This window comes from Angustibacter peucedani (genome assembly GCF_054779595.1).
Genome location: NZ_BAAGXY010000034.1, coordinates 55,481 through 99,523, shown reverse-complemented (window position 1 = coordinate 99,523; position 44,043 = coordinate 55,481). Strand labels below are relative to the sequence as shown.

General features: G+C 73.0%; 44 protein-coding genes (1 of these 44 running past the window's edge). 24 read left to right on the top strand and 20 right to left on the bottom strand.

Annotation, left to right across the window (positions count from 1 at the left end):
* The coding region (locus ACYVJ4_RS08095) for a hypothetical protein (protein WP_460459603.1) at positions 1 to 460 on the bottom strand (460 nt) is incomplete at its 3' end.
* A gap of 44 nt (positions 461 to 504) precedes the next feature.
* On the opposite strand from ACYVJ4_RS08095, the gene ACYVJ4_RS08090 reads away from it, so the two are divergent.
* Positions 505 to 1,440 carry a DMT family transporter gene (locus ACYVJ4_RS08090; RefSeq protein WP_460459602.1) on the top strand — a complete coding sequence of 312 codons (936 nt, stop codon included), beginning with the start codon at positions 505 to 507 and terminating at the stop codon, positions 1,438 to 1,440.
* An 85-nt stretch (positions 1,441 to 1,525) separates the two neighbouring features.
* Here the strand turns inward: ACYVJ4_RS08090 and ACYVJ4_RS08085 are convergent, their stop codons facing one another.
* On the bottom strand, positions 1,526 to 2,134 hold the full coding sequence (locus tag ACYVJ4_RS08085) for a D-Ala-D-Ala carboxypeptidase family metallohydrolase (protein WP_460459601.1): 609 nt from the start codon (positions 2,132 to 2,134) through the stop codon (positions 1,526 to 1,528).
* Positions 2,134 to 2,505 carry a hypothetical protein gene (locus ACYVJ4_RS08080; RefSeq protein WP_460459600.1) on the bottom strand — a complete coding sequence of 124 codons (372 nt, stop codon included), beginning with the start codon at positions 2,503 to 2,505 and terminating at the stop codon, positions 2,134 to 2,136. Before ACYVJ4_RS08080 ends, ACYVJ4_RS08085 begins: the two co-directional genes overlap by 1 nt.
* Before the next feature lie 167 nt (positions 2,506 to 2,672).
* Between ACYVJ4_RS08080 and ACYVJ4_RS08075 the strand changes: the two genes are divergently transcribed.
* On the top strand, positions 2,673 to 3,698 hold the full coding sequence (locus ACYVJ4_RS08075; protein WP_460459599.1) for an HpcH/HpaI aldolase/citrate lyase family protein: 1,026 nt from the start codon (positions 2,673 to 2,675) through the stop codon (positions 3,696 to 3,698).
* A gap of 15 nt (positions 3,699 to 3,713) precedes the next feature.
* Here the strand turns inward: ACYVJ4_RS08075 and ACYVJ4_RS08070 are convergent, their stop codons facing one another.
* Positions 3,714 to 4,067 (bottom strand): hypothetical protein, encoded by a 354-nt coding sequence (locus tag ACYVJ4_RS08070; RefSeq protein WP_460459598.1) that lies wholly within the window; start codon positions 4,065 to 4,067, stop codon positions 3,714 to 3,716.
* A gap of 287 nt (positions 4,068 to 4,354) precedes the next feature.
* Here ACYVJ4_RS08070 and ACYVJ4_RS08065 point away from each other — a divergent pair, with 287 nt between their 5' ends.
* Both ACYVJ4_RS08065 and ACYVJ4_RS08060 read left to right on the top strand, forming a co-directional pair.
* Complete coding sequence (locus ACYVJ4_RS08065) at positions 4,355 to 5,563, top strand: acyl-CoA dehydrogenase family protein (RefSeq protein WP_460459597.1); 1,209 nt, start codon at positions 4,355 to 4,357, stop codon at positions 5,561 to 5,563.
* A 38-nt stretch (positions 5,564 to 5,601) separates the two neighbouring features.
* Positions 5,602 to 6,114, top strand: a complete 513-nt coding sequence (locus tag ACYVJ4_RS08060) for a YflT domain-containing protein (RefSeq protein WP_460459596.1) — start codon at positions 5,602 to 5,604, stop codon at positions 6,112 to 6,114.
* A gap of 13 nt (positions 6,115 to 6,127) precedes the next feature.
* Here the strand turns inward: ACYVJ4_RS08060 and ACYVJ4_RS08055 are convergent, their stop codons facing one another.
* From ACYVJ4_RS08055 to ACYVJ4_RS08040, 4 genes are read right to left on the bottom strand one after another with little or no spacing between them, the layout of a single operon-like run.
* The gene (locus ACYVJ4_RS08055; RefSeq protein WP_460459595.1) at positions 6,128 to 6,553 is read right to left on the bottom strand and encodes a VOC family protein; all 426 of its coding nucleotides are present in this window, start codon (positions 6,551 to 6,553) and stop codon (positions 6,128 to 6,130) included.
* The gene (locus ACYVJ4_RS08050; protein WP_460459594.1) at positions 6,553 to 6,717 is read right to left on the bottom strand and encodes a hypothetical protein; all 165 of its coding nucleotides are present in this window, start codon (positions 6,715 to 6,717) and stop codon (positions 6,553 to 6,555) included. The genes ACYVJ4_RS08055 and ACYVJ4_RS08050 overlap by 1 nt, the downstream gene beginning before the upstream one ends.
* Before the next feature lie 37 nt (positions 6,718 to 6,754).
* Complete coding sequence (locus ACYVJ4_RS08045; RefSeq protein WP_460459593.1) at positions 6,755 to 7,348, bottom strand: hypothetical protein; 594 nt, start codon at positions 7,346 to 7,348, stop codon at positions 6,755 to 6,757.
* A gap of 10 nt (positions 7,349 to 7,358) precedes the next feature.
* Positions 7,359 to 8,849, bottom strand: a complete 1,491-nt coding sequence (locus ACYVJ4_RS08040; protein WP_460459592.1) for an aminopeptidase P family protein — start codon at positions 8,847 to 8,849, stop codon at positions 7,359 to 7,361.
* A gap of 78 nt (positions 8,850 to 8,927) precedes the next feature.
* On the opposite strand from ACYVJ4_RS08040, the gene ACYVJ4_RS08035 reads away from it, so the two are divergent.
* The gene (locus ACYVJ4_RS08035) at positions 8,928 to 9,569 is read left to right on the top strand and encodes a LysE family transporter (protein WP_460459591.1); all 642 of its coding nucleotides are present in this window, start codon (positions 8,928 to 8,930) and stop codon (positions 9,567 to 9,569) included.
* A 9-nt stretch (positions 9,570 to 9,578) separates the two neighbouring features.
* On the opposite strand, the gene ACYVJ4_RS08030 is transcribed toward ACYVJ4_RS08035, so the two are convergent.
* On the bottom strand, positions 9,579 to 10,067 hold the full coding sequence (locus ACYVJ4_RS08030) for a DUF2505 domain-containing protein (RefSeq protein ID WP_460459590.1): 489 nt from the start codon (positions 10,065 to 10,067) through the stop codon (positions 9,579 to 9,581).
* Between the two features lie 169 nt (positions 10,068 to 10,236).
* Between ACYVJ4_RS08030 and ACYVJ4_RS08025 the strand changes: the two genes are divergently transcribed.
* Together ACYVJ4_RS08025 and ACYVJ4_RS08020 are read left to right on the top strand one after the other, a co-directional pair.
* Positions 10,237 to 15,144 (top strand): NAD-glutamate dehydrogenase, encoded by a 4,908-nt coding sequence (locus ACYVJ4_RS08025; RefSeq protein ID WP_460459589.1) that lies wholly within the window; start codon positions 10,237 to 10,239, stop codon positions 15,142 to 15,144.
* A gap of 129 nt (positions 15,145 to 15,273) precedes the next feature.
* Entirely contained in the window at positions 15,274 to 15,648 is a 375-nt protein-coding gene (locus tag ACYVJ4_RS08020; protein WP_460459588.1) for a PH domain-containing protein, read from the top strand.
* A gap of 86 nt (positions 15,649 to 15,734) precedes the next feature.
* Here the strand turns inward: ACYVJ4_RS08020 and ACYVJ4_RS08015 are convergent, their stop codons facing one another.
* Together ACYVJ4_RS08015 and ACYVJ4_RS08010 are read right to left on the bottom strand one after the other, a co-directional pair.
* Positions 15,735 to 16,067 carry a DMT family transporter gene (locus ACYVJ4_RS08015; protein ID WP_460459587.1) on the bottom strand — a complete coding sequence of 111 codons (333 nt, stop codon included), beginning with the start codon at positions 16,065 to 16,067 and terminating at the stop codon, positions 15,735 to 15,737.
* A 1-nt stretch (position 16,068) separates the two neighbouring features.
* The gene (locus tag ACYVJ4_RS08010) at positions 16,069 to 16,881 is read right to left on the bottom strand and encodes a DUF2785 domain-containing protein (RefSeq protein ID WP_460459586.1); all 813 of its coding nucleotides are present in this window, start codon (positions 16,879 to 16,881) and stop codon (positions 16,069 to 16,071) included.
* Between the two features lie 58 nt (positions 16,882 to 16,939).
* Between ACYVJ4_RS08010 and ACYVJ4_RS08005 the strand changes: the two genes are divergently transcribed.
* The gene (locus ACYVJ4_RS08005; protein WP_460459608.1) at positions 16,940 to 18,403 is read left to right on the top strand and encodes a sensor histidine kinase; all 1,464 of its coding nucleotides are present in this window, start codon (positions 16,940 to 16,942) and stop codon (positions 18,401 to 18,403) included.
* Between the two features lie 92 nt (positions 18,404 to 18,495).
* On the opposite strand, the gene ACYVJ4_RS08000 is transcribed toward ACYVJ4_RS08005, so the two are convergent.
* The gene (locus tag ACYVJ4_RS08000) at positions 18,496 to 18,744 is read right to left on the bottom strand and encodes a WhiB family transcriptional regulator (RefSeq protein WP_460459585.1); all 249 of its coding nucleotides are present in this window, start codon (positions 18,742 to 18,744) and stop codon (positions 18,496 to 18,498) included.
* Positions 18,745 to 19,099: 355 nt separating this feature from the next.
* Between ACYVJ4_RS08000 and ACYVJ4_RS07995 the strand changes: the two genes are divergently transcribed.
* Positions 19,100 to 19,540, top strand: coding sequence for a hypothetical protein (locus ACYVJ4_RS07995; RefSeq protein WP_460459584.1), 441 nt, complete (start codon positions 19,100 to 19,102; stop codon positions 19,538 to 19,540).
* An 8-nt stretch (positions 19,541 to 19,548) separates the two neighbouring features.
* On the opposite strand, the gene ACYVJ4_RS07990 is transcribed toward ACYVJ4_RS07995, so the two are convergent.
* The 5 genes from ACYVJ4_RS07990 to ACYVJ4_RS07970 form a co-directional block, all read right to left on the bottom strand.
* On the bottom strand, positions 19,549 to 20,319 hold the full coding sequence (locus tag ACYVJ4_RS07990) for a SigB/SigF/SigG family RNA polymerase sigma factor (protein ID WP_460459583.1): 771 nt from the start codon (positions 20,317 to 20,319) through the stop codon (positions 19,549 to 19,551).
* On the bottom strand, positions 20,316 to 20,744 hold the full coding sequence (locus ACYVJ4_RS07985; RefSeq protein ID WP_460459582.1) for an ATP-binding protein: 429 nt from the start codon (positions 20,742 to 20,744) through the stop codon (positions 20,316 to 20,318). The genes ACYVJ4_RS07990 and ACYVJ4_RS07985 overlap by 4 nt, the downstream gene beginning before the upstream one ends.
* A gap of 112 nt (positions 20,745 to 20,856) precedes the next feature.
* A complete protein-coding gene (locus tag ACYVJ4_RS07980) occupies positions 20,857 to 21,381 on the bottom strand; it encodes a GNAT family N-acetyltransferase (protein WP_460459581.1) in 525 nt (174 codons plus the stop codon).
* A 10-nt stretch (positions 21,382 to 21,391) separates the two neighbouring features.
* Positions 21,392 to 25,414 (bottom strand): FtsK/SpoIIIE domain-containing protein, encoded by a 4,023-nt coding sequence (locus ACYVJ4_RS07975; RefSeq protein WP_460459580.1) that lies wholly within the window; start codon positions 25,412 to 25,414, stop codon positions 21,392 to 21,394.
* Positions 25,415 to 25,501: 87 nt separating this feature from the next.
* The gene (locus tag ACYVJ4_RS07970) at positions 25,502 to 25,681 is read right to left on the bottom strand and encodes a YegP family protein (RefSeq protein ID WP_460459579.1); all 180 of its coding nucleotides are present in this window, start codon (positions 25,679 to 25,681) and stop codon (positions 25,502 to 25,504) included.
* A gap of 184 nt (positions 25,682 to 25,865) precedes the next feature.
* On the opposite strand from ACYVJ4_RS07970, the gene ACYVJ4_RS07965 reads away from it, so the two are divergent.
* The 7 genes from ACYVJ4_RS07965 to ACYVJ4_RS07935 are packed head-to-tail and all read left to right on the top strand — an operon-like array spanning position 25,866 to position 30,460.
* Entirely contained in the window at positions 25,866 to 27,131 is a 1,266-nt protein-coding gene (locus ACYVJ4_RS07965; RefSeq protein WP_460459578.1) for a CpaF family protein, read from the top strand.
* Positions 27,128 to 27,985, top strand: coding sequence for a type II secretion system F family protein (locus ACYVJ4_RS07960; protein WP_460459577.1), 858 nt, complete (start codon positions 27,128 to 27,130; stop codon positions 27,983 to 27,985). The genes ACYVJ4_RS07965 and ACYVJ4_RS07960 overlap by 4 nt, the downstream gene beginning before the upstream one ends.
* On the top strand, positions 27,982 to 28,914 hold the full coding sequence (locus ACYVJ4_RS07955; RefSeq protein WP_460459576.1) for a type II secretion system F family protein: 933 nt from the start codon (positions 27,982 to 27,984) through the stop codon (positions 28,912 to 28,914). Before ACYVJ4_RS07960 ends, ACYVJ4_RS07955 begins: the two co-directional genes overlap by 4 nt.
* A 38-nt stretch (positions 28,915 to 28,952) precedes the next feature.
* Positions 28,953 to 29,159 (top strand): hypothetical protein, encoded by a 207-nt coding sequence (locus tag ACYVJ4_RS07950; RefSeq protein ID WP_460459575.1) that lies wholly within the window; start codon positions 28,953 to 28,955, stop codon positions 29,157 to 29,159.
* Entirely contained in the window at positions 29,143 to 29,550 is a 408-nt protein-coding gene (locus tag ACYVJ4_RS07945; RefSeq protein ID WP_460459574.1) for a TadE/TadG family type IV pilus assembly protein, read from the top strand. The genes ACYVJ4_RS07950 and ACYVJ4_RS07945 overlap by 17 nt, the downstream gene beginning before the upstream one ends.
* A complete protein-coding gene (locus ACYVJ4_RS07940) occupies positions 29,547 to 30,011 on the top strand; it encodes a pilus assembly protein (RefSeq protein WP_460459573.1) in 465 nt (154 codons plus the stop codon). Before ACYVJ4_RS07945 ends, ACYVJ4_RS07940 begins: the two co-directional genes overlap by 4 nt.
* Complete coding sequence (locus ACYVJ4_RS07935) at positions 30,008 to 30,460, top strand: pilus assembly protein TadG-related protein (RefSeq protein ID WP_460459572.1); 453 nt, start codon at positions 30,008 to 30,010, stop codon at positions 30,458 to 30,460. Before ACYVJ4_RS07940 ends, ACYVJ4_RS07935 begins: the two co-directional genes overlap by 4 nt.
* Before the next feature lie 67 nt (positions 30,461 to 30,527).
* Here ACYVJ4_RS07935 and ACYVJ4_RS07930 read toward each other — a convergent pair whose 3' ends face one another.
* On the bottom strand, positions 30,528 to 32,543 hold the full coding sequence (locus tag ACYVJ4_RS07930; RefSeq protein WP_460459571.1) for a SpoIID/LytB domain-containing protein: 2,016 nt from the start codon (positions 32,541 to 32,543) through the stop codon (positions 30,528 to 30,530).
* Between the two features lie 201 nt (positions 32,544 to 32,744).
* On the opposite strand from ACYVJ4_RS07930, the gene ACYVJ4_RS07925 reads away from it, so the two are divergent.
* Complete coding sequence (locus tag ACYVJ4_RS07925; RefSeq protein WP_460459570.1) at positions 32,745 to 33,113, top strand: hypothetical protein; 369 nt, start codon at positions 32,745 to 32,747, stop codon at positions 33,111 to 33,113.
* Between the two features lie 73 nt (positions 33,114 to 33,186).
* On the opposite strand, the gene ACYVJ4_RS07920 is transcribed toward ACYVJ4_RS07925, so the two are convergent.
* Positions 33,187 to 33,735 (bottom strand): TIGR03086 family metal-binding protein, encoded by a 549-nt coding sequence (locus tag ACYVJ4_RS07920; protein WP_460459569.1) that lies wholly within the window; start codon positions 33,733 to 33,735, stop codon positions 33,187 to 33,189.
* A gap of 81 nt (positions 33,736 to 33,816) precedes the next feature.
* Here ACYVJ4_RS07920 and ACYVJ4_RS07915 point away from each other — a divergent pair, with 81 nt between their 5' ends.
* The 7 genes from ACYVJ4_RS07915 to ACYVJ4_RS07885 all read left to right on the top strand — a co-directional run bounded on the left by ACYVJ4_RS07915 (position 33,817) and on the right by ACYVJ4_RS07885 (position 41,399).
* Entirely contained in the window at positions 33,817 to 34,686 is an 870-nt protein-coding gene (locus ACYVJ4_RS07915) for a DUF3152 domain-containing protein (RefSeq protein WP_460459568.1), read from the top strand.
* 32 nt (positions 34,687 to 34,718) lie between these two features.
* Complete coding sequence (gene prfB / locus ACYVJ4_RS07910; RefSeq protein ID WP_460459567.1) at positions 34,719 to 35,834, top strand: peptide chain release factor 2; 1,116 nt, start codon at positions 34,719 to 34,721, stop codon at positions 35,832 to 35,834.
* Positions 35,835 to 35,915: 81 nt separating this feature from the next.
* Positions 35,916 to 36,605, top strand: coding sequence for a cell division ATP-binding protein FtsE (gene ftsE, locus ACYVJ4_RS07905; protein WP_460459566.1), 690 nt, complete (start codon positions 35,916 to 35,918; stop codon positions 36,603 to 36,605).
* Between the two features lie 30 nt (positions 36,606 to 36,635).
* Positions 36,636 to 37,544, top strand: a complete 909-nt coding sequence (ftsX, locus tag ACYVJ4_RS07900; RefSeq protein WP_460459565.1) for a permease-like cell division protein FtsX — start codon at positions 36,636 to 36,638, stop codon at positions 37,542 to 37,544.
* A gap of 95 nt (positions 37,545 to 37,639) precedes the next feature.
* Positions 37,640 to 38,899: a peptidoglycan DD-metalloendopeptidase family protein gene (locus ACYVJ4_RS07895; RefSeq protein ID WP_460459564.1), complete on the top strand. Its 1,260-nt coding sequence runs from the start codon at positions 37,640 to 37,642 to the stop codon at positions 38,897 to 38,899.
* Between the two features lie 90 nt (positions 38,900 to 38,989).
* Positions 38,990 to 39,460 (top strand): SsrA-binding protein SmpB, encoded by a 471-nt coding sequence (gene smpB / locus ACYVJ4_RS07890; protein WP_460459563.1) that lies wholly within the window; start codon positions 38,990 to 38,992, stop codon positions 39,458 to 39,460.
* 43 nt (positions 39,461 to 39,503) lie between these two features.
* On the top strand, positions 39,504 to 41,399 hold the full coding sequence (locus ACYVJ4_RS07885; protein ID WP_460459562.1) for a DUF2207 domain-containing protein: 1,896 nt from the start codon (positions 39,504 to 39,506) through the stop codon (positions 41,397 to 41,399).
* A 69-nt stretch (positions 41,400 to 41,468) separates the two neighbouring features.
* Here ACYVJ4_RS07885 and ACYVJ4_RS07880 read toward each other — a convergent pair whose 3' ends face one another.
* Positions 41,469 to 44,043, bottom strand: partial view of a pyruvate carboxylase gene (locus tag ACYVJ4_RS07880; RefSeq protein ID WP_460459561.1) — the 3' portion only. Its footprint extends 806 nt past the window's final position; only the last 2,575 of its 3,381 coding nucleotides appear in the window; its start codon lies off the right edge, out of view — the gene reads right to left on this strand; it ends in the stop codon at positions 41,469 to 41,471.

Genomic DNA, 44,043 nt, shown 5'->3' with positions numbered 1-44,043 from the left:
TCGTCGCCGGGCTCGGCACGGGCGCGGCCGCGCCGCTGCCCTGGTCGTAGCGGCCGGGCGCCTCGACCGGCGCGGTGCCGGGCTGCGGCGCCAGCCGGGTGATGACCGCACCGCTGCTGCGCCAGTGGTCCGGCAGCGCGGCGGGGGAGTGCGCGGCGTTGAGCCGGCTCGCGGCGAGGGCTTCGGCCGCGGGCAGCCAGCTCTCGTCGTCCGGTGCGAGGGTGGTGGCGGTGGTGGTCACCGTGAGCAGGCGACCGCCCGAGTCCTTGCTGCGCAGCAGGACGTCCACCGGTCCGTCGAGCGGCGGCAGCTCCTGCTCGCCCGGCCCGCCGACCACGAGCACCGCGTCGTCCGACCACACGTGCCAGGCCGGCCAGGCCCGCTGCTGCCCCTGCGGCCGCAGCCAGACCAGGCCGCTCTTGCCCGCGGCCTCGGCGAGCAGCGCTGCGTCCTCGCTCACGACCGGCAGCCTGCCACACGGGGGCCGCGTGAGAGGGTCCGGACGTGGGCGAGCACGAGCGGGACGGCGCGGCGCTGACCTTGCTGCTGCTCGCCACGGGCGTCGTGGCGGTGTCATTCTCGGCGCCGATCGCGGCGACGACCGCGGCCCCGGCGCTCGCGGTCGCGTTCTGGCGCAACGCGTTCGGCAGCCTCGCCGTCGTGCCGTGGGCGGCGACGCGGCAGCGGGCCGAGGTCGGGCGGCTGGTGCGCGAGGACCGGCGGGTGCTCGGCACGGCGGTGCTGTCGGGCGTGACGCTGGCCGTGCACTTCGGGCTGTGGGTGCCGAGCCTGCGCATGACGAGCGTGACCGCGTCGACCGCGCTCGTGGCCACGACGCCGTTGTGGACGCTGGGGATCGACGCGCTGCGCGGACGTCGTCCGAGCCGTGGCGTGGTGGCCGGCGTGGTGTGCGCCTTCGTGGGGGTGCTGGTCATCACCGGGCTCGACGCGACGTCCAGCCCGCGCGCGCTCGCGGGAGACGCGCTCGCGCTCGGCGGCGGCGCGGCGGCCGCCGGCTACACGCTGCTGGGGTCGTCGGTGCGGCGCACCACGAGCACCGCGACCTACACGGCGGTCGCGTACCCGGTCTGCGCGCTGCTGCTGCTGCCGGTCTGCCTGCTCGGCAGCCAGCCGCTGGCGGGGTACTCCGCGCGCACCTGGCTGGAGCTGGTGGCGCTGACGCTCACGGCGCAGCTGCTGGGGCACACGCTGCTGAACCGGGCGCTGCGGGTGGCGGGGGCCACCACCGTGGCGCTCGCGATCCTGCTGGAGGTTCCGGGGGCGTCGCTGCTGGCCTGGGCGTTCTGGCACCAGCAGCCGCCCGCGGCCACGGTGCCGGGGGCGCTGCTGGTGCTGGTGGGGCTGGGGGTCGTCGTCCGGGCGCGGACGACGGCGCGCCGGGTCGAGCGCGCCCTGGACGTCGGCACCGCCCCCGACTGACCCCTTCCCTCACCGGTGCCGGTTTCCCTCGCAGAAGCCGCTGCGAGGACCCGGCGAGCGGCATCTGCGCGGGAAAGGCTGCGGGCTACGAGGCGTAGATCCAGGTCGTCGGGTGCTGCTGCGACCCGTTCGTCAGGTTGTGGCCGCCCTTGTCGCGCGAGTCGACGTGGATGACCTTGTTGTTGGACTGCTTGAACCCCAGACCCCCGAACAGCTGCAGCTTCTCCTTCGCGTGCACCGTGAGGACGCCGTCGATGTCGGACGCCGCGCCGAACATGTGCTGGCTGGACGACGCGCCGCCGATCTTGGCGTTGTAGCGCTTGCAGCGGCAACCCGACACGATCCGCACCGGGCCGCCGACCGCGCGCCAGTACGCCTCCAGCCGGCGCACGTGCACGCGCTGCACCCAGATCCGCTTGCAGTCGGGGAAGTCACCGCCGCAGTGGCAGGCGAAGGACGTGAACGAGAAGTGCGCGCTCATCGTCGGCCGGCCGTGCTGGAGGTGGATGTACGAACGACGTAGCGCGTCGGACGTCGACTGGTCGAAGAACCCGCTGGTCGTCTCGAGCTCGTCGTCGAACGACCAGCCGATCTGGAACCCCTGCACGGCGGTCGAGAAGTGCCCGAAGGCGTTGTTCCAGCCGAGCTCGTTCAGGATGATCTTCGCCGCCGGGCGGCTGAGCATCGTCGGCATCAGGCACCGTCCCGTGCGTCGAAGGTCCGCAGCTCCTTCAGGTTCACCAGCGGCACGTCGCGGACGTCGAAGCCGAGCCCCTCCGAGCCGCCCTCGGTCGCCTCGGCCTCGATCAACGCGTTGACCGCGGCCAGGTCCGGCAGCTCCTCGTCGGGTGCGTCGTCCTGGTCGGTCACCAGCCCCACCGGGACGTCGGGGTCGACGGTCAGCTCGACGTTGTCGGGATGCGCGTCTCCCATGTCCGCCCCGAGCACGAAGCCCGCTTCCTGGTCCGCCGAGACCGCCGGGAGCTCCCGGGAGTCGGTGACGGGCTCGGCCGGGCCGACCCGGAACATCGCGGCGTCGTCGCCGCCGGTCTCGCTGTCCTTCATGGCGTGCTCCCTCCGGCCTCCCATGGAACTCCCGTCGCGGGGAGCCTTCAAGGGGACGAAACCGGCAGCAGGTGGGCAACGTCACGCGGTCGTGGCGGTGCCCTCGCGGTGACCCGTCGGTAACCTCGCCGACGACCCGCCACCGACACCGACCGACGGGAGCCCCGATGTCCCAGCCGACGACCGCCGCGCAGAGCGGACCGCTCGCGACGCCGGGGACCGCCCCGCTGGCCGGGCCGCGCGTGCAGCGCTCGCGTCGCTCGAACCTCGCCGTGCCGGGCTCGAACCCCAAGATGATCGGCAAGGCCAAGAGCCTGCCCGCCGACCAGGTGTTCCTCGACCTCGAGGACGCGGTCGCGCCGATCGCCAAGGAGTCTGCGCGCGCCAACATCGTGGCCGCGCTGACCGAGGGCGGGTGGGGCGACAAGGTGCGCACCGTGCGCGTCAACGACTGGACGACGAAGTGGACCTACGGCGACGTGATCGAGGTCGTCGGGGGCGCGGGCGCCGACCTCGACTGCATCATGCTGCCGAAGGTGCAGACGGCCGAGCAGGTCGTCGCGCTCGACCTGCTGCTCACCCAGCTCGAGACCGCGCACGGCTACGAGCCCGGCCGGATCGGCATCGAGGCGCAGATCGAGAACGCCCTCGGGCTGACGAACGTCAACGCCGTCGCCGCCGCCTCGCCGCGCGTCGAGACGATCATCTTCGGCCCGGCCGACTTCATGGCGAGCATCAACATGAAGTCGCTCGTCGTCGGCGAGCAGCCGCCCGGCTACGACGTGGGCGACGCCTACCACTACATCCTCATGCAGATCCTCATGGCGGCCCGCGCCTACGACAAGCTCGCGATCGACGGGCCGTACCTGCAGATCCGCGACGTCGAGGGCTTCTCCCGCGTGGCCGGTCGCTCCGCGGCGCTGGGCTTCGACGGCAAGTGGGTGCTGCACCCCGGCCAGATCGACGCCGCGAACGAGGTGTTCAGCCCGCGCCAGGAGGACTACGACCACGCCGAGAACATCCTCGACGCCTACGAGCACTACACGTCCGAGGCCGGCGGCGCGCGCGGCGCGGTGATGCTCGGGGACGAGATGATCGACGAGGCCTCGCGCAAGATGGCGCTGGTCATCTCGGCCAAGGGCCGCGCGGCCGGCATGGAGCGCGGCGAGCGCTGGACCCCGCCCGAGGACTGACCCGCGGTCGCGACCTCACAGCTCGCGCAGGTGGGGCAGGAGCCGTGTCGCCTCGGGGCCGAGCTGCTCGCGCAACCAGCGCTGCTCGCCGCGCGCCATGACCTGCTCGCTGCGGTCCGCCAGCGCGTCCACGAGATCCGCCGGATGCCGCACGCCGAGCAGCGCGACCAGCTCGTCCTGCTCGGCGTGGGTCAGCGTGATGAGGTACTCGTACTCGACGTCGCCGCCGAACGGCGAGGTCTCGCCGCGCATCAGGTGGTGCCCGTGGAGGCGCACGCCCTCGGCGCGCTGCCACGTCACCCAGGCGTGAAGGCCCGCGATCTGGTGGTGGAAGGTGCGGTGACGGCGACGTCGCGGCAACGAGAGCATCCACAAACCCTGCCGGAGGAGCGCCACCCGCCGCTCCCGTCGTCCACAGGCGCCAGGCAGCTGCCGGCGCGATGCGGACTCCACCGACAGGAGCAACGGGACTCGGCGCGTCGGGGCCGTGCTCAGCGGGCTGCCGAGTCCGCTGGTGCTCCTGTCGGTGGGGTCGCGGCGTGGCCCGGGCCACAGGTGGTGCTGCTCACACCGCGCGTCACCGGCGCCCACGACGCGCGATACTCGCCGGTAGCCACCCGACCCGGTCGCCACCCCGACGACGAGGAGACCACCAGATGGGCCGCCTGCAGCACACCGAGGGCCTCACCGAGGACCAGACCGAGCTGCTGAAGCTCGTGCACGAGTTCGTCGAGGAGCAGGTGCTCCCCGTCGCGACCGAGCTCGAGCACGCCGACGAGTACCCCACCGAGATCGTCGAGGGCATGAAGGAGATGGGGATCTTCGGCCTGATGATCCCCGAGGAGTACGGCGGCCTGGGCGAGTCGCTGCTGACCTACGCGCTGACGGTCGAGGAGATCGCGCGCGGCTGGATGAGCGTCAGCGGCATCATCAACACCCACTTCATCGTGGCCTACATGCTGCTGCAGCACGGCACCGAGGAGCAGAAGCAGAAGTACCTGCCCCGCATGGCCACCGGCGACCTGCGCGGCTCGTTCTCGATGAGTGAGCCCGGCTGCGGGTCCGACGTGTCCGGCATCCGCACCAAGGCGGTGCGCGACGGCGACGACTTCGTCATCACCGGCGAGAAGATGTGGATCACCAACGGCGCGACGTCCAACCTGCTCGCCGTGCTGGTGCGCACCGACGAGGGCCCCGAGAACGAGGGCAAGCCGCACAAGAACCTCACGACGTTCCTGGTCGAGAAGGAGCCCGGGCTCGGTGCGCAGCTCGACGGGACGCTGACCATCCCGAACAAGATCGACAAGATGGGCTACAAGGGCGTCGACTCCACCGGTGCCGTCTTCGACGGGTACCGGACGACGTCCGCGCAGGTGCTGGGCGGCGAGACCGGCCGCGGTTTCTACCACATGATGGACGGCGTCGAGGTGGGCCGCGTCAACGTCGCGGCCCGCGCGTGCGGCGTCGCGATGCGGGCCTTCGAGCTCGGCACCGCGTACAGCCAGCAGCGCGAGACGTTCGGCAAGAAGATCGCCGAGCACCAGGCCGTGCTGTTCCGCATCGCCGAGATGGCCACCAAGGTCGAGGCGGCCCACCAGATGATGGTGATGGCCGCGCGGCAGAAGGACTCCGGCCAGCGCAACGACCTCGAGGCCGGCATGGCCAAGTACCTCGCGTCCGAGTACTGCAAGGAGGTCGTCGAGGACGCGTTCCGCATCCACGGCGGCTACGGGTACTCCAAGGAGTACGAGATCGAGCGCCTCTACCGCGAGGCGCCGATGCTGCTGATCGGCGAGGGCACGGCCGACATCCAGCGCATGATCATCGGACGACGGCTGCTGGAGGAGTACCGCCTCAAGGGCTGACCTAGGGTGGAGCCCAGACGTCTGCCGAGGAGGACCCCATGGCCGTACCCGGACCCGCTGCCCGCGGTGGCATCCGCCGTCCGTCGCTCGCCCTCGACTTCCCGCAGTCGCTCGGCGTCTTCGACAAGTACGAGGACGCCCAGCGTGCCGTCGACCACCTGTCCGACAAGGAGTTCGCGGTCCAGAACTGCATGATCGTGGGCACCGACCTCAAGCAGGTCGAGCGCGTCACCGGCCGGCTGACCTACTCGCGGGCGGCGCTCGCGGGAGCGGCCTCGGGCGCCTGGACCGGCCTGTTCGTCGGCGTCCTGCTGAGCCTGTTCACCACCGGCAACGCGTTCGCCGCGATCCTCACCGGCCTGCTGATCGGCGTCGGCTTCGGCATCGCGTTCGGCCTGGCCGGCTACGCGGCCACGGGTGGGCGCCGCGACTTCACGTCGGTGTCGCAGGTCGTGGCGACGCGCTACGAGGTGCTCGTCGAGCACCGGCTGCTGGCCGAGGCGCAGCAGCTGCTGGCCGACATGCCGGGCCGGCCGCAGCAGCCGCTCTGATCCCGCGCGGCCGCTAGCCCGCCAGCCACAGGCAGAAGGGGTGCCCGGCTGGGTCGAGGCACACCCGCACCTCGTCCTGGGGCTGCTCGTCGGCCAGGCGGGCGCCGCAGGCCAGCGCGTGCTCGGTGGCGGCCTCGAGGTCCTCGACCCGCACCTCGAGGTGCAGCTGCATGTGCGGGTCGCCCGGGCCGGCCGGCCACACCGGTGGGGTGTAGGCCGCCTCGAGCTGGAACGACAGCGCGGTGCCGCCGCCGGGCGGTCGCAGCATGACCCAGTCGGGCTCCTCGTCGGTGATGGTCCAGCCGAGCAGCCGCTCGTAGAAGCGGGCGAGGCCGGCCGGGTCCAGCGAGCTGATGTTGACGGTGCTCACCGACGGGTTGCCCGGCGGCCGGGCGCGCGCGGCGTCGTCCGCGCCGTCGTCCGCGCCGTCGTCCGTCATCAGCCGGGCAGGGGCTCGGGGTCGGGGAAGCCGGGCATCGGCTCGTCGGGCACCGGCACGGGCGGCTCGGCCGGCGGCACGCCGTCCGGGTGCGACGGCGGGGGCTGCGGCGAGGGGCTGGGCGCGGGGTCGGGCGGTCCGGGCAGCGGGATGGGTTCGCTCATCACCCCACCATGACCCCGGGGTGCGACGTCCGCCACCTCAGCTCAGGCGGTAGGACCCGCGCGAGATCGAGAAGCCGTGCTTGCTCGGCACGTGCACGCACCGCACGCCGTCCTCGTCGCTGTCGCAGCGGATGCTGCCGCGCTGCACCGAGTCGCCGTACTCGAGCGCGTCGCCGCCCTCGACCCGGTCGTCGGCGCACACCAGGCCGGACTTCTGCGGCGTCACGTAGACGCCGGACCCGTACGTGGACGTGCAGCTCGCCGGTGTCTTCGGCGGGTCCCAGTCGCGCTCGGTGATGTCGCAGCGCGCCTCGTCGGGCGTGAGCCGGCAGCGGATGTTGCCGGACGGCGAGACGAACTCGACGGCGTCCTGCGCGGTCGCCGTGGCGCTGGGGCTCGCGGTCGAGCCCGCGGCGTCGGTGGCGGACGACGCCGCCGCGCCGTCCTGCGTCGGCGTGGCCGAGCCCGTGGCCGTGCCGCCGCTGGCGGGCTCGCCGTCCGCCGGGGCGAACAGGCCCTTGAGCCCGAAGGCCAGCGCCAGCACGCACAGCACCCCGAGCGCGCCGACGGCCACCACGGTGGACGTCCGGCGACGCTCGCGGGGGACGTCGGGGAGCGGGGGCAGGCTCACGGCAGCAGGGTCACGGCAGGAGGGTCGACATCCATTGCTCGACGTCGTCCGCGGTGCGCGGCAGCGCGGCCGACAGGTTCTCGCAGCCGTCCTCGGTGACGACCACGTCGTCCTCGATGCGCACGCCGATGCCGCGCAGCTCCTCGGGAGCCAGCAGGTCGTCGGCCTTGAAGTACAGGCCGGGCTCGACGGTCAGCACCATCCCGGGCCGCAGCTCGGCCTCGAGGTACTGCTCGCGCCGCGCCTGCGCGCAGTCGTGGACGTCGATGCCGAGGTGGTGGCTCGTGCCGTGCACCATCCAGCGCCGGTGGTGACCGCCCTCGTCGCCCAGCGTCGTCTCGACGTCGACCGGCAGCAGGCCCCACTCGACGAGGTGCTCGGCGATGACCTTGATGGCCGCCTCGTGCACGTCCTTGAACTTGTTGCCCGGCTTGCAGGCCGCCATGCCGGCCTCCTGCGCGGCGAGCACGGCGTCGTAGACCTTGCGCTGCGCCTCGCTGAACGTGCCGGACGCCGGCAGCGTGCGGGTGACGTCGGCCGTGTAGAGCGAGTCGACCTCGACCCCGGCGTCGACCAGCACCAGGTCGCCCTCGCGCACCTCGCCGTCGTTGCGGATCCAGTGCAGCGTGCAGGCGTGGTCGCCGGCCGCGACGATCGAGTCGTAGCCCACGCCGTTGCCGGCGTGCCGCGCCACCAGGCCGAACTGGCCCTCGACCCAGCGCTCGCCGCGGCCCTTGCCGACGGCGTCCGGGAAGCTGCGGACGACGGCCTCGAAGCCCTCGGCGGTGGCCGCGCAGGCCCGCCGCATCTGCTCGACCTCCCACTCGTCCTTGACCAGCCGCAGCTCGGACAGCATGACCAGCAGCTCGTCGTCGAGCGCCTTGTCGGCCTCGAGGTCGCGCTCGGCCGACTGCTCGCGAGCCGCGTCGACCGCGGCCACCAGCTCGTGGTCGGCGTCGCGGACGACGCGCACGGCCAGCGTGCCGACGTCCTTGGTGACGGCGTCGGGCAGCTCGTCGAGATGACGCACCTCGATGGCGAGCTCGGCCTCCATCTCCTCCAGGCTCGGGCGCACGCCCACCCACAGCTCGCCGTAGCGCGCGTCGGAGTAGAACTCCTCGGTGTCGCGGCCGGCGCGGGGGCGGAAGTACAGGACCGCGTCGTGGCCGCCGTCCTCCTTGGGCTCGAGCACCAGCACCGAGTCGGGCTCGCGGTCGGCGCCGAGACCGGTCAGGTGCGCGAACGCCGAGTGCGGCCGGAAGACGTAGTCGGTGTCGTTGGAGCGCACCTTCAGCCCGCCCGCCGGCACCACCAGGCGGTCGCCCGGGAACGCCGCCGAGACCGCGTCGCGACGGGCGGCCGCGAAGGACGCGACGTCGGCGCGCTGCGGCAGGTCGGCCGGGCGCGGTGCCCAGCCCTGCGCGATGAACTTCTTGAACGCCTCGGACGTCGGGCGCGCACGGTGGTCGGTCTTCTTCGGCTGCTGCTCGCTGCTCTCCACCCGGCCATCCTGGCACCTGGCCCGGGGAGCGCGTAATCCACTTCCCTGCGCGAGGGCCGGTCAGGGATCCTGATGATCATGGGCGCAGCGGTGGTCGCCGGCGTCCTGGCCGGTCTGGGCATCGCGATGCCGGTGGGCGCCGTGGGCGTCTACCTGGTCTCGCTCACGGCGCGGACCGGCGTGCGGGTCGGGGCGGCCGCGGCGCTGGGGGTCGCGACCGCCGACGGCCTGTACGCGACGGCCGCCGTGCTCTTCGGCTCGGCGCTCGCCGGACCGATCGGCGCGGTCGCCGGGCCGCTGCGGGTGGTGGCGGCGCTCGCCCTGGTGGCGGTGGCGGTGCACGTCGTGGTGCACGCCGTGCGCCAGGGACGGGCCGACGCAGCGGCCGCCGCTGTCGGCGAGGCCGTGCACGAGCCGGCGCACCCGACCGCGCTGCGCGCCTACCTCGGGCTGCTCGCGCTCACGCTGACCAACCCGGCCACCGTCGTGTACTTCGTCGCGCTGGTGGTGGGCAACCGGTCGGCGACGGCCGAGACGGGCGCGCTCGCCGTGGTGTTCGTGGCCGCCGTGCTGGCGGCGTCGGCCGGGTGGCAGCTCGTGCTGGTGGGCGGCGGACGCCTGCTGGGCGCCGTCGCCACCGGCCACCGGGGGCGGCTGGTGACCGGGTTGGTCGCCGGCGCGCTCGTGCTGGCGCTCGCCGTCCGCACCCTGCTCGCGTAGCGGTCGGGGTCAGCCGAGCCAGTCGCTGCCGACCTCCTGCTCCTTGGTGATGGCGGCGCGCATGGCGGGCTCGGCGGCCTTCTCGACCTTGCCGCCGATCAGCGGCAGCGAGGCCTTGAGCTCGCCGTCGACCCGCTCGACGGTGCCGCCGCCCTCGGCGGTCATGACGATCTCGCCCTTGAGCCGCACCGGCGCGCCGGTGATCTCGACGACGACCGTGCCCTGCCGGCCGCCGTCCGCGCCGGCCGGTCCCCAGTGGTCGACGCGCATGACGTCCAGGGTGTCGCCGACGAACTTCTTGACGAAGTCGGGCAGGTCGTCCGAGGGCAGCTTGCGGGTGGTCGTGATCGTCGCCCCGCCGCCCGCCTCCTCGACGTCGACGCTGTGGTCGATGGCACCGGTCTCGGTGCAGACGCGGTCCTGGAACGCCGGGTCGAGCAGCATCGCGAACACCGCGTCGGGCGCGGCGGCGTAACGGATCTCGGCGGTGAACTTCACGGACGGCTCCTCGGTCGGGGCGGTGGCGACGGGGGTCGCGGCCCACGCTACGGCGCCCGGGTGGCGTTCGCCCAGCCGTGCGCCGGCGACGCCGGGGGCAGCGGTAGGGTCGCAGGAGCGGCACGCAACGGCGCGTGCCTCGACGTCACCACCAGAGGTCACAGGAGTCATGGCGCACTCGCCGGCGGGGTCCAGGTCGCAGCTGCTCGAGAAGGCGGCCGCGCTGGCCGACCGGTCGCAGCACGACGCCACCACCACATTCCTCGCCCGGTACTACCGGCACGTCCCGGACGACGACCTGCTGACCCGTCGTCCCGAGGACCTCATCGGTGCGGCCGCCAGCCAGCAGGAGCTCGCCCGCAACCGTCCGGTCGGCACCGCCAACGTGCGGGTCTTCACGCCGAGCGTCGACGAGCACGGCTGGGCCAGCGGCCACACGGTCGTCGAGATCGTCACCGACGACATGCCGTTCCTCGTCGACTCGGTCACCGCCGAGCTCTCGCGCGTCGGCCGCGCGATCCACCTGGTGGTGCACCCGGTGATGACCGTCCGCCGCGACGCCACCGGTGTGCTGCAAGAGGTCGTCGAGGGCGTAGGCCCCACCGAGGAGCTCCCGTACGACTGCGGCCGCGAGTCGTGGATGCACCTCGAGATCGACCGCGAGACCGAGCAGGCCGACCTCGACCAGCTGACGTCCGACCTGCGCGGGGTGCTGGACGACGTCCGCGACGCGGTCGAGGACTGGCCCAAGATGCGCGAGACCGCGACCCGGCTGGCCGCCGAGCTGGGCGAGCAGCCGCCCGCGGGGGTGCCGGCCGAGGAAGTCGCCGAGGCGCGACGGCTGCTGAGCTGGCTGGCCGACGACTCGTTCACGTTCATCGGCTTCCGCGAGTACGCGCTCGAGACCGAGGACGGCGAGGACGCGTTGCGCGCGGTCAACGGCACCGGCCTCGGCATCCTGCGCTACGACCAGCGGGTGTCCGACAGCTTCGGGCGCCTGTCGCCCGAGGTGCGTTCGCGGGCGCGCGACCCGCAGGTGCTGATCCTCACCAAGGCCAACTCGCGGTCGACGGTGCACCGGCCGGCGTACCTCGACTACGTGGGCGTCAAGAAGTTCGACGCGAGCGGTGCCGTCGTGGGCGAGCGCCGGTTCCTCGGCCTGTTCACCTCGGCGGCGTACACCGAGTCGGTCACGCGCGTGCCGGTGATCGACTCGAAGGTCGCAGAGGTGTTGCGCCGCAGCGGTTTCTCGCCCGAGAGCCACAGCGGCAAGGACCTGCTCGAGATCCTCGAGACCTACCCGCGCGACGAGCTCTTCCAGACCGACGTCGACGACCTGTACTTCATCGCCACCAGCGTGCTGCACCTGCAGGAGCGTCGTCGCACGCGCCTGTTCCTGCGCCGCGACGACTACGGCCGCTACATGTCGTGCCTGGTCTACCTGCCGCGCGACCGCTACACGACGCAGATGCGCCTGCGCATGGAGGAGATCCTGCGCGAGGCGTTCGACGGCGAGTCGGTCGACTACACCACGCGCGTCTCGGAGTCGGTGCTCGCGCGGCTGCACTACGTCGTCCGGGTGCCGCGCGGCGTCGCGATCCCGGACGTCGACGTGCAGGCCCTCGAGGACCGCCTGGTCGAGGCCACCCGCACCTGGGACGAGGACTTCGCGGACTCGCTGCGCGCGGACGTCGGCGAGGAGGAGGCCGCGCGGCTGCTCGCGGTGTACGGCAAGGCGTTCCCGGAGGCGTTCAAGGAGGACTTCCCGGCGCGCGTCGCCGTCGCCGACCTGCGCCACGTCTGCGCCGTCACCGAGGAGGACCCCGCGACCGACGAGCCGCGGATGAACCTCTACCAGGAGCCCGGTCGCCCGGCCGACGAGCGGCGGTTCAAGTTCTACCGGCGGGTGCCGCTCTCGCTCACGCGCGTGCTGCCGGTGTTCAGCCACCTCGGCGTCGAGGTGGTCGACGAGCGTCCGTACGAGCTCGACCTGGTCGACGGGTCGAGCGTGCACGTCTACGACTTCGGCCTGCGATACGCCGTCCCCGGCGCGCCGGACGGCTGGGCGCGCGAGCAGGCCGACGTCGCCCGGGCGATGTTCCAGGACGCCTTCGCCGCGGTGTGGGCGGGTCGGGCCGAGAGCGACGGCTTCAACGGGCTGGTGCTCGGCGCCGGCCTGACCTGGCGGCAGATCACGGTGCTGCGCGCCTACACCAAGTACCTGCGCCAGGCCGGGCTGACCTTCAGCCAGGACTACGTCGAGTCCTGCCTGCTCGCCAACGTGGGCATCGCCCGGCTGCTGGTGCGGCTGTTCGAGGCGCGCTTCGACCCCGACCACCTCGGCTCGAGCGCCGACGCCGAGGCGCGCACCGAGACGTGCGAGGCGCTCACCGAGGAGATCACCGGGGCGCTGGACGACGTCGCCAGCCTCGACCAGGACCGCATCCTGCGCGCGCTGCTGGGCGTCGTCCGGGCGACGTTGCGCACCAGCTACTTCCAGGTCGACGACGCGGGCGACGCCCGCAGCTACCTGGCCCTCAAGCTCGACCCGCACCAGGTGCCCGACCTGCCCGAGCCGGTGCCGGCGTTCGAGATGTGGGTCTACTCCCCGCGGGTCGAGGGCGTGCACCTGCGGTTCGGCAAGGTCGCGCGCGGTGGCCTGCGCTGGAGCGACCGGCGCGAGGACTTCCGCACCGAGGTGCTCGGCCTGGTCAAGGCGCAGATGGTGAAGAACGCCGTCATCGTGCCGACCGGCGCCAAGGGCGGGTTCGTCGCCAAGCAGCTGCCCGACCCGAGCGACCGCGAGGCGTTCATGGCCGAGGGCATCGCGTCGTACCGCACCTTCATCTCGGCGCTGCTCGACGTCACCGACAACCTCTCGGGCAGCGGCGACGCGGCCACCGTCGTGCCCCCGCCGCGCGTCGTCCGGCACGACGGCGACGACACCTACCTCGTCGTCGCCGCCGACAAGGGCACCGCGACGTTCAGCGACATCGCGAACGACGTCGCGACGTCCTACGGCTTCTGGCTCGGCGACGCGTTCGCCTCCGGCGGCTCGGCCGGCTACGACCACAAGGCCATGGGCATCACCGCCCGCGGCGCGTGGGAGTCGGTGAAGCGGCACTTCCGCGAGCTCGACCTCGACACCCAGACGCAGGACTTCACCGTCGTCGGCGTCGGCGACATGAGCGGCGACGTCTTCGGCAACGGCATGCTGCTGAGCGAGCACATCCGGCTGGTGGCGGCGTTCGACCACCGGCACGTGTTCGTCGACCCGACGCCCGACGCGGCGTCGTCCTTCGCCGAGCGCCGCCGGCTCTTCGACCTGCCGCGCTCGTCGTGGGACGACTACGACCGCTCGCTGATCAGCGCGGGCGGTGGCGTCTGGCCGCGCACCGCGAAGTCGATCCCGGTCAGCGCCGAGGCCGCGGCGGCGCTGGGGCTGGGCAAGGGCTCGACGTCCTGCACCCCGGCCGAGCTGATGCGGGCGATCCTGGCCGCACCGGTCGACCTGCTCTGGAACGGCGGGATCGGCACCTACGTCAAGTCGTCGTCCGAGAGCAACGCGGACGTCGGCGACCGGGCCAACGACGCGATCCGGGTGAGCGGCAACGAGCTGCGCGTGCGGGTCGTCGGCGAGGGCGGCAACCTCGGTCTGACCCAGAACGGCCGCATCGAGGCGGCGCTGCACGGCGTGCGCGTCAACACCGACGCCATCGACAACTCGGCCGGCGTCGACACCTCGGACTACGAGGTCAACATCAAGATCCTGCTCAACGCGGTGGTGGCTGACGGCGACCTCACCACCAAGCAGCGCAACACGGTGCTGGCCGACATGACCGACGACGTCGCCGCGCTCGTGCTGCGCGACAACTACGAGCAGAACGTGCTGCTGGGCAACGCGCGCGAGCAGGCGCACCCGATGCTGCCGGTGCACCAGCGGCTGATCCGCGCGCTGGTCAAGCGCGGGGCGCTCAACCGCGCGCTCGAGTTCCTGCCGAGCGACGCGCAGATCGCGCGCCGTCACGACGAGGGGCTGGGCCTGACCTCGCCGGAGTTCTCGGTGCTGGTGGCGTACTCGAAGATCACGCTGGCCGACGACCTGCTGGCGAGCTCGCTGCCCGACGACCCGTGGTTCGCCGCGACGCTGCGCGCGTACTTCCCGGCCGAGGTCGTCGAGCGCTACGGCGACCGGCTCGAGCAGCACCCGCTGCGCCGCGAGATCATCACCAACTCGCTGGTCAACAACCTGGTCAACCGCGGCGGCATCACCTTCGCCTTCCGGGTGCAGGAGGAGACCTCGGCGACGCCGGTGCAGGTGGCCGAGGCCTACGTCGTGGCCCGCGAGGTCTTCGACCTCACCAGCTTCGTGCGGCGGGTCGAGGCGCTCGACAACCAGGTGCCGACGCGCGCCCAGACGGCGGTGTACCTGGAGTTCCGCCGCCTCATGGACCGCGCGGTGCGCTGGCTGCTGCAGACCCGGCCGGCCATCACCGACATCGCGGCCGAGATCGAACGGTTCTCGGCGGTGGTCGACGAGCTGCGACCGCGGGTGCCCGACCTGCTGGTCGGTGCCGAGCAGCGGCGGCTGCACCGGCGCACCAAGGAGCTGCTCAAGCTCGGGGTGCCCGAGGACCTCGCGGCCGACACCGCCTCGCTGCTCGACGCCTACTCGCTGCTGGACATCGCCGAGATCGGGTACGACACCGGCACGGCGCACGCGCAGGTGGCGCCGCTGTACTTCCTGCTGTCCGAGCGGTTCCAGGTCGACACCATGCTCGGGCTCATCACGGCGCTGCCGCGCGACGACCGGTGGGACGCGCTGGCCCGGGCGGCCCTGCGCGGCGACCTCTACGCGGCGCTCGAGCAGCTGACGACGTCCGTGCTGCAGAGCACCGACGCGGACGACGAGCCCGCCGACCGCATCGCGCGGTGGGAGAAGTCGAACCACGAGGCGCTGGAGCGGGTGCGCGAGATGGTGAGCGAGGTCAGCCACCTCGACCGCACCGGCATCGCGGCGCTCTCGGTGGCTCTGCGCGGCCTGCGCGGCGTGGTGCGCAGCAACGCCGCCACCTGACCCCCGACGGCAGGGCACCTTCTTGAGAATTCGCCTTACCTGGGCCGCTCCGAGGGCCATCTCCCCAGAAGGTGCTCCCGAGAGGGACGGTGCTATTAGCCTCGGACTTCCACCACGAGGGGGCCAAAGATGATCGACTTCCAGAACGCCAGTTACATCAAGCTCGGAAAGATCGACTACCAGCAGGTCGCGTCTCAAGTTGACCCGCTTCTCATCGACGGCGAGCAGGGTTTCATGGCGTTCAAGGGGATCCGTGACTACATCGTCTTCACGAGCAAGCGGATCATCGCGGTCAATGTGCAGGGCATCAGCGGGAAGAAGAAGGACTTCACGTCCTTGCCGTTCGCCAAGGTGCAGGCCTTCTCGGTCGAAACCGCCGGAACGTTCGACCTGGATGCCGAGCTCGAGCTGTGGTTTTCAGGCCTGGGCAAGGTCCGGTTCGAGTTCAAGGGAAACACCGATGTCGCTTACCTGAACAAGCTCATCGCTCACTACGTCCTCTGAGTGCGCGTTTCCCCGCACTCTCTTGGGAGATCGCCCTCCTTGGGCCGCTCTGGGGGCGAATTCTCAAGAACACTCCCCAAGTGCGGTCAGTGGTGGGCGTCGGTGCCGCTGCTGACCTGCAGGCCGATGACGCCGACGACGATGACGGCGATCCAGAAGGCCTTGGACCAGCTGGCCTGCTCGCCGAACAGCCAGATGCCGAGCAGTGCGACGGCCGCGGTCCCGACCGCCGACCAGATCGCGTAGGCCACCCCGACCTCGAGGTCCTTCAGCGCCTTGGCGAGCAGCGCGAAGCTCGCGACGTACCCGACGACCACGACCACCGACGGCCACAACTTGGTGAACCCGTCGCTCGCCTTGAGCGAGACGGTCGCGGCGATCTCGGTGCCGATCGCGGCGAACAGCAGCGCCCAGGGCACCTCACGCCTCCGCGGTCCCGGACGACGACCCCGACCCGGACGACGACCCCGCGGCCGGCGTCGACCACGGCCACAGCTCGCGCAGCGCGTCCGACAACCGCGGCAGCAGGTCGGCCGGCGGGTCGACGTCCTCGATGCCGAGGCTCAGGTGCAGGTGCAGCGCCGTCGCCGTGGCCACCACGTTGAAGGTCACCGGCTCGACCGGTCCGGGCGGCGCCGTCCGCCAGGCCGCTGCGAGCGCGTCGACGACGCGGGCGCGGTCGTCGTCCGAGATCACCGGTGAGCTGAGCAGCCGGGCCAGCGCGTACGCGATCCGCGTCTCCTCGGTCTGCACGAAGCGGTAGTCGGTAGGCCGGAACAGCCGCGCGATCACGGTGTCGAGCAGCCGGTTGACCATGGCGCTGTCGCCGTGCCGCGAGACGCCGAGCTCGTCGACCGCGTCGCTCCCGTGCGCGAGGGCGTGCAGCCAGCCGCGCTCGGGGTCGTGGCCCTGCACCTCGTCCTCGGTGAGCCACCAGGCGAGCAGCGCCTCGACAGCGCGGTCGACGTCCGCGCGCTCGAGCTCGTGGGTGTCGTCGTCGTGCCCGACCACGAGTGCGACGAGCAGCGGGGCGAACGCCCGGCCCGGCACCTCGGGGTCGCGGTAGAGGTCGGCGGCCGCGTCGAGCAGCGCGGCGAGGTGCCCGTCGGCGCCGCCCTCGCCGATCACGCGGGCGAGCGTGGAGTACGCCCCGGCGTCGCGGACGGCGGGGTCGGGCGAGCGAAGGTCGGCGACGGTGGCGGCGAGCTCGGCCGGCAGGGCGGGGTTCGTCATGCGGCCATCCTGGCGCACGCACCGCGGCGCCCCTGCGTAGGCTCGGGCTGTGCCCTCGATGACCGACCTCGTGCACGAGCGCACCACGCTCGACGACGCGGACGTCGAGTGGCTGCGGCTGCTGGTGGGCGACTGGCAGCTGCTCTCGGACCTGTCGTTCGCCGACCTCGTCCTCTGGGTGCAGGTGCCCGACGGCTGGCTGGCGGTCGCGCACGTGCGCCCCACCACCGGGGCGACCGCGTTCGTCGACGACACCGTGGGGCTCGAGGTCGCGGCCGGCCGTCGTCCGCAGATCGACCAGGCGTTCGCCGAGCGGCGCATCTGCCGCGAGGCCGACCCCGACTGGCGCGACGACGTCCCGGTGCGCGAGGAGACGATCCCGGTGGTGCGCGACGGGCACGCCGTGGCGGTGCTCGCCCGGCACACCAACCTGTCGACGATGCGCACGCCGAGCCGCCTCGAGCTCGCCTACCTGCAGACGGCCGACGCGCTGGCGCTCATGGTGTCGGAGGGCGGCTTCCCGGTGGTGGGGTCGCCGACCGGTCCGCGGCGCGGCGCCCCGCGCGTGGGCGACGGCATGCTGCGGCTGGACGGCGAGGGGCTGGTGCTGTTCGCGAGCCCGAACGCGGTCTCGGCCTTCCACCGGCTGGGCCACGACCGCGAGCTGGTCGGCCAGTCGCTCGCCGAGGTGACGACGCCGTTGCTGCGCGAGCGCGGCCAGGTCGACGAGGGCCTGCCGCTCGTGCTGATGGGCAAGGCGCCGTGGCGCGCCGACCTCGAGGGGTCGAGCACCGTGCTGAGCGTGCGGGCGATCCCGCTCGCGGTGGGCGGACGACGGGACGGCGCGCTGCTGCTGGCCCGCGACGTCACCGAGCTGCGCCGGCGCGAGCGGCAGCTGCTGAGCAAGGACGCCACGATCCGCGAGATCCACCACCGGGTGAAGAACAACCTGCAGACCGTGGCGGCGCTCCTGCGGCTGCAGTCCCGCCGGCTCGACGACCCCGCGGCCCGCACCGCGCTCGACCAGGCCGAGCGGCGCGTCGCCGCGATCGCCCTCGTGCACGAGACGCTCTCGACCGGCTTCGACGAGACCGTCGACTTCGACGCCGTCGCGATGCGCGGGCTCTCGACGCTGGCCGAGGTGGCCCGGCCGGGCGGGGCGATCCGCACGGTGCACCAGGGCACGTTCGGCCGGCTGCGCGCGGAGGACGCGACCTCGCTCTCGCTGGTGCTCACCGAGCTGGTGCACAACGCGGTCGAGCACGGCCTGGCCGGCCGCGACGGCGTGGTGACCGTCTGCGCCGAACGCACCGGCGAGGGCGTGACGGGGGAGGACCGGCTCGTCGTCCACGTCACGGACGACGGGGTGGGGATGAGCGAGAACGGCCTGCACGCCGGGCTGGGCAGCCAGATCGTCAAGGCCCTCGTGCACGAGCTGCGCGGGACGATCACCTGGACGTCGCCCGACGAGGGCGGCACCGACGTCCGGCTCGACCTGCAGCCCCGCCCGCTCGACGACTGAGCTCCGGGGGCGAGGCCGCGAGCGGTCGCGGGCACGACAACGCCCCGGTCGCGATGACCGGGGCGTCGGGTGGTGCGGCTGCCGTGCGGGGGTCAGACCGCCCGGCGGGCGCGGGCGTTGCGGCGCTTGAGCGCGCGACGCTCGTCCTCGGACAGCCCGCCCCAGACGCCGGCGTCCTGGCCGGACTCCAGCGCCCACTTCAGGCACACGTCGGTCACGGGGCAGCGACGGCACACGGCCTTCGCCTCCTCGATCTGCAGCAGGGCGGGTCCGGTGTTTCCGATCGGGAAGAACAGCTCGGGATCCTCGTCGAGGCAGGCAGCGCGGTGGCGCCAGTCCATCGGGATCGATCTCCTGTCATGTACGGGGTACGTCGGGCGGCGCGTCAGTGGGGTGCGGCACGGGGTTCGGCCACGGACGTCGGCGTCGCATGATCATCATCGACGCTCGCGGGCCGTTTGTGAAGGCCTTCACGAGCGTTCGCGTCAGCAGAACGCGCGGTTCACCTGACGTGTTCCAGCCTCACACCTGCGCGGGGCCGCGCACAAGGGGTATCCGTGATCGTCCTGTGATGATGGGTGAGGCATTCGTCACAGAGCGTAGACGGCGCGCCGGGTGGTGATCACCGTCGGTCGTCGTCCTCACCCTCTCACAGGGCCGTCTCCCGCCCGGACGTCGGGGCGCTAGCGTGGCGCCGTGCCGACCGCCGAGCCCCCCGCCGAGCCCGACGCCGTCCCGCCCGAGCCCGGCGACGTCCCGACCGGCCGGGGGTGGCGGCTGGCGGGGTTCCTGCTGCTGCTCGGCGAGGCGTTGGCGCCTCTGGGCGGTGCGGTGTGGTCGCTCGTCCTGATCATCACCGGCCGGGCCGTCGTGCCGCGCAACGACCTGCTGGTCGGGCTGCTGCTGCTCATCACCGGGCTGGGCCTGGTGCTGGTGGCGGTGCGGCTGCGCGAGGGCCGCCCGGGCGTGCGGATCGCCTCGCTGCTCTGGCAGGTGCTGCTCGTGCTGGCGGTCGCCGGCCCGATGTGGCAGGCGGGGCGGCACGTGCTGGCCGCGCTGCTGGTGGTGTGGGCGGTCGCCGCGGGGATCGCCACGGTGCAGGCGACGCGCGAGCCCGAGGCGCCGGCCCGGCCCTGACGCGGGAGTCAGCTCGACGGCTCGTCGGCGGTGTCGTCGAGGCCGCGGCGCAGCTCGTCGACCGTGCGCGACAGCAGCCGCGAGACGTGCATCTGCGAGATGCCCAGCTCCTGCGCGATCTCGCTCTGGGTCAGGCCGCGGAAGAACCGCAGCACCAGGATCCGCTTCTCGCGCGCGGGCAGCCGGTGCAGCAGCGGGCGCAGGGACTCGCGGTCGACGACGTCCTCGAGCGCGGTGTCGACGACGGTGACGGACGGCGTGACCACCTCGACCGGTCCGTCGAACGACACGGTGCTGTACGCCTGCTGGGCCTCGAGCGCCTCGAGCGCGTCCTCCTGGTCGATCCCGAGGTGGGCGGCGATCTCGTCGACGGTGGGCGCGCGGCCGAGCCGCTGGGTCAGCTCGGTGCGGGCGTCGATGAGCCGGCGCTGCAGCTCTTGCAGGCGACGTGGCACGCGCACGGCCCAGGTGCGGTCGCGGAAGTAGCGCTTGATCTCGCCGAGGATCGTGGGCGTCGCGTAGCTGGCGAGCTCGGTGCCGCGCGTGGGGTCGAACCGGTCGACGGCGTAGATCAGGCCGATGGTGCCGACCTGCACGAGGTCGTCGAGCGGCTCGCCGAGGTGGCGGTAGCGCGCGGCGAGGAACCGCACGAGGGGCAGGTGGGCCTCGACGACCTGGTCGCGCAGGGCGGCGCGGCGCGGGTCGGAGGGGTCGAGGGCGGACAGCTCGCGCAGCGCCTCGGCGGCGGGGGAGCGGCGGTCGACGAGGACCTCGGTCACGTCCACTGCCCCGCTCCGGCCCGGACGACGAGCCGGATCCAGGTGCGGGTGCGGCCGTCGGCGTCGTCCTCGTGGCCGGACTCGAGCGAGTCGACGAGGGCGGACAGGACGGCCCACGCGTACGCGGTGGGCTCGGGCAGCTCGACGTCCGGGCCCGTGACGTCGCAGGTCAGGGCGCTCTCGTCGAGGGTGAACAGGCAGCTGATGTGGTCGTCGACGGCCCCGGTCTGCTCGGGGTGGTGGATCAGCAGGGTGCAGGCCTCGTCGATGGCGATGCGCAGGTCCTCGATGCGGTCGAGGGTGAGGTCGAGGCGGGCGGCCAGGCCGGCGGTGGCGGTGCGGACGACGGCGACGTAGGCCGCGTCGGCGGGCACCTCGAGCTCGACGACGTCGACGGCTGGTGCGGCCTCGGCCGAGATGCTCATGGTGCGTCCCCCTTGCTGCTGGTGCGACGGTTGCTCACCTGCACAGGCCCATCCTGCGGCTTGTGGGGTCGCGCGTCCATGCAAGCGCTCCCACGGTGGGGCGGGTGGTGACCTATGCCTGTTGTGCGAGGTTTTGCAACGCGTCACCGGTCATCCGGTACACCGTCCACTCGTCCTGGGCGACGGCGCCGAGCGAGCGGTAGAAGCCGATCGAGGGCTCGTTCCAGTCGAGCACCCACCACTCCAGGCGCGGGTAGCCGCGCTCGACGCAGATCGCGGCGAGCCGCGCCAGCAGGGCCTTGCCGAGGCCGCTGCCACGCTGGTCGGGCTGGACGAACAGGTCCTCGAGCCAGATGCCGTGCTGGCCGGTCCAGGTCGAGTAGGTGAGGTAGTAGACGGCCATGCCGACGACGCGTGGCTGGCCGTCGTGGTGGGTGACCTCGGCGACGACCGCGTGGCTGCGCGCGGACGACGGGTCGCCGGACGGGAAGAGCGCGGCGTGCAGGTGCTCCTCGGTGGCCTCGACCTGGTGCAGCTCGCGCTCGTAGTCGGCGAGCTCGCGGATCAGCGCGAGGATCTGCGGGACGTCGTCCGGCGTGGCGTCGCGCACCGTCGTCGGGTCGGCTGGCTGCGGCATGGCGGTGACGCTAGCCGAGGGTTCCGACGGTCTGGCTCGCGCGGGCGGCAGGCATCGCGACCTGGACGTCGACCGCCCGGCCGCGCACCACGAGCTGGCCCCGGCCCGGCGTGCGGACGTCGGGTGGCTCGGCCCGGATGCCGAACGGCTCGCCGTCGTGCGCCGACCCCGGGAGCAGCAGCAGGCCGGTGCGGGTGCGGCGCAGCGCAGCGGGCCAGCCGGTGAACGAGCCCGCCAGGTGCGCCGTGGTGGTCGACGCCACGACGGTGCGCCCGGTCGCGAGCGCCGCTTCGACCAGCCGCGACCCGAGCAGGTCGGCGTCGTCGACGAGCAGGACGGCGTGCGGGTGCTGACCCAGCAGGGTCGGATCGTCGGCCGTCGACGTCGGCCAGCGGTCGTCCCCCACGAGACGGGAGTTCCGCGCAGCCGCCACGAGCACCGAGCGCCCCGCCGCGACCAGCTGCTCGGCCACGACCTCGAGCGCTGTGGTGCGGCCGCTGCCGTTCGGCCCGGCCACCACGGCGATACCGTGGACGTCCAGGCCGACGGGCGCGGCGTCGTCCCCACCCAGGCCCAGCAGGACCTCGGACGTCGGACCGGACCGCACGGACCTCTCGTGGAGCGCCGCCGCCGACACCTGGTCGGGCAGCGGCCGCAGCCTCAGCCGTGGGGACGCCGGCACCGGCAGGGCGGCCAGCCGCGCCCGGACCTCGTCCGGACCTCCCGGCCACGCCAGCTGCGCTGCGTCGCCGGTCGGCAGGTGCACGGCCCGCCCGGGCGGCTGGTCGCCGGGCGACGACGCGATCGGGGCGCCCGCGAGGAGCAGGTCGGTGGGGTCCGCGCAGCGCAGCAGCAGCTTCTCCGGAACCAGACCGGCCAGCCGGGAGGTCAGGACGGCGCGCCCGCCGGCGACGACCAGCCGCAAGCCGGTCGGTTCGGCGTCGCGCGCGAGGGCGAGGAGCTCGTCGACCCCCTGGCCGTGGTCAACCCGGTCGAGCTGCTGCACCAACGCGTCCCAGCCGTCGACGACGAGCAGGGTGGACGACGGGCGAGGCTCGCCTGCCGTCTCTCGCAACCGCTGCACCAACCGGCGCACCGCACGCGGTCGGTCGCCCTGGACGACGGTGCCGACCTGCGGCAAGCCGTCGAGCGCGCGTCCCAGCGGGCCGGACGTCGGGTCGACCGCGTGCACGGCGCAACCGGGGTCTGCGGCGAGGGCGGCGAGGACGAACGTCAGCAGGGCGGTGGTGCGACCCGTCCGCGCGGTCCCGCTGACCGCCAGGTGCGAGCCCGTGCGCACGTCCCAGGTCAGCGGTGGTTGGCGGCCGTCGTCCGGGCGGTCCAGGCGTCCGACGGTGGTGCGGCCGTGGTCGGCCCGCAGGGCGTCGAGCGGCAGGACGTCCGGCAGCGGGAGCAGCCACGGGCTGGGTGCCGGCCGGGCGCCGAGCGCGTCGGCCGCTGCGGTGGCCGCGGCCGCCAGGGTCACGAGCTGGTCCGGGCCGACCACGCCGACGGCCGGCTCGCCGGGCCGGACGACGACCACGTGCTGCGGAGGTGGGGCGGGCGACGGTCCCGTCGACAGCGCGACCTGCACCGGCACCAGGTCGCCGGGGCCGGTGCGCAGCAGGGCGCGTCCGGGCAGGCCCTCGGGCAGCAACGCTGCGTCGGGTGAGTCGATCACGTCGTGGGAGTCGCTGCGGTCACGCACGCGCAGGCAGATCCGCAGGTTCACGTTGGCGCGGATGTCGGCGGACACGATCCCAGCCGGTCGCTGGGTCGCCAGCACCAGGTGGACCCCGAGCGATCGACCGACCGCCGCCAGCCGCACCAGCCCGTCCAGGAACTCCGGCAGGTCGACCGCGAGCAGCCGGAACTCGTCGACCGCGATGACCAGCCGCCCCAACGGTTCGAGGGCCCGGTCACCGTCGCGCCGCAGCTGGTAGGACTCGAGGTCGCTCGCGCCGACCGCGTGCAGCAGGCGCTCGCGACGGGTCAGCTCGGCCTGCAGCGACGCCAGCGCTCGAGCGGCGAGCTGGTCGTCGAGGTCGGTGACGAGGCCGCTCACGTGAGGGAGGGCGGCGCAGTCCCGGAAGGCCGCACCACCTTTGTAGTCGACCAGGACGAAGGCGAGCTCGTCAGGGCGGTTGGCGGCGGCGAGAGAAGCCACCAACGTCTGCAGCAGCTCGGACTTGCCCGACCCGGTCGTGCCGGCGACGAGGGCGTGCGGCCCGTCGTGCACCAGGTCGATCGACACCGGCCCGGCGACCCCGCTGCCGAGCACCGCCGTCGTCGACCGAGGACGGCGAGACCATCTGGCGCGCAACGACTCCGCGGGCTCGGGGCCGAGCTCGAGCAGCGGCAGCAGATGGGAGCGCGGCGGGAGCGCGGTCGCACCGTCCCCGCGCCCGGGTTCGCGCAGCGGCGCGAGCGAGCGGGCCACCTGCTCAGCCCAGGCCGGCCCGACGCCGTCCGGCACGAGGTCGTCGACCGCCGGGCGGCCACCCAGCTCGAGCCGGGCCGGCCCGCGGAACGGAAGGCGGACGACGGCACCGCACCCCGGCGGGACCGTGCCACCTTCCGCGGCGCACCAGAGCAGGTGCACGCCCACGGCGGCGCCGCTCGCCAGCACCACGCTCCACGCCGGGTCGTCGTGCGCTTCCGCCACCACGACCACCCAGCTCGGGTGGTCGCCGCCCGTCGTCACCCGCCGGCGCACCTCGTGCTCGACAACGGCTGGGGCGACGTCGATCCGGTGCGGGAGCCACCGCGCCCAGGCGCACTCGGGCCAGCCGACCACGCCGATGCGTGCGCCGCCGGGCGTCGTCAGCACGGCCAGCTGGCCGACCAGCCAGCGGGCGGAGGCCGCCACGGAGGCCGCATCACCGACCAGCGTCACGTGCCCTACGTCGTCCAGGCGCAGCGTCACGGGCGCGTCGGGCAGCAGCGGGCGCTCGAACGAGGCGCCGCGGTCGACCTGAACCTGAGCGGTCACCGTGGCCCGGCCCAAGGACAGCTCCAGCCGGTCGTCGTCGTCCGCTCCGCGGCGCCACACCAGCCGCGACGGGTCGCGGGCCGCAACCGCCAACGAGGCGGCATCACCGGCCCGCGCCCGACGGAGGGCAAGCTCGTCGTCGAGTGCCTGCTGCACCCGCTGCTGCGCGTCGGCGTCCGTCGCGACCCAGGCAGCGTGTGCGTGGCGCTCTCCGCGACGACGTCCGAACCGGTCCGAGACCGAGGTCGTCACGGCCACGAGCGGCCCGAGCAATCCGAAGGCCAGGTACGTCGGCTGGTGGAGGAACCACGCCATCGGAAAGCACAGCAGAACCGGTGCGACCACCGCCGCCCACGGGATGCGCGCGCGGTCGCGTCCCTCCGGCGGGAGGGGACGCCGGACGACGACCTCAGCCGGGGCCGGGAGGCTGGACCCGCTGCGGCGCAGCGCGAGCCGGCCTCCACCGTCTGGCACGGTGCTGGCGGGGCAGGCGTCGGCGAGTCGCAGCACCGCAACGGTGGCACCAGCGCCGACCCGCTGCCCAGGCCGCAGCGCCACGCCCTCGGGCGGCACCCGAGCACCGTCGACCTTCGTCCCGTTGCTGGACCCGAGGTCGTGCAGCCGTACGCCGTCCGCCGTGACAGTCAGCGAGAGGTGCTGGCGTGACAGCTGCGGGTCGTCGACCACGAGGCCGCACCCGGGCGCACGCCCGACGACCAGGCGTCCCGGCAGCAGCGGGCGGTCGGCGCCGGCGTCCGGCCCGCCGACGACGCACCATCGCAGGACGGCGGTGGGTGCCTCGTGATCCGGGCCTGGTGGACCGGCCACGAGCACCACTCCGTCGACGAGCGGCGGCGCACCGACGAGCCCGCCGATGGCGCGGCCCTCGACGCGGAGCACTCGGTCGGCGGGGAGATCGGCGGCGGCCAGCAGCGGGACGACGAGCTGGGCGGCAGACGTCCCCCGAGGTGCGTGCACGTCGAGATCGACCGACGTCCGTGGGTCGACGGCGTCGATCACGGTGCAGCGCAACGGATCCACGGCACGATGATGCCGTGGATGCAGCCGTGCTCGCTCGCGTCGTCCACAGGCATGCCCGATCCGACGGGCGGACCGGTGGACGACGCGTCAGGCCTCGACGGTGTCGGCCCCAGGTGCGTCGCGCTTCACGGCGGCGATGCCGTTCTCGGCGCCGGACCTGGAGGAGTACCCCTCGCCGCCCGTCGCGATGACCTGCCCGTTGCCCGACTTCAGGCGCCACCGGTACTCGCCCTTGGCGTCCTGGTACAGCTCGAACTTCGCGGCCATGGAAGACCTCCTGACGGACGACGGCCCGCGTCGTCGCGAGGCCCAGGGCACACGGTAGGAGCGCCGGGACCGCCGAGGAAGAGCCCGGCGGGGCTGACCGTCGTCCACAACTTCGCCGTGGGCCCTATCTCCGGTTTGTCCGTTCTCACTACAGTGGCCGCCGGACCACGGACCGGGGGGCGGCATGACCAGGGGGACCAGCGCGCGCGAGCGCGTCGAGAGCGACGTGCGCGAGCTCGTGCGACGGTCGGGCATCGACCCGATCCGCGACGGCGGCGCCGTCCGTCGGATGGTCGAGGACGCGGTGCAGGACTACGAGGATCGCTCCGCCGGCGGTCACCTGCCGCCCGTCGCCGACCGGGCGGACGTCGTGCGCCACGTCTGGGATGCGGTGGCCGGCTTCGGTGCGCTGCAACCGTTCCTGGACGACCCGCGGGTGGAGGAGATCTGGGTCAACGAGCCGTCCAAGGTCTTCGTGGCCCGGGACGGCGTCGCCGAGCTGACCACCACCATCCTGACCGCCGAGGAGGTGGCCGAGCTGGTCGAGCGGATGTTGCAGACGTCAGGACGCCGCGTCGATCTGTCGTCGCCGTTCGTCGACGCCACGCTGCCCGACGGCTCCCGGCTGCACGTCGTCATCCCCGACGTCACGCGTGAGCACTGGGCGGTGAACATCCGCAAGTTCGTCGTGCGCGCGACCCACCTCGACGACCTCGTCCGGCTGGGCACGCTCACCCGGCACGCCGCGGTGTTCCTCGACGCCGCCGTCCGCGCCGGGCTCAACGTCATCGTCGCGGGCGGGACGCAGGCCGGGAAGACGACGTTGCTCAACTGCTTGGCGGGGGCGATCGGCGCGCGCGAGCGGGTCGTCACCTGCGAGGAGGTCTTCGAGCTCCAGATCGCCGGCCGTGACGTCGTGGCGCTGCAGTGCCGGCAGCCCAGCCTCGAGGGCACCGGCGAGATCCCGTTGCGGCGCCTGGTGAAGGAGTCGCTCCGCATGCGACCGAGCCGGCTCGTCGTCGGCGAGGTGAGGCAGGAGGAGAGCCTCGACATGCTCCTCGCCCTCAACAGCGGGCTGCCCGGCATGTGCACCGTGCACGCGAACAGCGCCCGCGAGGCGCTGATCAAGCTGTGCACGCTGCCGCTGCTCGCCGGCCCCAACGTCGGCGCGCGGTTCGTCGTCCCGACCGTGGCGTCGAGCGTCGACCTGGTCGTGCACGTCGCGCTGGAGTCCGACGGACGGCGGCGCGTGCGCGAGGTCGTCGCGGTGCCGGGGCGGGTCGAGGGTGACGTCGTCGAGACCGCGGACGTCTTCACCACCTGCGACGGAGTGCTGGTGCGGGCCGAGGGCTTCCCACCTCATCTGGACCGGTTCTCCCGGGCGGGGATCGACGTCGCTGCCCTGCTGGCGCACGACCCGGCGGACGGACCCGTCGGGGTCGCGTCGTGACCGGTCTGGGGCTCGGGCTGCTCCTCGGGACCGGCCTGTTCTGCGTGTGGTGGTCGGCGTGGCCGGCAGCCGTGCGCGAGCCTGCGCCGCGACGTCGCTCGCGGCTGGCTGACGACCTCGTGCGCGCCGGCCTGCCGGACGTCGGGGTCCGTCCGGTGGTCGTGGCGAGCCTGGTCTGCGGCGCAGTGGCAGGCCTGCTGCTTCTCGCCACCACCCGCGTGCCCGCGATCGCGGCGTGCTTCGCCCTCATGGCCGCGACGGCGCCGGTGGCCCTGGTGCGGTCGCGGGCCCGCCGCCGCCGTGCCGCCCTGCGCGAGGTCTGGCCGGACGTCGTCGACAACCTGACGTCGGCGGTGCGCGCCGGGCTGTCGCTGCCTGAAGCCCTGTCGCAGCTGGCGGTTCGCGGACCGGAGGAGCTGAGGCCGGCCTTCGCTGCGTTCGCCCTCGACCACCGGGCGTCGGGGCGGTTCCCCGAGGCGCTCGACGGCCTGAAGGCCCGGCTCGCCGACCCGGTCGGTGACCGCGTGGTGGAGTCGCTGCGCCTGGCGCGCGAGGTCGGCGGCAGCGACCTGGGCCGGTTGCTCCGCACGCTCTCGACGTTCCTGCGCGAGGACGCGCGCACCCGGTCCGAGCTCGAGTCGCGCCAGGGCTGGACGGTCAACGCGGCGCGCCTCGCGGTCGCCGCGCCGTGGGTCGTGCTGCTCCTGCTGGCCACCCGGCCCGAGTCGGTCGCGGCGTACGACCAGCCGGCCGGGGTCGTCGTCCTGGTGGGTGGCGGTGCGGTGACGGTCGTGGCGTACCGGGTGATGCTGCGCATCGCGCGGCTCCCTGACGAGCAACGGGTGCTGCGGTGAACCCGCTCTGGCAGGGCGTTGCGCTCGGCGGCCTGCTGGGCGTCGGTCTCTGGCTGGTCGTCGCCGGCCTGCCGTGGCTGCGCCGCCCCGACCTCGACTCCCGTCTCGCGCCGTACGTGCAGGACGTCGTCCGGCCGAGCGGTCTGCTCTCTGGCCCCACGGGCCAGCCGGACTCGGTCGTGATCCGGCTGCTGGCTCCGGTCCTCCACGACGTGTCGGGATGGGTGGGACGGCTGCTCGGCGGGGCGCCGTCGGTGCGCCGCCGCCTCGAGCGAGCTGGTCTGCCACCGGACGTCGACGGCTTCCGGGCGCAGCAGGTGCTCTGGGGCGTGGTCGGGCTGGCGATCGGGGGCACGGCCGCGGCGGCGGTGTGGTGGCGCGGGGCCGCGGCGGTGCTGCCGCTGCTGGTGCTCGTGCTCGTGTGCGGCGGCACCGGGGTGGCAGCGCGCGACTGGTGGTTGTCGCAGCAGGCCGAGCGGCGCGAGCAGCAGATGCTCGCGGAGTTCCCGACCGTGGCCGAGCTGCTGGCCCTCGCCGTGGGTGCGGGCGAGGGACCGGTCGCTGCGCTCGACCGCGTGGCCCGGCTCAGCCAGGGGGAGCTGTCGACCGAGCTGCGCCGCACGCTGGCGGACGCTCGCGCAGGGGCCTCGCTGGTGCAGGCGCTGCAGGGGTTGTCCGACCGCACCGGGCTGGTGCCGCTGCAGCGGTTCGTCGACGGCGTGGTGGTCGCGGTCGAACGCGGGACGCCGCTGGCCGACGTCCTGCGGGCGCAGGCCCAGGACGTCCGGGCCGCGGGCCGACGAGCGCTCATGGACTCGGCCGGCCGCAAGGAGATCGCGATGATGGTGCCGGTCGTCTTCGGAGTCCTGCCGGTCACGGTGCTGTTCGCGGTGTACCCGGGGTTCGCGTTCCTGCGGCTCGGGGTGTGATCGGGTTGTGCGACAACGGATCTCGGGAGAGGACGACGATGCAGGGACGACGGCTGGCGGCGCAGGGGCACGTGGCCTGGCTGCGATGGTGGGAGACGCGGGGACGGGACGACCGCGGTGACGTGCCGGGCTGGGTCCTGGTCACGATGATGACCGCAGGTCTGGTGGCCGGCCTGTGGGCGATCGCCGGGAACACCCTCGGCGACCTGTTCCGCGACGCCGTCAACGGTGTCTCGGCGCCGTAGGCGGGGCGCTCGCGAGGACGCGGGGTCGGCGGTCGTCGACTTCGCGCTGGTGGGCGGCCTGCTGACGCTCGTGCTGCTCTCGGTGGTCCAGCTCGGCCTGGTGATCCACGTGCGCAACACGCTGACCGACTGCGCGTCGGAGGGTGCGCGGTGGGGTGCCCGGTCGGACCGGACGCCGGCGGACGGCGCCGCCCGGGCGCGCGAGCTGGTCGCGTCGGAGCTCGGCGGTGGGTACGCGGCCCGGGTCGGGGACGTCCGCGCGGGCGAGGTGGACGTCGGTGGCGTGCGCGAGGTGGAGGTGTCGCTGACGGCTCCGCTGCCGCTGGTCGGTCTCGTGGGTCCTGCGGGCTCGCTCACCGTTCACGGGCACGCGTTCGCGGAGGCGCAATGACCTGGGTGCGGCGGCGGTGGGACGCCGTGCGCTGCTCGGACGGCGGCAGCGCGGTCGTCGAGTTCGTCGTCCTCGGGGTGCTGCTGCTGGTGCCGGTCGTCTACCTGGTGCTCGCGCTCGGGAGGCTCCAGGCCGGAGCCCTGGCAGCCGAGGGCGCGGCACGAGAGGCCGGTCGCGCCTTCGTCACAGCGGACGACAGCACGGCCGCGCACCGGCGCGCCGAGCAGGCCGCTGCCGTCGCGTTCGCCGACCAGGGGTTCGGGGCGGACGACGTCCGGTCGGTCGCGCTGTCGTGCGGCCCGGGCGACTGCCTGGCGCCCGACCAGCGTGTGGTGGTGCGGTCGCGGCTGCTGGTCGTGCTGCCGGGGGTGCCGCGGTTCCTGGCCCGCGTCGTGCCGACGCGCGTCGAGGTGACCGCCAGCCACGTCGCGACGGTCGACCGGTTCCGGGCCCGACCGTGAGGTGGCGCGAGGACGACGGCCAGATCACGCTGCTCGCGATCGGCTACTTCCTGGTGGCCCTGTGCCTGGTCGCCGTGGTCGCCGACGCGACCGCGGTGCACCTGGCCCGCACGCAGCTGCAGGACGCGGCCGACGCCGCCGCGCTCGACGCGGCCGACGCGCTCACCGGGTCGTCCGTCTACTCCGGCGGTGTCACCGGCGAGTCGGTGCCGCTCACCGACCGCGGCGTGCGCGCCCAGGCCGAGGAGTACCTGACGTCCTACGAGCGCCCGTCGCGGCTGGAGGCGTTGGTGCTGGGCGACGGTACCGGGACGGACGACGGGCGGAGCGCGACGGTCGAGCTCTCGGCGCGAGCGCGGCTGCCCATCGCGGCACCGGTCGTCGCGAGCTTCACCGGCGGCATCACCGTGCGGGTGCGATCGACGGCGCGGGCGCGCATCGAGCCCTAGGGGACAGCGCAAGCTCGTTGCGTCCGAAGAAGTGGTCGCTACAACGGCCAGATCGTCGGACGCAAGGTCAGGGGGCGTACGCGAGGCCGGCGGTCTGGGTCCCGCCCTTGAGGTCGTTGCGCCAGAAGAAGCTGCCCGACCTCGCAGTGCCCGTGGTCACGCTGCCGTTGCCGTCGAAGTCGCCGGCGAAGGGCATGTCCGTGATGCGGCCGAAGGTCGGCGTCTTCCACGCGTTCGGCGACGACACCGAGCTCGAGAGCGTCCAGCGGGCGCGGAAGACACCGCCCGGCGTCGCCAGGCCGTTCCCGTCCCAGTCGCCCAGCAGCGGAAGGTCGCCGGCGCGGTATATGAAGGTGCGGTCGGTCGCGCCGGTCTCGACCGCCTTGCGCAGCGACCAGTAGCGCTGGCCGCGCACGACGCCGATGCCGAGCGGGGTCGCGCCCGTCCAGCGGCCGACCACCGGCTGCGTGCCCGGCGTCCCGTAGACGAAGCGGCGCACGGGGTTCGCCGCCCCGGGCTCGTCCGTGATCGCCCACTTGCCGTCGCGGAAGGTGCCGACGCCGTCCGTGCCGTCGCCGTCCCAGTCGCCCACGACAGGCACGCCGCCGACGCGCGTCACCGCTCCCTCCGGACCGGTGCCCAGGTCGATCGTGCGGGTCGTGCCGTTCGGCAGCCGCAGCGAGAACACGCCGTCCTGGTACCAGCCGACGTCCGCCGTGCCGTCGCCGTTCCAGTCACCCGAGATCGCGCGGCCGAACTGCCGCCACCCCACGCCGAGCCACTCGATCCGCAAGCCGGTCGACGGTACGTCGTTCAGCCCGGCGAAGAGCGCCAGGCCCATCGTGCGCGAGACGTCGCCGCCGCCCATCTGCTGCCCGGTCAGGGCGACGCCGGTGCGTCGCTGCGGCGTCCCGGGCGCGCCGACCACGGCGGTGTCGACGTCGTCCCAGAGGCAGCAGAACGTCCCGAGGTCGGCGCGGGTGCGGCCCACCGCCCAGCTGCGGTACGGGTCGTCGGACGCGAGGTCCCACGTCGTGTCGTCGACCGACCGCAGGTAGGGCACGGGCGCTTCGAGCGTCACCGACTCCAAATCCTCGCTGCGGCCGCCGAAGCTCGGGCTGTAGAGCGCGCGGATGACGGCGCCCGTGCTGTCGGTGCGCACCAGTCCGGCGGTGTCGTCGACCGCGGCCTTCCACTGCCCGCCGGCGCTCGCGTCGGAGCTCTCGCGCGCGTAGCCCGCGTACACCTGGTTCGGCCCCGGGAACGGGGTGTCGAGCCCGAGCTGGCCCGCCCCCTCGACGCGGTTGCCCTTGAAGGCGAGGAACGACCGCGCCGCGATCGCCTGCGCCCGCAGCGCCTCCGTCGGCCAGTCGGAGGCCATGGCGTCCAGGCCCCACAGGTACTTCTGCACAGCGGTGCCGTCGGCGGTGTCGAGGAACAGCTGGGTGATCGTGAACCGGTACTTCTCGGCCAGCACGCGCGTCTCGTCCCAGCGCACCAGGCGGGTGGCGTCGCTGCTGGTGCGGTGCGTCACGCGCACCACGCGGCCGTTCTCGACGATGCGCAGCGTCTTGCCCGGCGGGACCGTCAGCACGGTCTGGTTGCCGGCGTTGCGGACGACCACGTTCCCCTGGCTGCGGGCGACGGTCCAGGTCGAGCCCTGCAGCTGCGTCTTGGTGACGCCCCCGGCGATCCACGGCACGCCGCCGCCGCTCACCGCCTCCACGGTGATCCGCTGCTCGTCGCCGTCGAGCACCGTCACGGACGGGCCGAGCGACTTCGGTGCCGTCGTGGTGCCGGGGTAGTAGGCGTCCAGGACCTGATCGGCGGTGCAGCCGAGGGTCGCCGCGCCCTTGGCGCCGTATTGGCTCATCCCGAGCCCGTCGCCCTTGCCGTGGCCGCGAAGGACGATCGGAGCGCCCGTGGGGGTCGCCGCCTCGGGCACGAACGACCCGCCGGGCTCGGGGCAGACCGCGGCCGAAGCCCCGGTCGCCTGCGCGGTGATCGTCGCGCCTGCCAGCAGCACCGCGGCGAGAGCTGCCCGCACGAGGCGCAGGCGCGAACCGGTCGACGTCGTCGTCATGAGATCCCCCAAAGACCGTCCGAACCCTGCCTTTCTACCTCCTCGTCCGTCGCGACGCGCCGGGTTCTCGCAAGCCTGTGGACGGGCGCTCCCTCGTCCACACCCCTGCGTCCGAAAGATCGGTCGCCATAGCGACCAGATCTTCGGACGCAAGGAGCCGTGACGGGGTGCCCTCGCCGACACCTGTGGCAGGGTCGCGGGATGAGCCGCGCCGCGCAGCAGCGATTCCGCCTCGAGGCCACCCGGCGCCCCAGCTCGCGGGCGCCCAAGCCCGACGACGTCCTCGCCGTGGTCGAGTCGCTGCCGCGTGACGGGCACGCGGTGCTCGCCTCGATGGACGACCCCGAGACCTACATCCAGGTCTGGCTCCGGCCCGACGGCAGCTTCCAGCTCGAGCTGCGCGACGGCTCGGTCGGCACCCACCGCCAGACCCGGACCATCTCACGCGAGCGCGTCGCCGGAGCGTTCTCGTCCTGGCTGGCCGAGCAGGCCGACGGCGCGGGCGACGAGTGGCGCAGCGCCTACCAGTGGAACGACATCAGCGCGCAGTTCGACCAGCCCGACGCCTAGCCCGCCCGCGTCCGAAGGATCGGTCGCCATGGCGACCAGATCTTCGGACGCAAGCGGGGGCGGTGGCCGCGCGTCAGGGCTGGCGGCCGAGGAAGTTGAGCAGCGTCGTCTGGGCGTCGGCGTCGGGGGCGGGATCGATCGCGGGGCCGAAGGCGCCGGCCACGCGTAGCTTGTCGCCGTAGACCTCGGTGTCCTTCCACGCCCGCGCGATCTCGTCGTCCGGGATCGTGGTGTCGCCGCCGGTGGCCTTCGCGAGGTCCCACCGGTGCATCACCAGGTCGCCGGACAGGAACTGGTCGACCGCCTGCTCGAACGTCGACCGGCCGAACATCCCCTCGTACTCGACCTGCGCGGCGTCGGGGTCGTCGAGGTGCGTCGCAACCTGCCCGGTGGCGTGCTCGAAGGCCGTGAGCGGGTCGTCGTCGACGCTCGGGCCGGGCTCGAGCTCGCGCCCGACCAGCTGCTCGAACATGCCCTGCGTGCCGACGACGTGCGCGACCACACCTCGGGCCGTCCAGTCCGGGCACGGCGAGGGCGACTCCCACCCGTCGTCCGGGACGGCGCGGATCGTGTCGGCGAAGGCGGCGGCGTTGCGGCGGTAGCGCTCGGCGTACTCGGTCATGGCCTGCACCCTGGCCCGGCCGGTCGCGCTTGTCCTGCCGAAACGATCACACCGACGCCGCGCACGCGGCACGATCGAGCGGTGGACGCCGGACGACGGGCGCTCGCCGGGCTGGTGGCGCTGGCGCTGCTGGTGGCCGGCGGGACCGTCGCGCTCGACGCTGGCGCAGCGGCCACGACGACCGCGGCCACCGCGAAGCCGGTCCTCAGCACGCGCTGGACCGCCTCCGCCCTGCCCCTCGGCGCGCGGCTCGGTGTCACCGGCTCGGTGACCGGCCTGCCGGTGCGCACCCGCGTGCTGGTCGAGCGGGCCAGCGGCTCGCGGTGGGTCGTGGTGAAGACCCTGCGCACCAACCACCAGCACCGCTACGCCACCTCCGTCACCACGCGCACCACCCGGGGTTGGTCGACGTACCGGGTGGTCGTGCCGTCGTCCGGAAGCCGTCCGGCGCTCGGCAGCCCGCACCTGCGGCTCGACAGCTACTCGCGGCACACCTACGTCGTCCGCACCAAGGGCGACGTCGTCGTGCCGGTGAGCGACTTCGCGGCGGCCGCCGCCACCATCTACGCCGACCCGCGCGGCTGGCGCGCGGCGCACCACCGCTTCGTGCGCGTGACGGAGGGCGGCGCCTTCACCCTGGTGATCTCGCAGGCGCGCTACCTGCCGTCGTTCTCGTCGGTGTGCTCGGTGCGGTACAGCTGCCGGGCCGGGCGGTACGTCGTCATCAACCAGGACCGCTGGCGCGGCGGCTCGGCGCCGTTCACCGGGACGCTCACCGACTACCGGCGCATGGTGCTGCTGCACGAGACCGGTCACTGGCTCGGGCTCGGCCACGCGAGCTGTCCCCGTCACGACACCCGCGCGCCGGTGATGCAGCAGCAGTCGAAGGGGCTGCAGGGGTGCCGGCCGAACCCCTGGCCGCTGCCGGGCGAGCTGCGAGCGGTGGCCTGAGGCGTCCCGCGCGTGGCCTATCGTGGACGCTCGTGGCTGCCGTCGACTTCTCTGCCGAGATCAAGGACCTGCGGACGACCGTCGAGTCGATCCGCCAGGTCACCGACGTCGACCGCCTGAAGGCCGACATCGCCGACCTCGAGCAGCAGTCGGCCGCCCCCGACCTGTGGGACGACCCCGAGGCCGCGCAGAAGGTCACCAGCCGGCTCAGCCACCTCAACGCCGAGCTCGAGCGGTTCGAGACCGTCGCCCAGCGGGTCGACGACCTCGAGGTGCTGGTGCAGATGGGCGAGGAGGAGGGCGACGCCGACACCCTCGCCGAGGCCGAGCGCGAGCTCGAGGCGCTGAAGAAGACGGTCGGCGAGCTCGAGGTGCGCACGCTGCTCAACGGCGAGTTCGACGAGCGCGAGGCCCTGGTGACGATCCGCGCCGAGGCCGGTGGTGTCGACGCCGCCGACTTCGCCGAGATGCTGCTGCGCATGTACCTGCGCTGGGCCGAGCGCCACGGGTACTCGACCGAGGTCATGGACACCAGCTACGCCGAGGAGGCGGGGCTGAAGTCGGCCACCTTCGCCGTCCACGCGCCGTACGCGTACGGCAACCTCGTCGTCGAGCAGGGCACCCACCGCCTGGTGCGGATCAGCCCGTTCGACAACCAGGGACGTCGGCAGACGAGCTTCGCCGGCGTCGAGGTGCTGCCGGTCACCGAGACCACCGACCACGTCGAGATCCCGGAGTCCGAGATCAAGGTCGACGTCTTCCGTTCGAGCGGTCCCGGCGGCCAGTCGGTCAACACCACCGACTCCGCCGTCCGGATGACGCACATCCCGACCGGCATCGTGGTGTCGATGCAGAACGAGAAGTCGCAGATCCAGAACCGTGCGGCCGCGTTGAAGGTGCTGCAGGCTCGGCTGCTGCAGGTGCGCAAGGCCGAGGAGCGCGCCGCCATGGACGCGCTCAAGGGCGACGGTGGCTCCAGCTGGGGCAACCAGATGCGCTCGTACGTGCTGCACCCGTACCAGATGGTCAAGGACCTGCGCACCGAGCACGAGGTCGGCAACACCAGCGCGGTGTTCGACGGCGACATCGACGGCTTCCTCGAGGCGGGCATCCGCTGGAAGCGCACCACCGACCGCGACGACGCCTGAGGCTGAGAGCCCGCGGAGAGGGGCGCGCCCGGCCGGGCGCGGCTGCACGGTTCGCACAGGTTCGCGACGTACCCTTGCCCGGTGATCCGGCTCGACAACGTCACCAAGACCTACGCCAGCGGGCAGCGCCCTGCCCTCGACAAGGTCACCGTCGAGGTGGAGCGGGGGGAGTTCGTCTTCGTCGTCGGCGCGTCCGGCTCGGGCAAGTCCACCATGCTCCGGCTCGTGCTGAAGGAGGAGAAGGCGACGTCCGGCTCGGTGCACGTCGCCGGCCGTGACCTGGCCAGCCTCTCGAACTGGAAGGTGCCGCACCTGCGCCGCCAGATCGGCGCGGTGTTCCAGGACTTCCGGCTGCTGCCGAGCAAGACGGTCTTCCAGAACGTCGCGTTCGCGCTGCAGGTGATCGGCAAGCCGCGCCACACCATCGCGCAGGTGGTGCCCGAGACCCTCGAGCTGGTCGGCCTCGAGGGCAAGGAGGGGCGCCTGCCGCACGAGCTCTCGGGCGGCGAGCAGCAGCGCGTGGCCATCGCGCGCGCGTTCGTCAACCGGCCCTCGATCCTGCTGGCCGACGAGCCCACCGGGAACCTCGACCCCACCACGAGCATCGGCATCATGCGGCTGCTCGACCGGATCAACCGCACCGGCACCACGATCGTCATGGCGACCCACGACGACGAGATCGTCGACCAGATGCGCAAGCGCGTCGTCGAGCTCGAGGACGGCAAGCTGGTGCGCGACCAGGCGCGCGGCGTCTACGGATCCCAGCGCTAGCCGCCCGCCCCACCTGACCCGAAGGAAGTCATGCGCCTGCAGTTCGTCCTCAGCGAGATGGCCATCGGCCTGCGCCGCAACCTGTCGATGACGGTTTCGGTCGTCCTCGTCACCATGGTGTCGCTGGTGTTCTTCGGCTTCGGCCTGCTGTCGAGCATGCAGGTCAACGCCATGAAGGACTTCTGGTACGGCAAGGTCGAGGTCTGGATCGCCCTGTGCCCCAGCCGTTCTGCCGAGCCGTCGTGCGCCACGGGCGAGGTCACCCAGGCGCAGAAGAACGAGCTCGCCACCCAGCTCGACTCGCTCAAGCCGCTCGTCAAGACGGTCTACTTCGAGTCCAAGCAGGAGGCGTACGACCACTTCGTGGAGCAGTTCAAGGACTCCGCGATCCGCGACAGCGTCAAGCCCGACCAGATGCAGGAGAGCTACCGGGTCAAGCTCAGCGACCCGAAGAAGTACGACGTGGTGGCCAGCGCCTTCGAGGGCGCGCCCGGCGTCGAGAAGGTCATCGACCAGCGCAAGCTGCTCGGCACGCTCTTCACCGCGCTCAACCGGATGAGTCTGTCCGCGTGGGGTTTTGCCATCGCCATGACGTTGTCCGCGGTGCTCCTCGTGGCGACGACCGTGCGCCTGTCGGCCTTCAACCGCCGACGAGAGATCGGCATCATGCGCCTCGTCGGCGCGTCGAACCTGCTGATCCAGCTGCCGTTCCTGCTGGAGGCGGTGCTGGCCACGGTGCTGGGCGCGGGGCTCGCGGTCGGGATCCTGTTCTCGTTCGTGCACTTCGCGGTGCAAGGCTGGCTGGCCGAGAAGCTGCAGTTCATCCCGTTCGTGACGGGGGCCGACGTCCTGGCGATCACGCCGCTCGTCGGCGGTGTGGGGCTGGTCATCGCGCTGCTCGCGTCGTTCTTCACGATGCGGCGCTACCTCAAGGTCTGATCTCCCCGATCTGCCGTGTTACCTGTGGTACCAATGGGACGTCTGAGACGTCACCGTGCGGAGGCGTGCGGTCACCGAACAGGAGTTCCTCGCCGATGCCCTTCCCCCGTCTGGCCCGTGCCGGCGTCTCCGCCGTCTGCCTGACGCTCGTCGGCACGCTCGTCACCCCGGCCGTGACCGCGAACGCCGGCCCCGAGGACCGCAAGCGCAAGGTCGACAGCTCGATCCGCTCGCTGCAGGACGACCTCGAGGACACCAGCTCCGACCTGCGCTCGGCCTACTTCCGGCTGAAGGCCACGCGCGAGAAGGTGCCGGCCGCGCAGGCCGCGCTCGCCACCGCGCAGGCCCGGCTCGTGCAGGCGCAGGCCCACCACGTGGAGGTCGGGCAGAAGCTCGAGGTCGCCAAGGCCCGAGAGGGCAAGGCGGCCGACGACCTCGCCCGCACCCAGCGCGTGACCCGGACGACGAACGACACCCTCGGCTCGCTGGCGCGCCAGGCGTACCAGTCGGGCGGGGTCGGCGAGCTCTCGGTGACGCTGCAGGCCTCCAGCGCCGACGACTTCGCCCAGCGCGTGACGTTCCTCGACCGCGCGATGCAGGTGCAGGGCGTGGCCCTGGCCCAGCTCGAGGTCGCCCGCGCCGAGACCACCGCCAAGCGGGCCCGGCTGGTCGCCGTCCGGCGCGAGGTCGCGCTGCTCAAGGCGCAAGCCGAGGCGGCGGTCGACCAGGCTGCGGTCGCGCAGTCGGAGGCGTCCACCGCCAAGCGCCAGCTCGAGACGCTGCAGGCCTCGCTGTCGGCCGACGCGCGCAACATCCGCGCCCGCCGCGCCTCCGAGAAGGAGCGGCTCGACGCCCTCGAGGCCGAGTCGAAGAAGCTGCGGATCAAGCTCGCCGCCATCGCGCGCGCCCAGCGGGCCGCCCAGCGCCGCGCCGGCCGGTCGTCGTCCGGTGGCCCGAGCGGGGGGTACCTCTCGCGGCCGGTGGCCGGCGGGTACATCTCCTCGGAGTTCGGCCTGCGGTTCCACCCGATCCTGCACTACTGGCGCCTGCACGCCGGCATGGACTTCGCCGTGCCGTGCGGCACCCCGGTGCGCGCAGCGGCCAGCGGCCGCATCCTCAGCGCGGGCTGGGGCGGCGGGTACGGCAACCGCATCGTCGTGACCCACGGCGTGGTCAAGGGCGTCGGTCTCTTCACCACCTACAACCACCTGTCGCGGTTCGTGAAGACCTCCGGCCACGTCGAGCGCGGGCAGCTGATCGCCTACTCCGGCACCACCGGTGCCTCCACCGGCTGCCACCTGCACTTCGAGACCTACGACAACGGCACGCCGGTCAACCCGCGCCGCTGGCTCTGACCCGCGCGGCTCGCGGGAACTGGCTGGGGCCGGCCCGCGTCGGACAGGTACCGTGTCCGCCGGACACGGACGACGGGCGAGGGGTGCATGGTGGCGAAGCAGACGGGGCGCAAGCTCGTCGCGAGCAACCGCAAGGCGCGCCACGACTACACCATCGAGGACGTCTACGAGGCCGGCATCGTCCTCTCGGGCACCGAGGTGAAGTCGCTGCGCGCCGGTCGCGCGTCGCTCGTCGACGGCTTCGTCAGCATCTACGGCCACGAGGCCTGGCTCGAGGCGGTGCACATCCCCGAGTACGTCGCGGGCACGTGGACCAACCACCCGCCGCGCCGGCGCCGCAAGCTGCTGCTGCACCGCGAGGAGATCGTGCGGCTCGAGCAGGCCGTCAACCAGAGCGGCCTGACCATCGTGCCGCTGCAGCTGTACTTCCTCGACGGGCGCGCGAAGGTCGAGATCGCGCTCGCGCGCGGCAAGAAGAACTACGACAAGCGCCAGGCCCTGCGCGAGCGGCAGGACAACCGCGAGGCGCAGCGCGCCATGTCGCGCCAGGACCGGCAGTGACGCGTCCCCGCAGGGGGCACGGGCGGACGACTCGGGAGGCGTTGTGAGCAGGTGGGGGGCGCGGCGCGCTGCCGCGATCGGGCTGCTGTCGGTCGTCACGTCGGCGCTGGTCGTCGGCGTCGGGGCCGGTGCGGCCTACGCGGACGACGGCGAGTCGATCCCGTCGTACACCGCGGACCTGCGGGTCGACGCGGACGGCGCGATGCACGTCAAGGAGACGATCCAGTACGTCTTCGCGGGCAACGACCACCACGGGATCTTCCGCGACCTCACGAACATCTTCCGTTATGACCCTGATCGCAGCGGCAGCGACCAGGTCCGTCGGTACCCGATCTCAGACGTCGAAGTGTCAAGCCCCACGGGTGCACCAACGGACGTGGACGAGGAGCAGAGGGGATACGACCTGCACCTCCAGATCGGCGACCCCGACCGGACTGTGAGCGGGACGCAGACCTACGTCATCTCCTACACCGTGAAAGGCGCGTTCAACCGCTTCACGACGGCCAAGACGATGGATGACGGCACTGAAGTAGGGCCGCACGACGAGGTCTACTGGAACATCGTCGGCCTCAAGTGGGAGGTGCCGATCGACTCGGCCAAGGTCACGGTGACGGCGCCTGCGGCTGCCACCCAGGTGCTCTGCTATCGCGGTTCGAGGGGATCGAGGGAGACGTGCGACGGCACAGCGGGCCCGACGTCCACCTTCTCGACCACCGATCTTGATGTCGCACAGGGGATGTCGATCATCCTGGCCTATCCGCTGAACACGGTCTCGGACGCCTCGCCGATCATCGAGGATGCGCCGAAGGAGGGCCTCGCCAAGCTCACCCAGATCTCACCCTGGTCGATCGGCGGCGCCGCCGTGGTGTTCGCGGGCGTCACCGGCGCGATGTCGATGCTGGTGCGCCGTCGTGGTCGCGACGCCGTGTACGCCGGCCTCACGCCCGGGCTGGTGCCGACGTCCGCCGACGCGGGCACCGAGACGTTCGTCAGCCGTCATCCCAAGGACGTCGCGGTGCAGTTCACGCCGCCCAAGGGCATGCGCCCCGGCGAGATCGGCACGCTGATCGACGAGACGGCCAACCCGGTCGACGTCACCGCGACGATCATCGACCTCGCGGTGCGCGGGTTCCTGCGCATCGAGGAGATCACCGACGACAAGGGCAAGAAGGTCAAGGACTGGAAGCTCGTCGTGGTGCTGCCCGCGCCGGCCGAGGACCTGCTGCCGTACGAGCTGTCGCTGATGCAGGCGCTGTTCAAGGGGCGTGACACGGTCGAGCTCAAGGGCGACCTGCGCAACACCTTCGCCAGCGACCTGCGCAAGACCCAGAAGCAGCTGTACGAGGAGGTCACCGCGCGCGGCTGGTTCCGCGGCAACCCCGACACCGTGCGCAGCCGCTACCGCACCCTGGGCACCGTCCTGCTCGGCCTCGGCTTCGCCGCCGTGTGGTTCGGCGGGTTCAGCAACATCAACCTGCTCGTGCCCGCGGCCGGCGTCTTCCTCAGCGGCTTCGTCGTGCAGCGGCTCGCCGGCCGCATGCCCGCGCGCACCGCCGAGGGCTCCGCGGTGCTCACCCAGACCAACGGGTTCCGGCGCTACCTCGAGACGGCCGAGGCCGGCCAGATCAAGTTCGAGGAGGGGCAGGACGTCTTCAGCCGCTACCTGCCCTACGCCATCATCTTCGGCGTCGCCGAGCGCTGGGCCGGCGTCTTCGACGAGCTGGCCCGTCAGGGTGCCGCCGTCGAGCGGCCCGACTGGTACGTCGGCCACACGCCCACCTGGACCTACCTCGCGCTCGGCAACAGCATGAGCTCGTTCGAGACGACGTCCAACAGCTCGCTGGTCTCCACGCCCTCGTCGTCCGGCTCCTCGGGCTTCAGCGGGGGCGGCGGGTTCAGCGGCGGAGGCGGCGGCGGGGGCGGCGGCGGGTCCTGGTGACCTCCTTGCGTCCGAAGATCTGGTCGCTACTGCGGCCAGATCTTCGGACGCAACGAGGTGGGGCGGGGGCTAGGAGACGACGAGGAGGAGGTCGCCGCCCTCGACCTGCTGCTGGGTGCCGATGGCGAGGCGCTCGACGGTGCCGGCGACGGGCGAGGTGATCGCCGCCTCCATCTTCATGGCCTCGATCGTCGCGACCGTGTCTCCGGCCGCGACGGTGGCGCCCTGCTCGACGGCGAGCGACACGACGCCGGCGAACGGCGCCGCGACCTGGCCGGCCTGGGCGGGATCGGCCTTCTCGGCCGTCCGGACGTCGACGTCCGCGCTCTCGTCGCGCGCCTGCACCGGGCGCAGCTGGCCGTTCAACGTGCACATCACGGTGCGCAGGCCGCGCTCGTCGACCTCGCTCACCGACTGGACGCCGACGAGCAGCCGCTTGCCGGGCTCGATCTCGACCTCGACCTCCTCGCCCGGCCGCAGCCCGTGCAGGAACTGCTCGGTGGGCAGCACCGACAGGTCGCTGTAGCTCTCGCGCGAGGTGGCGAAGTCCTGGGTGGGGCCGGGGAACAGCAGCCGGTTGAGCGTGGCGCGACGGTCGTGCCCGAGCCCCTCGACGTCGTCCGGGGTGAGCTCGGCGACGCGCGGTCGCGAGGTGCTGCGTCCGGCCAACGCCTTGCTGCGGAACGGTTCTGGCCACCCGCCCGGCGGGTCGCCCAGCTCGCCCTGCAGGAAGCCGATGACCGAGTCGGGCACGTCGTACGAGCCGGGGTCGGCCTCGAAGTCGGCCGGGTCGACGCCGCGCCCGACGAGCGCCAGCGCCAGGTCGCCGACGACCTTGCTGCTCGGCGTCACCTTCACGACGTTGCCGAGGATCCGGTTGGCGGCGGCGTAGGTGTCCTCGATCGCCTCGAACTTCTGGCCCAGGCCGAGGGCGATCGCCTGCTGGCGCAAGTTCGAGAGCTGGCCGCCGGGGATCTCGTGGTCGTACACGCGCCCGGTGGGTGAGGGCAGGCCGGACTCGAACGGCGCGTAGAGCCGGCGCACCGCCTCCCAGTACGGCTCGAGGTCGCACACGGCCCGCAGGTCGAGCCCGGTCTCGCGCTCGGTGTGGTCGGTGGCCGCGACGAGGGCCGACATCGGCACCTGGCTGGTGGTGCCGGCCATGGAGGCGCTGGCCACGTCGACCGCGTCGACCCCGGCGTCGATCGCCGAGAGCAGCGTGGCGAGCTGCCCGCCCGCGGTGTCGTGGGTGTGCAGGTGCACCGGCAGGTCGAAGCGCTCGCGCAGCGCCGTGACGAGCGTGCGCGCGGCGGGTGCGCGCAGCAGCCCCGCCATGTCCTTGATGGCCAGCACGTGCGCGCCGGCGGCGACGATGCGCTCGGCCAGCTCGAGGTAGTAGTCCAGGGTGTAGAGCGTCTCGGCCGGGTCGCTGAGGTTGCCGGTGTAGCAGAGCGCGACCTCGGCCACGGCGGTGCCGGTGGCGCGCACGGCCTCGATCGCCGGCCGCATCTGCTCGACGTCGTTCAGCGCGTCGAACACCCGGAACACGTCGATGCCGGTGCGCGCGGCCTCCTCGACGAACGCGTCGGTGACCTCGAGCGGGTAGGGCGTGTAGCCCACGGTGTTGCGACCGCGCAGCAGCATCTGCAGGCACAGGTTGGGCATCGCCTCGCGCAGCGCGGCCAGCCGGTCCCACGGGTCCTCGGACAGGAACCGCAGCGCCACGTCGTACGTCGCGCCGCCCCAGGCCTCGACGCTCCACAGCTGCGGCGTCAGGCGGGCCACCGCCGGCGCTGCCGCGAGCAGGTCGCGCGTGCGCACGCGCGTCGCGAGCAGCGACTGGTGCGCGTCGCGGAACGTGGTGTCGGTGACCGCGACCGCGGTCTGCTCGCGCAGCGCCCGCGCGAAGGCCTCGGGGCCGACCCGCACGAGCAGGTCGCGCGCCCCCGGTGCCAGCGGCGCCTCGGTGTCGAGCGGCGGCAGCTTGGTCGACGGGTCGGCCAGGCCGCGGCCGGGGCCGTTGGGCTGGTTGACCGTCGTGTGCGCCAGGTAGGTCAGCAGCTTGGTGCCGCGGTCGGCAGGGACGCGCGGGCTCAGCAGCTGCGGCCGGTCGTCGATGAAGGACGTCGCGAGCCGGCCGGCGACGAAGTCGGGCTGGTCGATCAGGGTCTGCAGGAACGGGATGTTCGTCGAGACGCCGCGGATGCGGAACTCGGCGAGGGCCCGCCGCGCGCGCCGCACGGCAGCGGGGAAGTCGTGGCCGCGACAGGTGAGCTTGACCAGCATGGAGTCGAAGTGCGCGCCGATCTCGGCCCCGACGAAGACCGTGCCGCCGTCCAGCCGCACCCCGGCGCCGCCGGCCGATCGGTAGGTCGTGATGGTGCCGGTGTCCGGTCGGAAGCCGTTCGACGGGTCCTCGGTGGTGATGCGGCACTGCAGCGCCGCGCCGTTCACCCGGATCACGTCCTGCGACAGCTCGAGGTCGGCCAGCGTCGAGCCGCTCGCGATGCGCATCTGCGACTGCACCAGGTCGACGTCGGTGACCTCTTCGGTGACCGTGTGCTCGACCTGGATGCGCGGGTTCATCTCGATGAAGACGTACCGGCCGTCGGGGGCGAGCAGGAACTCGACCGTGCCGGCGTTG

Excerpts from the sequence above, each read along its gene's own strand:
- ftsX (WP_460459565.1), top strand. The coding sequence starts at position 36,636 with ATGCGCCTGCAGTTCGTCCTCAGCGAGATGGCCATCGGCCTGCGCCGC.
- ACYVJ4_RS07940 (WP_460459573.1), top strand. The coding sequence starts at position 29,547 with ATGACCTGGGTGCGGCGGCGGTGGGACGCCGTGCGCTGCTCGGACGGC.
- ACYVJ4_RS07925 (WP_460459570.1), top strand. The coding sequence starts at position 32,745 with ATGAGCCGCGCCGCGCAGCAGCGATTCCGCCTCGAGGCCACCCGGCGC.
- ACYVJ4_RS07920 (WP_460459569.1), bottom strand. The coding sequence starts at position 33,735 with ATGACCGAGTACGCCGAGCGCTACCGCCGCAACGCCGCCGCCTTCGCC.
- ACYVJ4_RS07970 (WP_460459579.1), bottom strand. The coding sequence starts at position 25,681 with ATGGCCGCGAAGTTCGAGCTGTACCAGGACGCCAAGGGCGAGTACCGG.
- ACYVJ4_RS08050 (WP_460459594.1), bottom strand. The coding sequence starts at position 6,717 with ATGAGCGAACCCATCCCGCTGCCCGGACCGCCCGACCCCGCGCCCAGC.
- ACYVJ4_RS08000 (WP_460459585.1), bottom strand. The coding sequence starts at position 18,744 with ATGGACTGGCGCCACCGCGCTGCCTGCCTCGACGAGGATCCCGAGCTG.
- ACYVJ4_RS07965 (WP_460459578.1), top strand. The coding sequence starts at position 25,866 with ATGACCAGGGGGACCAGCGCGCGCGAGCGCGTCGAGAGCGACGTGCGC.
- ACYVJ4_RS08005 (WP_460459608.1), top strand. The coding sequence starts at position 16,940 with ATGACCGACCTCGTGCACGAGCGCACCACGCTCGACGACGCGGACGTC.
- ACYVJ4_RS07980 (WP_460459581.1), bottom strand. The coding sequence starts at position 21,381 with ATGCCGCAGCCAGCCGACCCGACGACGGTGCGCGACGCCACGCCGGAC.
- ACYVJ4_RS08065 (WP_460459597.1), top strand. The coding sequence starts at position 4,355 with ATGGGCCGCCTGCAGCACACCGAGGGCCTCACCGAGGACCAGACCGAG.
- ACYVJ4_RS08060 (WP_460459596.1), top strand. The coding sequence starts at position 5,602 with ATGGCCGTACCCGGACCCGCTGCCCGCGGTGGCATCCGCCGTCCGTCG.
- ACYVJ4_RS08080 (WP_460459600.1), bottom strand. The coding sequence starts at position 2,505 with ATGAAGGACAGCGAGACCGGCGGCGACGACGCCGCGATGTTCCGGGTC.
- ACYVJ4_RS08055 (WP_460459595.1), bottom strand. The coding sequence starts at position 6,553 with ATGACGGACGACGGCGCGGACGACGGCGCGGACGACGCCGCGCGCGCC.
- ACYVJ4_RS08070 (WP_460459598.1), bottom strand. The coding sequence starts at position 4,067 with ATGCTCTCGTTGCCGCGACGTCGCCGTCACCGCACCTTCCACCACCAG.
- ACYVJ4_RS07985 (WP_460459582.1), bottom strand. The coding sequence starts at position 20,744 with ATGAGCATCTCGGCCGAGGCCGCACCAGCCGTCGACGTCGTCGAGCTC.
- ACYVJ4_RS08085 (WP_460459601.1), bottom strand. The coding sequence starts at position 2,134 with ATGCCGACGATGCTCAGCCGCCCGGCGGCGAAGATCATCCTGAACGAG.
- ACYVJ4_RS08025 (WP_460459589.1), top strand. The coding sequence starts at position 10,237 with ATGGCGCACTCGCCGGCGGGGTCCAGGTCGCAGCTGCTCGAGAAGGCG.
- ACYVJ4_RS07895 (WP_460459564.1), top strand. The coding sequence starts at position 37,640 with ATGCCCTTCCCCCGTCTGGCCCGTGCCGGCGTCTCCGCCGTCTGCCTG.
- ACYVJ4_RS07930 (WP_460459571.1), bottom strand. The coding sequence starts at position 32,543 with ATGACGACGACGTCGACCGGTTCGCGCCTGCGCCTCGTGCGGGCAGCT.
- ACYVJ4_RS07950 (WP_460459575.1), top strand. The coding sequence starts at position 28,953 with ATGCAGGGACGACGGCTGGCGGCGCAGGGGCACGTGGCCTGGCTGCGA.
- ACYVJ4_RS08075 (WP_460459599.1), top strand. The coding sequence starts at position 2,673 with ATGTCCCAGCCGACGACCGCCGCGCAGAGCGGACCGCTCGCGACGCCG.
- ACYVJ4_RS08010 (WP_460459586.1), bottom strand. The coding sequence starts at position 16,881 with ATGACGAACCCCGCCCTGCCGGCCGAGCTCGCCGCCACCGTCGCCGAC.
- ACYVJ4_RS08020 (WP_460459588.1), top strand. The coding sequence starts at position 15,274 with ATGATCGACTTCCAGAACGCCAGTTACATCAAGCTCGGAAAGATCGAC.
- ACYVJ4_RS08035 (WP_460459591.1), top strand. The coding sequence starts at position 8,928 with ATGGGCGCAGCGGTGGTCGCCGGCGTCCTGGCCGGTCTGGGCATCGCG.